The 56,883-nt window shown below is 65.0% G+C and carries 56 protein-coding genes (2 of these 56 only partly in view); 46 read left to right on the top strand and 10 right to left on the bottom strand.

Annotated features, from left to right (window positions below; genetic code table 11):
* Position 1, bottom strand: partial view of a serine/threonine-protein kinase gene (locus tag NX775_RS06650; RefSeq protein WP_258835282.1) — a 1-nt sliver only. The gene continues 1,013 nt to the left of window position 1, outside the view; just 1 of its 1,014 coding nucleotides falls inside the window; the start codon is cut by the window's left edge — 1 of its three bases falls inside, at position 1; its stop codon lies off the left edge, out of view.
* A gap of 94 nt (positions 2–95) precedes the next feature.
* Here NX775_RS06650 and NX775_RS06655 point away from each other — a divergent pair, with 94 nt between their 5' ends.
* From NX775_RS06655 to NX775_RS06670, 4 genes are all read left to right on the top strand, one after another.
* Positions 96–983 (top strand): YicC/YloC family endoribonuclease, encoded by an 888-nt coding sequence (locus tag NX775_RS06655; RefSeq protein ID WP_258835283.1) that lies wholly within the window; start codon positions 96–98, stop codon positions 981–983.
* A 136-nt stretch (positions 984–1,119) separates the two neighbouring features.
* Complete coding sequence (gene gmk, locus NX775_RS06660; RefSeq protein ID WP_183555679.1) at positions 1,120–1,767, top strand: guanylate kinase; 648 nt, start codon at positions 1,120–1,122, stop codon at positions 1,765–1,767.
* Between the two features lie 77 nt (positions 1,768–1,844).
* Positions 1,845–2,048: a DNA-directed RNA polymerase subunit omega gene (rpoZ, locus tag NX775_RS06665; RefSeq protein WP_019922806.1), complete on the top strand. Its 204-nt coding sequence runs from the start codon at positions 1,845–1,847 to the stop codon at positions 2,046–2,048.
* Between the two features lie 78 nt (positions 2,049–2,126).
* Positions 2,127–4,379, top strand: coding sequence for a RelA/SpoT family protein (locus NX775_RS06670; protein WP_258835284.1), 2,253 nt, complete (start codon positions 2,127–2,129; stop codon positions 4,377–4,379).
* A gap of 48 nt (positions 4,380–4,427) precedes the next feature.
* On the opposite strand, the gene NX775_RS06675 is transcribed toward NX775_RS06670, so the two are convergent.
* Together NX775_RS06675 and greB are read right to left on the bottom strand one after the other, a co-directional pair.
* Positions 4,428–4,994 carry a biliverdin-producing heme oxygenase gene (locus NX775_RS06675; RefSeq protein ID WP_258835285.1) on the bottom strand — a complete coding sequence of 189 codons (567 nt, stop codon included), beginning with the start codon at positions 4,992–4,994 and terminating at the stop codon, positions 4,428–4,430.
* Between the two features lie 61 nt (positions 4,995–5,055).
* A complete protein-coding gene (gene greB, locus NX775_RS06680) occupies positions 5,056–5,619 on the bottom strand; it encodes a transcription elongation factor GreB (RefSeq protein ID WP_258835286.1) in 564 nt (187 codons plus the stop codon).
* Positions 5,620–5,666: 47 nt separating this feature from the next.
* Here greB and NX775_RS06685 point away from each other — a divergent pair, with 47 nt between their 5' ends.
* The 12 genes from NX775_RS06685 to NX775_RS06740 all read left to right on the top strand — a co-directional run bounded on the left by NX775_RS06685 (position 5,667) and on the right by NX775_RS06740 (position 18,228).
* Positions 5,667–6,359: a sensor histidine kinase gene (locus NX775_RS06685; protein WP_258835287.1), complete on the top strand. Its 693-nt coding sequence runs from the start codon at positions 5,667–5,669 to the stop codon at positions 6,357–6,359.
* Positions 6,352–6,999: a response regulator gene (locus NX775_RS06690; protein ID WP_183555683.1), complete on the top strand. Its 648-nt coding sequence runs from the start codon at positions 6,352–6,354 to the stop codon at positions 6,997–6,999. Before NX775_RS06685 ends, NX775_RS06690 begins: the two co-directional genes overlap by 8 nt.
* Before the next feature lie 101 nt (positions 7,000–7,100).
* Positions 7,101–8,699, top strand: a complete 1,599-nt coding sequence (locus tag NX775_RS06695) for a GGDEF domain-containing protein (protein ID WP_258835288.1) — start codon at positions 7,101–7,103, stop codon at positions 8,697–8,699.
* A 192-nt stretch (positions 8,700–8,891) separates the two neighbouring features.
* The gene (locus tag NX775_RS06700) at positions 8,892–10,352 is read left to right on the top strand and encodes a flagellin N-terminal helical domain-containing protein (RefSeq protein WP_258835289.1); all 1,461 of its coding nucleotides are present in this window, start codon (positions 8,892–8,894) and stop codon (positions 10,350–10,352) included.
* Between the two features lie 85 nt (positions 10,353–10,437).
* Positions 10,438–10,782, top strand: a complete 345-nt coding sequence (locus tag NX775_RS06705) for a flagellar protein FlaG (protein WP_258835290.1) — start codon at positions 10,438–10,440, stop codon at positions 10,780–10,782.
* 180 nt (positions 10,783–10,962) lie between these two features.
* On the top strand, positions 10,963–13,587 hold the full coding sequence (gene fliD, locus NX775_RS06710) for a flagellar filament capping protein FliD (protein WP_258835291.1): 2,625 nt from the start codon (positions 10,963–10,965) through the stop codon (positions 13,585–13,587).
* A gap of 25 nt (positions 13,588–13,612) precedes the next feature.
* Positions 13,613–14,065: a flagellar export chaperone FliS gene (gene fliS, locus NX775_RS06715; RefSeq protein ID WP_258835292.1), complete on the top strand. Its 453-nt coding sequence runs from the start codon at positions 13,613–13,615 to the stop codon at positions 14,063–14,065.
* A gap of 20 nt (positions 14,066–14,085) precedes the next feature.
* Positions 14,086–14,415 carry a flagellar protein FliT gene (locus tag NX775_RS06720; protein ID WP_258835293.1) on the top strand — a complete coding sequence of 110 codons (330 nt, stop codon included), beginning with the start codon at positions 14,086–14,088 and terminating at the stop codon, positions 14,413–14,415.
* A 22-nt stretch (positions 14,416–14,437) separates the two neighbouring features.
* On the top strand, positions 14,438–15,580 hold the full coding sequence (fliK, locus tag NX775_RS06725; RefSeq protein ID WP_258835294.1) for a flagellar hook-length control protein FliK: 1,143 nt from the start codon (positions 14,438–14,440) through the stop codon (positions 15,578–15,580).
* On the top strand, positions 15,573–15,917 hold the full coding sequence (locus tag NX775_RS06730; protein ID WP_258835295.1) for an EscU/YscU/HrcU family type III secretion system export apparatus switch protein: 345 nt from the start codon (positions 15,573–15,575) through the stop codon (positions 15,915–15,917). Before fliK ends, NX775_RS06730 begins: the two co-directional genes overlap by 8 nt.
* Positions 15,918–15,926: 9 nt before the next feature.
* Positions 15,927–16,679, top strand: coding sequence for a flagellar brake protein (locus NX775_RS06735; RefSeq protein ID WP_258835296.1), 753 nt, complete (start codon positions 15,927–15,929; stop codon positions 16,677–16,679).
* A gap of 52 nt (positions 16,680–16,731) precedes the next feature.
* Positions 16,732–18,228 carry an HD domain-containing phosphohydrolase gene (locus tag NX775_RS06740; protein ID WP_258835297.1) on the top strand — a complete coding sequence of 499 codons (1,497 nt, stop codon included), beginning with the start codon at positions 16,732–16,734 and terminating at the stop codon, positions 18,226–18,228.
* On the opposite strand, the gene NX775_RS06745 is transcribed toward NX775_RS06740, so the two are convergent.
* Positions 18,225–18,809, bottom strand: a complete 585-nt coding sequence (locus tag NX775_RS06745) for a PEP-CTERM sorting domain-containing protein (protein WP_258835298.1) — start codon at positions 18,807–18,809, stop codon at positions 18,225–18,227. The two genes, NX775_RS06740 and NX775_RS06745, sit on opposite strands and share 4 nt — an antisense overlap.
* A gap of 35 nt (positions 18,810–18,844) precedes the next feature.
* Positions 18,845–21,088 carry a phosphocholine-specific phospholipase C gene (locus NX775_RS06750; RefSeq protein WP_258835299.1) on the bottom strand — a complete coding sequence of 748 codons (2,244 nt, stop codon included), beginning with the start codon at positions 21,086–21,088 and terminating at the stop codon, positions 18,845–18,847.
* 299 nt (positions 21,089–21,387) lie between these two features.
* Here NX775_RS06750 and NX775_RS06755 point away from each other — a divergent pair, with 299 nt between their 5' ends.
* The 15 genes from NX775_RS06755 to NX775_RS06825 all read left to right on the top strand — a co-directional run bounded on the left by NX775_RS06755 (position 21,388) and on the right by NX775_RS06825 (position 35,407).
* Entirely contained in the window at positions 21,388–23,217 is a 1,830-nt protein-coding gene (locus NX775_RS06755) for an ATP-binding protein (protein ID WP_258835300.1), read from the top strand.
* Positions 23,214–23,591, top strand: coding sequence for a response regulator (locus NX775_RS06760; protein ID WP_183555695.1), 378 nt, complete (start codon positions 23,214–23,216; stop codon positions 23,589–23,591). Before NX775_RS06755 ends, NX775_RS06760 begins: the two co-directional genes overlap by 4 nt.
* Before the next feature lie 27 nt (positions 23,592–23,618).
* Positions 23,619–25,172, top strand: a complete 1,554-nt coding sequence (locus NX775_RS06765) for an HD domain-containing phosphohydrolase (RefSeq protein WP_258835301.1) — start codon at positions 23,619–23,621, stop codon at positions 25,170–25,172.
* Complete coding sequence (locus NX775_RS06770) at positions 25,169–27,205, top strand: ATPase, T2SS/T4P/T4SS family (protein WP_258835302.1); 2,037 nt, start codon at positions 25,169–25,171, stop codon at positions 27,203–27,205. Before NX775_RS06765 ends, NX775_RS06770 begins: the two co-directional genes overlap by 4 nt.
* 5 nt (positions 27,206–27,210) lie before the next feature.
* Positions 27,211–28,335: a type II secretion system F family protein gene (locus NX775_RS06775; RefSeq protein ID WP_258835303.1), complete on the top strand. Its 1,125-nt coding sequence runs from the start codon at positions 27,211–27,213 to the stop codon at positions 28,333–28,335.
* Positions 28,336–28,476: 141 nt separating this feature from the next.
* Positions 28,477–29,028: a prepilin-type N-terminal cleavage/methylation domain-containing protein gene (locus NX775_RS06780; protein ID WP_258835304.1), complete on the top strand. Its 552-nt coding sequence runs from the start codon at positions 28,477–28,479 to the stop codon at positions 29,026–29,028.
* Between the two features lie 17 nt (positions 29,029–29,045).
* Entirely contained in the window at positions 29,046–29,600 is a 555-nt protein-coding gene (locus NX775_RS06785) for a prepilin-type N-terminal cleavage/methylation domain-containing protein (RefSeq protein ID WP_258835305.1), read from the top strand.
* Positions 29,601–29,650: 50 nt separating this feature from the next.
* Positions 29,651–30,061, top strand: coding sequence for a hypothetical protein (locus NX775_RS06790; protein WP_258835306.1), 411 nt, complete (start codon positions 29,651–29,653; stop codon positions 30,059–30,061).
* Positions 30,058–30,537 carry a PilW family protein gene (locus NX775_RS06795; protein WP_258835307.1) on the top strand — a complete coding sequence of 160 codons (480 nt, stop codon included), beginning with the start codon at positions 30,058–30,060 and terminating at the stop codon, positions 30,535–30,537. The genes NX775_RS06790 and NX775_RS06795 overlap by 4 nt, the downstream gene beginning before the upstream one ends.
* A complete protein-coding gene (locus NX775_RS06800; protein ID WP_258835308.1) occupies positions 30,534–31,415 on the top strand; it encodes a DNRLRE domain-containing protein in 882 nt (293 codons plus the stop codon). The genes NX775_RS06795 and NX775_RS06800 overlap by 4 nt, the downstream gene beginning before the upstream one ends.
* A gap of 16 nt (positions 31,416–31,431) precedes the next feature.
* The gene (gene pilM / locus NX775_RS06805; RefSeq protein WP_258835309.1) at positions 31,432–32,544 is read left to right on the top strand and encodes a pilus assembly protein PilM; all 1,113 of its coding nucleotides are present in this window, start codon (positions 31,432–31,434) and stop codon (positions 32,542–32,544) included.
* Entirely contained in the window at positions 32,537–33,196 is a 660-nt protein-coding gene (locus NX775_RS06810; protein ID WP_258835310.1) for a PilN domain-containing protein, read from the top strand. Before pilM ends, NX775_RS06810 begins: the two co-directional genes overlap by 8 nt.
* Positions 33,193–33,726, top strand: a complete 534-nt coding sequence (locus tag NX775_RS06815; RefSeq protein ID WP_258835311.1) for a GspMb/PilO family protein — start codon at positions 33,193–33,195, stop codon at positions 33,724–33,726. The genes NX775_RS06810 and NX775_RS06815 overlap by 4 nt, the downstream gene beginning before the upstream one ends.
* Entirely contained in the window at positions 33,723–34,067 is a 345-nt protein-coding gene (locus NX775_RS06820) for a hypothetical protein (RefSeq protein ID WP_258835312.1), read from the top strand. The genes NX775_RS06815 and NX775_RS06820 overlap by 4 nt, the downstream gene beginning before the upstream one ends.
* Positions 34,064–35,407 carry a type II secretion system protein GspD gene (locus tag NX775_RS06825; RefSeq protein ID WP_258835313.1) on the top strand — a complete coding sequence of 448 codons (1,344 nt, stop codon included), beginning with the start codon at positions 34,064–34,066 and terminating at the stop codon, positions 35,405–35,407. The genes NX775_RS06820 and NX775_RS06825 overlap by 4 nt, the downstream gene beginning before the upstream one ends.
* Positions 35,408–35,418: 11 nt before the next feature.
* On the opposite strand, the gene NX775_RS06830 is transcribed toward NX775_RS06825, so the two are convergent.
* Entirely contained in the window at positions 35,419–37,257 is a 1,839-nt protein-coding gene (locus tag NX775_RS06830) for a M14 family metallopeptidase (protein ID WP_258835314.1), read from the bottom strand.
* Positions 37,258–37,414: 157 nt separating this feature from the next.
* The gene (fliE, locus tag NX775_RS06835) at positions 37,415–37,789 is read right to left on the bottom strand and encodes a flagellar hook-basal body complex protein FliE (protein WP_258835315.1); all 375 of its coding nucleotides are present in this window, start codon (positions 37,787–37,789) and stop codon (positions 37,415–37,417) included.
* A 189-nt stretch (positions 37,790–37,978) separates the two neighbouring features.
* Here fliE and fliF point away from each other — a divergent pair, with 189 nt between their 5' ends.
* The 15 genes from fliF to NX775_RS06910 all read left to right on the top strand — a co-directional run bounded on the left by fliF (position 37,979) and on the right by NX775_RS06910 (position 52,627).
* Entirely contained in the window at positions 37,979–39,679 is a 1,701-nt protein-coding gene (gene fliF / locus NX775_RS06840) for a flagellar basal-body MS-ring/collar protein FliF (protein ID WP_258835316.1), read from the top strand.
* On the top strand, positions 39,672–40,676 hold the full coding sequence (gene fliG / locus NX775_RS06845; RefSeq protein ID WP_258835317.1) for a flagellar motor switch protein FliG: 1,005 nt from the start codon (positions 39,672–39,674) through the stop codon (positions 40,674–40,676). Before fliF ends, fliG begins: the two co-directional genes overlap by 8 nt.
* Entirely contained in the window at positions 40,676–41,449 is a 774-nt protein-coding gene (gene fliH / locus NX775_RS06850; protein ID WP_258835318.1) for a flagellar assembly protein FliH, read from the top strand. Before fliG ends, fliH begins: the two co-directional genes overlap by 1 nt.
* Before the next feature lies 1 nt (position 41,450).
* Positions 41,451–42,875: a flagellar protein export ATPase FliI gene (gene fliI, locus NX775_RS06855; protein WP_258835319.1), complete on the top strand. Its 1,425-nt coding sequence runs from the start codon at positions 41,451–41,453 to the stop codon at positions 42,873–42,875.
* 40 nt (positions 42,876–42,915) lie between these two features.
* Positions 42,916–43,359 carry a flagellar export protein FliJ gene (gene fliJ, locus NX775_RS06860; protein WP_183555713.1) on the top strand — a complete coding sequence of 148 codons (444 nt, stop codon included), beginning with the start codon at positions 42,916–42,918 and terminating at the stop codon, positions 43,357–43,359.
* Between the two features lie 25 nt (positions 43,360–43,384).
* Positions 43,385–44,677, top strand: coding sequence for a flagellar hook-length control protein FliK (locus tag NX775_RS06865; protein WP_258835320.1), 1,293 nt, complete (start codon positions 43,385–43,387; stop codon positions 44,675–44,677).
* Between the two features lie 199 nt (positions 44,678–44,876).
* On the top strand, positions 44,877–45,398 hold the full coding sequence (gene fliL, locus NX775_RS06870) for a flagellar basal body-associated protein FliL (protein ID WP_258835321.1): 522 nt from the start codon (positions 44,877–44,879) through the stop codon (positions 45,396–45,398).
* Between the two features lie 12 nt (positions 45,399–45,410).
* Positions 45,411–46,394, top strand: a complete 984-nt coding sequence (gene fliM / locus NX775_RS06875) for a flagellar motor switch protein FliM (RefSeq protein WP_183555716.1) — start codon at positions 45,411–45,413, stop codon at positions 46,392–46,394.
* Between the two features lie 47 nt (positions 46,395–46,441).
* Positions 46,442–46,885, top strand: a complete 444-nt coding sequence (gene fliN, locus NX775_RS06880; RefSeq protein WP_258835322.1) for a flagellar motor switch protein FliN — start codon at positions 46,442–46,444, stop codon at positions 46,883–46,885.
* Complete coding sequence (gene fliO, locus NX775_RS06885; RefSeq protein ID WP_258835323.1) at positions 46,882–47,607, top strand: flagellar biosynthetic protein FliO; 726 nt, start codon at positions 46,882–46,884, stop codon at positions 47,605–47,607. Before fliN ends, fliO begins: the two co-directional genes overlap by 4 nt.
* Positions 47,597–48,337 carry a flagellar type III secretion system pore protein FliP gene (gene fliP / locus NX775_RS06890; RefSeq protein ID WP_258835324.1) on the top strand — a complete coding sequence of 247 codons (741 nt, stop codon included), beginning with the start codon at positions 47,597–47,599 and terminating at the stop codon, positions 48,335–48,337. The genes fliO and fliP overlap by 11 nt, the downstream gene beginning before the upstream one ends.
* Positions 48,338–48,350: 13 nt before the next feature.
* Positions 48,351–48,620, top strand: coding sequence for a flagellar biosynthesis protein FliQ (gene fliQ, locus NX775_RS06895; protein ID WP_183555720.1), 270 nt, complete (start codon positions 48,351–48,353; stop codon positions 48,618–48,620).
* Between the two features lie 30 nt (positions 48,621–48,650).
* The gene (fliR, locus tag NX775_RS06900; RefSeq protein WP_258835325.1) at positions 48,651–49,493 is read left to right on the top strand and encodes a flagellar biosynthetic protein FliR; all 843 of its coding nucleotides are present in this window, start codon (positions 48,651–48,653) and stop codon (positions 49,491–49,493) included.
* A gap of 55 nt (positions 49,494–49,548) precedes the next feature.
* Positions 49,549–50,460, top strand: a complete 912-nt coding sequence (locus NX775_RS06905) for an alpha/beta hydrolase (protein ID WP_258835326.1) — start codon at positions 49,549–49,551, stop codon at positions 50,458–50,460.
* Between the two features lie 139 nt (positions 50,461–50,599).
* Positions 50,600–52,627: an AsmA family protein gene (locus NX775_RS06910; protein ID WP_258835327.1), complete on the top strand. Its 2,028-nt coding sequence runs from the start codon at positions 50,600–50,602 to the stop codon at positions 52,625–52,627.
* Here NX775_RS06910 and flgL read toward each other — a convergent pair.
* From flgL to flgJ, 3 genes are all read right to left on the bottom strand, one after another.
* Positions 52,614–53,837 (bottom strand): flagellar hook-associated protein FlgL, encoded by a 1,224-nt coding sequence (gene flgL, locus NX775_RS06915; protein ID WP_258835328.1) that lies wholly within the window; start codon positions 53,835–53,837, stop codon positions 52,614–52,616. The two genes, NX775_RS06910 and flgL, sit on opposite strands and share 14 nt — an antisense overlap.
* Before the next feature lie 17 nt (positions 53,838–53,854).
* Complete coding sequence (flgK, locus tag NX775_RS06920) at positions 53,855–55,825, bottom strand: flagellar hook-associated protein FlgK (protein ID WP_258835329.1); 1,971 nt, start codon at positions 55,823–55,825, stop codon at positions 53,855–53,857.
* Positions 55,826–55,931: 106 nt separating this feature from the next.
* On the bottom strand, positions 55,932–56,883 hold the 3' portion of the coding sequence (gene flgJ / locus NX775_RS06925) for a flagellar assembly peptidoglycan hydrolase FlgJ (protein ID WP_258835330.1). Its footprint extends 26 nt past the window's final position; only the last 952 of its 978 coding nucleotides appear in the window; its start codon lies beyond the right edge, outside the window; it ends in the stop codon at positions 55,932–55,934.

Consider the following 56,883-nt stretch of genomic DNA (forward strand, 5'->3'; position numbering starts at 1 on the left):
TCCAATTGGGTTTCCTTGCTAAACAGCGCGATTGTGTGGATAAATGTCGGCTTTGTAAAGAATAAAAACCGGGGATCCCATTGAGCATTTCAAGCATGACAGGTTATGCGGTCGCCACCAGCGAAGGCGCTGCCGGAACCCTCACGATCGAAATCAAGAGCGTCAACTCACGCTTCCTCGATTTGCAGTTCCGCATCAATGACGATTTGCGCGCGCTGGAACCCGATCTGCGGACGGCCATCATGGCCGCAATTCAGCGTGGCAAAGTCGAAGTGCGTGTCTCGTTTGGCCGCAAGGTCAGTGGTGGCGCCGCGGCGCTCAATCAAACGTTGCTGGCCGACCTGGCCCGCCTGCAAGGCGAAGTAGCGCGTCACTTCGCCGAAGCCGCACCAATGACCGTGGCCGAGCTGCTGCGCTGGCCAGGCGTCATCGAAGAATCGACCATCGGCCAGGAGTCGCTCCAGGCCGATGTCGCCGCGCTCACGGTCACCACCATTGCCGCGTTCGTCGACAGCCGCCGGCGCGAAGGCGCCGCGCTCGAAACGATGCTGCAATCGCGCATCGAATCGATGGAAGCGATCGTCAAGCGCATCACGCCGCTGATCCCGCAGGTCATTTCGCAATTCCAGAACAAGGCCATTGACCGCATGCAGGATGCGCTGGGCCTGGCTGGCCACGGCAATCCGTCGACGCTCACGCGCCAAGAAGTGCTGGAGCGGATTCGGCAGGAAGTGACCCTGTACGGCATCCGGATCGACGTGTCCGAAGAATTGTCGCGCCTGTCGGCGCACCTGAACGAAACGCGTCACATCCTCAAAAAGGGTGGCCAGGTCGGCAAGCGCCTCGACTTCATGATGCAGGAGCTCAATCGCGAAGCCAATACCCTCGGCGCCAAGGCGTCGGTGAAGGAACTGGCTGACGCGTCGATGGAGCTCAAGCTGCTCATCGAGCAGATGCGTGAACAGGTGCAGAACCTCGAATAAGCACCAGAATTGAATCGGTAGCGATACCAGCGCCGGTTGAACGCGTGGACGGGTTTCCCGTCCACGCGTTCAACGTTAACATGACCACCCGCGACATCATGCTCGCGCATATACCGTACTGACAAAGGACCCCGCCATGCTCCCACAAGCCTTTTCCGGCAGCCTGTTCGTCGTCGCCGCGCCATCCGGCGCCGGCAAATCGACCTTGGTCAACGCCCTGCTGGCGAACGAACCGGGCATCAAACTGTCCATCTCCACCACCACCCGCGCACCGCGCCCGGGCGAAGTGGATGGCCGCGAATACCACTTCACGAGCGCCGAGGATTTCGTCACGCGCGCCGATCGGGGCGAGTTTCTCGAGTGGGCTGAAGTGCACGGCAATTACTACGGCACGAGCCGCCTGTCGGTCGAGCAGGAGATGAAAAACGGCACGGATATCCTGCTCGAAATCGACTGGCAGGGCGCGCGCCAGGTGCGCAAGCTGTTCCCGGACGCGGCCGGCATTTTCATCCTGCCGCCATCGATCGAAGCGCTGGAAGAACGCCTGCACAAACGTGGCACCGACGAGCCGCACATCATCACCCGGCGCCTGCTGGCGGCGGGCGGCGAGATCGCTCACGCACCCGACTTCGAATATGCTATCATCAACGAAGAGTTTAACGTCGCCCTGGCTGAGCTGCAGGCGATTGTCAAAGCGACACGTTGCCGATTTGCCCAACAAGCTGCCCGCAACGCTACGCTGTTTGCCCAGCTGGGAATCCACGCGAATCAACCACAATCTTGACGAGCGCGCCGTTGCAGGCGCGCCGCACGCGTTGTTTCTCTCATTGTCACCTTACATTCAGCAACCCAGGAGCACACATGGCCCGCATTACCATCGAAGACTGCCTCAAGAACATCCCGAACCGTTTCCAGCTGACCCTGGCAGCAACGTATCGTGCGCGCCAGCTGCTGCAAGGCCACACCCCGAAGGTCGAAGCCAAGGACAAGCCAACCGTCGTCGCCCTGCGCGAGATCGCCGCTGGTAAAGTCGGCATCGAAATGCTGAAAAAAGTCCCGATGTAATCACGTTCGGGGTTGCCTGAATTTGCGTTATCCCGTCTTCTGTTATTCTGATCTCACCGCAGCCAGACGATTAACGTAATGAACCTGTTACCTCCAGATTCTCCCGCTTCACGCAACCCCGCTCCGCGCGAGCGGCGGGCAGACAATCGTCCGCCCGATTTCATCGAGCCCGCCGGCCCTATCGTGCCTGGCGTGGCCTCGGTGACGCAGCTGATCACCAAGCTGTCTGAATACCTCACTCCCGCTGAACTCAAAAAGGTCAAGGAAGCCTACCGCTTCTCTGACGAGATGCACCTGGGCCAGGTGCGCAAGTCGGGCGAGCCCTATATCTCCCATCCGATTGCCGTTGCCGAAATCTGCGCCGAGTGGAAACTCGATGCGCAAGCCATCATGGCCGCGCTGCTGCATGACGTGATCGAAGATCAGGACGTCAAGAAGGATGAGCTGATCGAGCGCTTCGGCGCCCAGGTCGCCAACCTCGTCGACGGCCTGTCCAAGCTCGAGAAAATCGAATTCCAGAGCCAGCTCGAAGCGCAGGCGGAAAACTTCCGCAAGATGCTGCTGGCAATGGCGTCGGACGTGCGCGTCATCCTGATCAAACTGGCCGACCGCCTGCACAATATGCGCACGCTCGGCTTCATGATCCCGGCCAAAAAACGCCGCATCGCCGGCGAGACGATGGAAGTCTATGTGCCGATCGCGCACCGTCTCGGCCTGAACAACATCTACCGCGAGTTGCAGGACCTGTCGTTCTCGCACCTGTATCCGGTGCGCTACCAGACGCTGTCCAAGGCGATCAAGTCGGCGCGCGGCAACCGGCGCGAAGTGGTCAAGAAAATCCTCGAAGCGGTCAAGAGCCAGCTCGAGGCCAGCGGCCTGAAAGCCGAAGTGCACGGCCGCGAAAAGACCCTGTACGGCATCTACAAAAAGATGCGCAACAAGCACCTGTCGTTCTCACAGGTGCTCGACGTGTATGGTTTCCGCGTCGTCGTCGACAGCGTGCCCAATTGCTATGTAGCGCTGGGCACCCTGCACGCGCTGTACAAGCCGATGCCGGGCAAGTTCAAGGACTACATCGCCATCGGCAAGATCAATGGCTACCAGTCGCTGCACACGACGCTGATCGGCCCGTACGGCACGCCCGTCGAATTCCAGATCCGCACGCAGGACATGCACCGCACCGCCGAGAGCGGCGTGGCCGCGCACTGGCTGTACAAGACGGGCGAGTCGAATATGTCCGACCTGCAGCAGCGCACCCATGCGTGGCTGCAGTCGCTGCTCGACATCCAGCAGCAGACGGGCGACTCGGCCGAGTTCCTCGAACACGTCAAGGTCGACCTGTTCCCTGATTCGGTGTACGTGTTTACGCCCAAGTCGAAGATCATCGCCCTGCCCCGCGGCGCGACGGCGCTCGACTTCGCCTACTCGATCCACACCGGCATCGGCGACCATACGGTGGGCGTGAAGATCAACCACGAAGAGCAACCGCTGCGCACCGAGCTGCACAACGGCGACATCGTCGAGATCATCACGCAACCCGATTCGCGCCCGAGCCCTACCTGGCTGACGTTTGTCCGCACCGGCAAGGCGCGCTCGGCGATTCGCCATCACCTGCGCCTGGTCGATGTCAACGAGTCGGCCGAGCTGGGTCTTGAACTGCTGACCCAGGCGCTGGCCGTACGCAACATCAAGCCCGATTTGCCGGCCAGTGTCGTCGAACGGCTGCTGGGCGAGTCGTCGGCCAATTCGATGGAAGAAGTGTATGCCGACATCGGCATCGGCAAGCGCATGCCGACGCTGGTGGCGCGCCAGATCTTCGGCCTGATGGAAGGCGACCCCGATCTGCTGCCATCGAGCAAACCGCTGCCGGCCAGTGATATCGCGCCGGTGACGATCTATGGCAGCGAAGGCGTGGCGGTCCAGCTGGCGCCGTGCTGCATGCCGATCCCGGGCGACCAGATCACGGGCCAGCTGCGTCGCGACCAGGCGCTGGTCGTGCACACCTGCGATTGCCAGACGGCCAAGCGCCTGCTGGCCAAAGAACCCGACCGCTGGATCGCCGTGAAGTGGGGCGACGATCTCAATCGCCGCTTCGACTGCCGTATCCGCCTGCTGATCAACAATGAAAAAGGCATCCTCGCCCGCGTGGCTGCCGAGATCGGCGAGTCCGACGCCAACATCACGTATGTGGGCATGGACGAAGACGACGAAAACATGATGACGCAGCTGCGCTTCACGATCCAGATCGCCGACCGGGTGCACCTGGCGCAACTGATTCGCAATCTGCGCCGCGTGGCCGGGGTGAATCGGGTGGAGCGCGAGCGGACGTAATCCGCGTTTTTCGGGATGTTGCCGATATTGGCGGCCGGGCCGCCAATATCAGCGCATGACAGCCAGCTTCAGAATACTGTCAAACGCCGCGCATGCCCCCTCGCAGGCGTCGGCAATCTCATCCGCCGACCTCACGTGCTCTTTCAGCGCCAGCATGAACGCGCGCCAGCGCGGGCCTGGACCGGCGTCACTCCCCTTCAGATAGCGCAGCGGATGCGGCGCCAGCGTACCGGCCAGTTTCCCGTACAGCACCTTGCCGCCCAGCTGCGAGCCTTCGATCACATAGCACACGCCCCAGCGGTACGCCGCGCTGGCGTCGCGCGGCCACGTGTCCGCGGGCGCGGGGACACGCAGCGGGGGCATGCCGGGTTCGTTCAGGTCGGCTTCAATCAGCGCCAGGCGCTCCACTGGCGACAAGACCTGCTGCGGCCCGTCCGGGAATGATTCGAGCCAGGGCAGCAGCGACGCGAGCCAGTCGCGCACCATCGTCAGGTGCGCCGCGTAGTCGTTCAAGTCGGGGATAGGTCCGGACAACGGCAGGCCGCTGTCGAGCCGTTCGTGCTGTTCGTTGGTGGCGGCGCGCAGCGCTGCCAGGGGATCTGCCTGTTGGTGCATTGGACTGTGCGCCGCTTCATGAGGTCGGTTCATGCGCACATAGTAGCACCGGGCCGCAAGCTCAGTCGGCGACCGGCTCGGGATAGTCGACCGAGATGATTTCGAGCTCATCCATGCCCAGCGGCGTGTGCAGCTGCGCGATGTCGCCTTCGCGGCACTTGGTCAGCGCACGCGCCACGGGCGAGACCCAGCTGATCTTGCCGTGCAGCGGATCGAGCTCGTCGATGCCGACGATAGTGATGGTGTGCTCTTCGCCGGCCCCGTTGACATAGCGGACCGTGGCGCCGAAGAACACCTGGTCGTTGCCATGCTGGATGCTCGGGTCGACGACGAACGCCGAATCCATGCGCTTGGTGAGAAAACGGATGCGGCGGTCGATCTCGCGCAGGCGGCGCTTGCCATAGATATAGTCGCCGTTCTCGGAGCGGTCGCCATTCGACGCGGCCCAGTGCACGATGCGCACGACTTCGGGGCGGTCGACGTCGATCAGCTGCAGCAGCTCATCCTTGATGCGCTGGTAGCCGGCCGGGGTGATGTAGTTCTTGGCGCCGTCAGGAATCGCCTGTGCCAGCACCAGGGCTTCATCGTCGTCGTTGTCCGACTCTTTTACAAATGCCTTGTTCATGGACGCATTGTAGCGAGACTTGCGCGCCCTTGTCGTATCATTCGACCATGTCCCAACCCGCCCTGCTCCAGCACGACCGCGACGCCGCCGCCCGCCAGGCCGAGCGCACCCGCATCGCGCGCGAACTGCACGATGATCTGGGCGGCAACCTCATCGCCATCAAGATGGCGCTGGCGCGGCTGGCGGCGCGCGTGCCGGCCGACCAGCCCGGTCTGGCCGGCCAGGCCGGGTACATCGACGAGCTCGTCGATCGCACGATCGACACGGTGCATCGCATCTCGTTCGGCCTGCGCGTCAGCGCGCTCGACCTGGGCCTTGCGGGCGCGCTCGCATGGCAGGCGAACGAGTTCGCGCGCCAGACCGGCGTCATCGTGATCACGCACTGCCCCGCCGCGCTGACCCCGGAGCCGGCGCCGGAGCACGCCGACGCCCTGTTTCACATCGTCCAGGAAGCATTGACCAATGTTGCCAAGCATGCACGCGCAACGCAGGTCACGCTGACGCTCGAACACGACGGCGGCGAACTCACGCTGGCCATCTGCGACAACGGCTGCGGCATCGACCCGGCCGCGCGCACCCGGCCGCATGCGTTCGGCCTGCGCGGCATGCACGAACGGGCCAGCGCGCTTGGCGGCGTGCTGTCCTTGTCGCCGGCGCCCGGAGGTGGCACGATGTTGACCGTCAAGACCAGGCTGGCGCCGTCCGTGGCCCCGGCACAGAACAAGAAGCAGAATGAGTGAAAAAGTAACCATCCGGGTATGCATCGCCGATGACCATGCCATCGTGCGCGAAGGACTCAAGCAGATCCTCGCCGACGAGCGTGACATCGTTGTTGCCGGCGAGGCCGAGGATGGCCACGATGCCGTGCGCCTGGCGGGCAAGACGCGCTGCCACGTGATGCTGCTCGATATCTCGCTGCCCGACCGCAATGGCATCGATGTGCTCAAGCAGATCAAGAAAGACAAACCCGAGCTGTCGGTGCTGATGCTGTCGATGCACCGCGAAGACCAGTACGCGATTCGCGCGCTCAAGGCCGGCGCCGCCGGCTACATCACCAAGCAGAGCGCGCCGCGCGAACTGGTCACGGCCATCCGGCTGGTGGCCGGCGGACAAAAATATGTCAGCGCCGCGCTCGCGCAAACGCTGGCCAGTGCGATCGGCGAGGACCATGAAAGCGCCGCCCACGAGGGACTGTCTGATCGCGAATACCAGACGCTGACGATGATCGCATCGGGCATGACCGTCACGCAGATCGCGGGCGAGCTGTCGCTGTCGGTCAAGACGATCAGCGAATACCGCGCCCGCCTGTTAGTAAAGATGAAACTTCGGAGCAGTGCCGAGCTGACCACGTATGCGATCCGCAACGGCCTGGTCGACTGACGCCCCCATCCATGCCTCGGCGCTGAATATTTATTGATGCGAGGCAAATAAACTGCCTATCATGTCGTCAATCCCGCAAACTCGGCACCGCGCTGCAATCCATGTCCACTCCGTCCACTCCCGTCACTGCTGCAGCCGGCCCTGGCGCCACTGCCGCGCCCGCAGCGAATCCGGCCGACATCGCACGCGAGGCGTTCCGCCGCCTGGCCACGCGCCGCATCGCGCCGACGCCGGACGCTTACCGCGCCATCTATGACGAGATCGCCGGCACCCCGCCGCCGCCGCCCGCGCCGGCCCCGGATGCTGGCGCCATCGAGGTCCTGAACGGGTTCGCGCGCCGCATGCTCGATACGCCGGGCGAGCTGGCCGAGTACGGCCGGCGCATGACGCGCGCCGTCAAGACGGGTGACTGGAGCAGCTACACCCAGGCCCTTGGCCAGTTGAGCGAGCGCCATCTGCGGCGCAACACGCCGGTGATGGCGATGGGCGACGAAGAGCCCGAGACACGCCTGCTGCGCGACATGCTGGCACGCACGCTGTCGTTTGCCTGCGCCTCGCTGCTGAGCGACAACCCGGAACAGGTCAAGGAGGCCGAAACGCTGGGCGCCCTGGTCAAGACGGCGGTTGGCGAAAGCGAGTTGCACGATATCGAGGCGCGCCTGAAGCAGCTTTGCTTCCAGATCGAGCTGCGCAAGGATGACAGCGCGGGCCAGCAGGAACTGCTGCTGCGGCTGTTCCGTCTGCTGCTCGACAATATCGAAGGCTTGCTCGAGGACGACAACTATATGCGCGGCCAGGTCGTGGCGGTGCAGGAACTGATTGCCGGCCCCGTGGACACGCGCGCGCTGGAAGACGCCACGCGCAGCCTGAAAGACGTGATCATCAAGCAAAGTCATCTGAAACATGGCATCGCCGACGTGCGCGCGACGATGAAGAACATGATGATGACGTTCGTCGAGCGCCTCGGTTCGGTGGCCGCCGCGACCGGTGACTACCACGCCAAGCTGGGCGACTTTTCCGAGCGCATCGGCGGCGCGACCGATATCAGCGAACTCGATACGCTACTGAACGATGTGCTACGCGAGACACGCCTTGCGCAGGACGAAGCACTGGCCTCGCGCGACCGCATGGTGGGTGCGCACCGCGAAGTGCAGGAAGCCGAGCAGCGCATCCGCGAACTTGAAGCCGAGCTGCAGCATATGAGCGAGCTGGTGCGCGAAGACCAGCTGACCGGCAGCCTGAACCGCCGCGGCCTGGACGACGTATTCGAGCGCGAAAGCGCGCGCGCCGACCGCCGCAACACGCCGCTGTGCGTGGCGCTGCTGGACCTGGACAACTTCAAGCGCCTGAACGACACCTACGGGCACATGGCGGGCGACGCCGCGCTCAAGCACCTGGTCAAGGTCGTGCGCGAGACGCTGCGCGCGATGGACGTGATCGCGCGCTTCGGCGGCGAGGAATTTTTGATCCTGCTGCCCGAGACGACGGTCGACGCGGCGGCCGCAGCCATGGTGCGGGTGCAGCGCGAGCTGACCCGGCATTTCTTCTTGCACGATAACGAGAAGATGCTGATCACCTTCTCGTGCGGGGTGGCGCTGCGGATGCAGAACGAGGAGCAGGCGTCGCTGATGGCGCGGGCCGATAAAGCGATGTACCAGGCCAAGAGCAGCGGCAAGAACCGGGTAGTCGTGGCGGAGTGACAAGTTCTGAAGGGGTGTTTTTCCAGACAGATAAAAAAAACGATTTATTTTGCGTCCGGCCCTAAACTTTTTCCACAGGGCACCGTTACCAGCAACAACAGCGGTTTGAACGTCACTGAATAACGCGACGGACCAAAGTGAACAGCAGCACGGTCGCTGCACCCCTAGTAAGACCTAGTCTGGAGAATCACCATGGCATCAGTAATCAACACCAACGTCGCATCCCTGAACTCGCAGCGTAACCTGGCGACCTCGCAGTCGCAGCTGAATACCTCGATCCAACGCCTGTCGTCGGGTATGCGCATCAACAGCGCAAAGGATGACGCCGCTGGTCTGGCGATTTCGGACCGCATGAATTCGCAAATCAAGGGTATGACGCAAGCTACCCGTAACGCCAACGATGGCGTGTCGATGGCGCAAACCGCTGAAGGCGCTCTGTCGAGCTCGGGCGACATCCTGCAACGTGTCCGCGAACTGGCTGTCCAGTCGTCGAACTCGTCGAACTCGGCCAGCGACCGCAAAGCACTGCAAACTGAAGTCACCCAGCTGACCTCGGAACTGAACCGCATCGCCAACACCACCGAATTCAACGGCCAGAAGCTGCTCGACGGTTCGTCCGGCACCTCGAACTTCCAGGTTGGCGCCAATGCTGGCCAGCTGATTTCGATGACCGGCGCAAACTTCAACACCTCGACCTACGGCAACAACCAGGTCGCCGGCGATGCAGCCCAGGCCGCTGCGACCACCGGCGCTGCCGCGGGTTCCGTCACTGTTTCGGGTTACCTCGGTGGCAGTGGCGCCATCGCCACGACGGCCACCGATACCGCAAAAACCATCGCATCGAAGATCAACAACAAGTCGGGCGAAACCGGTGTGACGGCAACTGCCCGTACCGATGCGCTGCTGAAAAGCACCTCGACCGACGGCGCGTTCGCCATCGACGTGAAATCGGACAACGACACGGCAGTGCGCGTATCGTTCTCGGTCTCGGGTACCGGTAGCAAGGCCGATGACTACGCTGCAGGTATCAGCGCAATCAATGCCCAGACGGCAAAGACTGGCGTCACCGCTCAGTACGATGCTGAAAACGGCGGTATCAAGCTGACCAACTCGTCTGGCGCAGACATCCAGATCGATAACAAGAATGCCACTGGTGGCGCGGCTCTGAGCCTGGCAACCTACAAGGCAGATGGCGATGCAAACGCAACGCCAGTCGCTCTGGCTGCCGCTGGCACCGCTGTCGCCAATGGCCGCGTGACCCTGGACTCGGAAAAGAGCTTCTCCGTGGCCGAAGACACCGATACCGGCTTCGCCCTGGCTGCTTCGTCGAGCCTGAAATCGGTGGCCAACATCGATATCGGTTCCTTCGATGGCGCTCAGGCAGCCATCAAGGTGGCTGACGCTGCCCTGGCAGCAGTCAACGGCCAGCGCGCTGAATACGGCGCACTGCAGTCGCGCTTCGAATCGGCGATTTCCAACCTGTCGTCGACCACCGAGAACCTGTCGGCATCGCGCAGCCGCATCGTCGACACCGACTTTGCTTCGGAGACCGCAAAGCTGACCCGCGGTCAGATCCTGCAGCAGGCTGGTACCTCGATGCTGGCCCAGGCCAACTCGCTGCCGAACGGTGTCCTGTCGCTCCTGCGTGGCTAATCGCTAACGCGTAGTTACAGTACCACTCGGTAAGCGGTTCCCCGGCTGAAGAAATTTGGCTGGGGAATTTTCGTTAGGATACGCCATGCAAATTCCATCCATTGCGTCGTCGCCCCCCGCCAAACTGGACGAACGTCCAGCGCTCGCGAGTGGGCCGGCTGCCCCGGCACCACGGGCAGCGCCGGAGAAAGCCGAAGCCAGGCCAGACCGGGACGAGGTGTCGTCCGCCGTGAAGAAACTCAACGAAGCGCTGCCGCAATCGGCACAGAGCCTCGAGTTCGAAATCGACGAAGAGAGCAAGGACCTCGTGGTCAAGATCATCGACCGGGATACGAAGGAAGTCGTCCGCCAGATGCCGACCAAGGAGGCACTGGAAATGGCCAAATCGATCGACAAGATGGTGGGGCGCCTGCTGAACCAAAGCGCCTGACACGATCCGCCGCTCGCCCGAAGCGCCGCCCCTCACCAGGTGCGGCGCTTTTTACATGGCGCTTCGGCATCGTTCCTGACAATCCCGACCAAAATAAAAATAGAGCCGCCTTTACCGCTCTTAAGAACGGTTTGTTTCTGCCGATAATGACTTACATTATTGCTTTCACCGGAGAAACATGTGGCCGCTCTCGACATCGATGGCATTGTTGCAAAACTCATGCAGGCCGAAGCCAGGCCGCTGGACAACTACGCCAAGAAAACTGCGGGGCTGCAGGCCAAGAACGCTGCCCTGAATCAGGTCAGCGCCGCCGTCGGCGCGTTCCAGGGCGCCCTGACCTCGCTCAACCAGTCGAGCACCTTCCAGGGACTCAGTGCGACGCCCTCCAACAGGGATGTCTTCACCGGCACTGCCGGCGCTGGCGCCGTCCCGGGCAAGTACAAGGTCAACGTCACCCAGCTGGCCCAGTCGCAAAGCCTGAAAACGTATGGCATGGCCAGCAGCACCGCCACGATCGGCTCTGGTTCGCCAACCAATTTGACGTTCCAGTTCGGCACCATTACCGGTGGCACCTTTGGCGCGACCGGCAACGCATTGGGCCTGGCAGCTGCAGCTGGCGGCATTCCCAACGGTTCACTGAGTCTGAATGGCGTGGCGATCAGCACCACGCCGACGACCCGCAGCGCCCGTGCACTGGCCGAAGCGATCAATGCCCAAAGCGAGAAAACGGGTGTCGTCGCCACTGCGGGCAGTACCGAAACTGCGGCTGACCTGTTCGCCGGCTTTGGCCAGGTGAGCGTCGACAGCGGTTCGAGCTACGCTCTGTCGGTTGGTGGCGTGCAACTGGCCAGCCTGAACACTGGCAGCGCGCCGTTGACCGGCGCCGCGCTCGACACGTCCCTGGCCAGCGCCGGCACACGCAATGCGCTGGCCGCAGCCAACATCAGCGTCAGCGGCAGCGCCGCCGACGGCACGCTGCAATTCAAATCCGCAGACGGCAATACCATCGACGTGACCGAAACGGTCACCGGTACCGTGCGCGGCGGCCTCAAGCGCGATGACACCACCGTCAACACCGGCGCCACGACGACCGCCACGGCCGCCGTCACCTTGCGCTCGAACGACGGCAACCAGATTCTGGTCGGTGGCAACAACCCGGCCTCGGCCGGCTTTGCCGCGGGCAGTGTCGGCTCGCACCAGGGCTCGGGGTTTTCGATCAACGGCGCGCTCAACAGCAAGACCATCACGCTGGAAGCAGGCGACCAGACGCTGCAAGGGATTCGCGACGCCATCAACAAGGCGGACATGGGCGTGACCGCCACCATCGTGTCCGACGGCAGCAGCAAGCCGTTCCACCTGGTGATGACGTCCACCAAAACGGGTGAAGCAACGTCAATGAAGATCGGCGTCTCGGGGGAAGACGGCTCGCCGGCCGACCCGGCTCTGGCCGCCCTGCTCGGCTACGACCCGGCCGGTGCGCAAGGCATGACCCAGACCGCCGGTGCGCAGAGCACGCTGCTGAACATGAACGGCATCGAGATCAAGAGCGACAGCACCAGCGTCAAGGATGCGATCCAGGGCGTGACGCTTGACGTCAGCGCGGTCGGCAGCAGCACGCTGACTGTGACGAAGGACACGGCGGCGATCAGCACGGCGGTGAACGACTTCGTGAAGGCATTCAACACGCTCAACTCCACCATGAGCGGCATGACCAAATACAACGCCGAGACGAAAAAGGGCGGTGTCTTGCAGGGCGACGCGAGCGTGCGGGCAATCCAGAGCCAGATGCGCCGGCAGATCAGCGCGGTAATGGAAGGCACCGGTGGCAAATTGAATTCGCTGAGCCAGGTCGGTATCTCGTTTCAGCAGGACGGCAGCCTGAAACTGGATTCGGGCAAGCTGAACAAGGCAATTACCGACAATGCTGCCGACTTCGGCGGGTTGTTCGCGGCCATGGGCTCGACCACCGACGGCCTGGTCAAGTTTGACAAGTCAACCGCTGCAACCAAAGCCGGCACGTATGGCGTCAACATCACCAGCCTGGCCTCGCAGGGAACGCTGGCGAGCGGCGCCGCCCTGGGCACGACGACCACGATCGCACCGAACACGGTATGGCGCGTCACACTGAACCAGACCGATCCGGTGACCGAAAGCAAGTCCCAGGAAATCAAACTGCCCGCCGGCACGTACAGCAAGGACGACCTGGCCGCGCTTCTGCGCTCGTCGATCAATGGCAACGCCACGTTTGCCGGCGCTGGCGATGCGACCGAAGCGAAGGTCGGCGAGGACGGTATCCTGACGCTGTCCTCGAGCAAATACGGTTCGACGTCGAACATCGCGATTGCCGGCATCAGCGGCAGCGCAGTCGAATCGATCTTTGGCGGCGCCGCACCAGTCAAGGGCGCCGACGTCATCGGTACGATCGGCGGCGTGGCCGCCGCCGGGAACGGCCAGTCGCTGACTGCAGCGCCGGGATCGAACGCCGAAGGCATCCAGGTCTCGATCACGGGTGGCATCCTGGGCGATCGCGGCGCGGTCACCTTCTCGCAGGGTTTCGCCTTCCAGCTCAACAACCTGGCGACCGGCTTCGTCGGCAAGGACAGTCTGCTCAAGAGCAAGACCGATGGCCTGAACGTGTCGATCAAGACGGTCGCCGACCAGGCCGCGAAATTCGAAACCCGCCTGGACAGCATCGAAAAACGTTACCGCGCCCAGTTCGTCGCACTCGACGCCACGCTGTCGTCGATGCAGTCGACGTCGGATTACCTTACCCAGCAGTTGGCGACCCTGTCGGCCAACCGATAATTTCAGCATCACCGGAGAATCTCATATGTTTGGAACCCCAAAACGCGGCGTCGGCGCCTATGCAACGGTTGGTCTGGAGACCGGCGTTGCTGCCGCCTCGCCACAAAAGCTGGTGGTGATGCTGTACGACGGCGTGATCGTCGCCCTGCTCAGCGCGATCAACCACATCAAGTCGTCGAACGTGGCCGCTAAGGGCGCCTCGATTTCGAAGGCCATCACGATCATCGACAACGGCCTGCGCGCCTCGCTCGACCAGAAAGCCGGCGGCGAGATCGCACAGAATCTCGATGCGTTGTACGATTACATGAGCCGCCGCCTGCTGCAGGCCAATATCAAGAACGATATCGCGATCATCGAAGAAATTCATGGCCTGATGTCCGACCTGCGCGAAGCCTGGGTCCAGATCGGCGAAAAGAGCGATACGGCCGAGCAGGCCGTGCCAGCCATCCAGCGTGCCCCTACCCTGATGAGCGCATAAGGTTGACGATGACGATGACGATGACAATGAGCTGTCAGGAAGTGGTGTCGGTCTACGAAACGATGGTCGCCATCACCGAGCGCATGCTCGCCGCGGCCACCGCCAGCGAATGGGACCGCCTGGCCGAACTCGAGCAGGAATGCGCCGCCCATGCGCGCCGCCTCAAAGCCAACGAAGGCGTGGCCCCGCTGGCCGGCCAGGAACGCGTGCGCAAGGTCAATGCGATCCGCCGCATGCTCGACGCCGACCGCCGCATCCGCGACCTGACCAGCCCATGGATGGCGCACCTGTCATCCCTGATCAACAGCAAGTCGACCGAACGCCGCGTCGCGCGCGCCTACGGCATCTGATGCGCCCGGCGGGGGTTGACTGATGCTGCCCCGCGATCTTGTTGGCGGCGTCACGCGCATCACGCCGGCCCAGGCCGCCGAGCAGGCAGTCGACCCGCGCCAGCAAGCCTTTGCGCGCGCCGTCGCGCCGCTGCTGGGCAAGGCGATCCACGGCGAAGTCCAGGCCAAACTGACTGACGGCACCTTCATCGTCAAGTTCGCCGACACCCAGGCGCGCATGCAACTGCCGCCCGGCGCGCTGGTCGGCGCCGACGTGCCGCTCACGCTGATCGGCCTGCATCCCCGTCCCACCTTCCAGGTCGGCACCCAGACCACCGCCACCGGTTTCGCCGAAGCCGGCCCCGCACCGCAAGCCGACACCGACGCGCCGGGCGCGCCGCTGGGCTACCGCGAAGGCGCCGCCCTCGGCCGCGCCGGCGCCCTGCTGGCCTCCAGCGCCGGATTGGGCGCGCAGGCATTTGCCGGCGGCACCGAAGCAAAAAACACCACGCTCAGCCCCACCGCGCAGGCACTGGCCGGCGTGCTGGCGGCCGCCCAGAAAGCCGAGACGGTGCTCACCGCCGTTACTGGCAGTGCGCCGCTGGTTGCCACGCCGGACGCCGATCCGGCGGCGCTGGCCGCCAGCCTGAAGCAGGCGTTCGGCAAGAGCGGCCTGTTCTACGAATCGCACGTGGCCGAATGGGCGCAGGGTTCACGCGCACTGGCCGAACTGGCGAACGAACCGCAGCAGCAAGCCGCACAAAACGGGGCGCGCCCGAACCCGCAGGATCCCGCCACCGCGCAGTTCATCAGCATGCAGCTGGCGGCGCAGGAACAGTCGCAACTGGCGTGGAAAGGCCAGCTCTGGCCCGGCCAGCCGATGGAATGGGATGTCAAGCGCGAAGCCCACGGCGGTGGCGGCGACGATGACGGGGCGATCTGGAACAGCCGTCTGCGCCTGCGGTTCCCCGAACTGGGCGAACTCGATGTGCAGCTGCGGATGGTGGGCGGGGCCTTGCAGATCGGGCTCGCGACCGGCGACGACGCCACCGCCGCCCTGCTGCGCCAGCACGCGCCGAACCTGGCCGGCGCACTCGATTCGGTGGGCACGCCGCTGGCGGGGTTCGACGCGCGCGCGCGCGCCGCGGCAGCGCCGAAGAATGATGACGATGGCGACCATGAATAAACTGGCCAATCAGCGCATCAAGAGCGCGGTGGCGATGGCCTACAGCGCCGGCGAGAAAGCGCCGACGGTCGTGGCCAAGGGCTCCGGCATGGTCGCCGAACAGATCATCCAGCGCGCCCAGGATGCGGGGGTGTTCGTGCACGAATCGAAAGAGCTCGTGTCGCTGCTCATGCAGGTCGACCTGGACCGCGAAATTCCGCCAACGCTGTATCGAGCAATTGCGGAACTGTTGGCATGGCTATATCATATTGAGTCGGCTAAAAAGAACGGTGAGTCAATGCCCACCGCACCTGATCCGACGCCTCACCTCCCCCCGGAACAAGCGTCAAGGACATAAAGCCTAGCAATGGATGAAGCAGAACTGGAAGACTGGCACGACTACGAAGTCGCATCGCGCCGCGAGATCGTCTCGCTGCTGCGCCAGATCGGCGAACACAACCAGCTGATCCGTCTGCTGATCAGGGGTGAGGCCGATGTCTGCGTGACCTCGATCCTGGCCGTGGACGAAGACAGCAACACGCTCGTGCTTGATCGCTCAATCGATCCGGCGCAGAACCAGCGCATGACGGGCGCAGCGCGCGCGAAGTGCGAAACCACGCTCGACAAGATCCGCATCCTGTTCGGCGCCGCCAACCTGGCCCCGACAGTCTGGCGCGGCGAACCGGCATTGCGCGCCGATATTCCTCCTACCCTGATCCGCCTGCAGCGGCGCGAGTACTACCGCATGGCCACGCCTGTCAGCAATCCGGTGCGCGCACTGATTCCGGTGCCGATGGATGGCGGCACTGGCGGCATGAGCGTCTTCGCGCTGCATGACATCAGCGTCGGCGGCATCGCCCTTCTCGACAGCAAGCTGCTGCTCGATACCACGGTCGGGCGCGTGATCGCCAACTGCCGCATCGAATTGCCCGAGATCGGGCCGATCGCCACCTCGCTCGAGATCCGCAACTCGCTCGACCTCACCCTGCTGAACCACAAGACCACGCGCCGCATCGGTTGCCAGTTCGTCGACATCTCGCGCGGCGCGCTGGCGGGAGTACAGCGCTACATCACCAAGCTCGAACGCGAGCGCAACGCGAAGCTGGCCGGACTGGCCTGACTGCGGCCAGCCAGGCAGATGCGGGGATGGCCTTGGCTATACGATCGGCTTCATGCACACGACCACCCCGGCACCCCGGCCTTCTCTCTCGCCCGCCAGCGCCAGCCTGCACGGCCACGACACGGTAACGCTGGCGCAGGCCATGGGGCTGCTCGCGACCGTGGGCGACCTGGCCATGGGCCAACCCATCGATGCGTCCGCGCGCGCCTCTCGCCTGGCCGCGCGCATTGCACTGGCTGCCGGTGGCGATGCAAACGCCGCTGCGCACGCCCACATGACAGCCCGCTTGCGCTGGTCCGGCAGCACCGCCACGGCCACCGGCTTTGCCACGCTGCTGGGCGACGACATCGGTGGCCGCCAGGCGATGCTGACCCGTACGCTCAGCGCGCAGCAGGCCGCGCGCCTCGACCAGGTGAAGCATCACCTCACACCACTGGCCGCCATCCACTGCGAGGTTGCAGGCAACATCGCCGCCATGCTGGGCCTGCCGGCTCCGGTCGAACACGGCCTGCGCCACCTGTTCGAGCGCGTCGATGGCCGCGGCCAGCCGTATGGTCTGGAAGGCAGTGCGGTGCCGGGCGTCGTGCAGCACGTGGCACTGGCCGGCGACATCGAGATCCTCGCGCGCGCGCATGGATTCAGCGCGGCGCTGGCGATGGTCACGCGTCTGGGCGGCATCCGGTATCCGGCGGCGCTGGTCGCGCAGGTGGCGCCGCACGCGCAGGCGTGGCTCGACGCACCGGGCGCGCTGGAGGAACCCGCGCTGCCCAGCGACTTCCTGCCGCTGTCGGTGCCGTTGACGCTGGTGGCCGATACCGTCGAACTGAAGCTGCCCTGGCTGGCCGGTCATTCGCGCCGCGTGGCGCTGCTGGCGCACGGGGCTGCGCAAGGCTTGGGGCTGCCGGACGCAGACCAGCGCAGCCTGGCGCGCGCCGCGCTGCTGCATGGGATCGGGCGCGCCGCCGTGTCGAACACCGTCTGGGAACGCCGAAGCAAACCAGGTAGCGCGGACTGGGAAGCCATCCGCCGCGCCCCCTTCTGGACGGCGCGCATCGGCAACCGTGTCGACGGCATCGAGGCCGATGCGCAGCTGGCCTCGCAAATCCATGAACGGCTCGATGGCAGCGGCTACTACCGCAGTCTCGACGCCACCACGCTCGGCATGCCACAGCGCCTGCTGGCGGCAGCGACGGTCCACGTCGCCCTGCGCTCGCCGCGGCCATGGCGCGCTGCGCACGAACCGGTGTCGACGCGGGCGCTGCTCGAAGCGCAGGTGACGGGCGGACGCCTCGATCGCGCTGCGGTGGACGCCGTGCTGGCGGCCGCTGCCACGGCGACCGTATCGGCGCCGGCGGGCCAGGTATTGTCAGCGCGCGAGGTCGACGTGCTGCAGCGCCTCAGCCTGGGCGAGTCAGGCAAGGACGCCGCGCGCGCGATGCGCATCAGTACCGGCGCCGTGCGCACGCATGTCGAAAGCATCCTGGGCAAGCTGGGATGCGCGACCCGCGCCGCCGCGACCTTGCGCGCGCTGACGCTGGGACTGATTTAAGACTGCGTGCGGCGGAGGCGCAACGCCCCGGCCATGCCCAGGCCCGCCAGCAGCAGCGCCAGCGAACCCGGCTCCGGCACCTCGGTCGCATCGGCAAAGCTGAAATCGTCCATCGCATACGAACCCTGCGCGCCGCTGGAGACGACGACCGTATCGATCGCGCCATCCCAGCCGGCGTCCAGAAACGCCGCCACGCCGGACAGTTGCAGCGCCGACGTACTGGCGACCAGCAAACCCTGGAAGTACAGGTCGAAGCGCACGCTGCTGTCCTCGTAGCCCGAGAACCAGGCGCCCTCGAAGACGGTGGGCGCCAGGAAGCGGATGGTGCTGGCGACCGGTCCGCCGTCGGTCCAGTCAGTGGTGACACGGCCGGCACCGGAATGAGCGGCAAACGGGTCTTGCTCGCTCGTGAAGACATTCAGGCCGGCGCCCGACCAGTCAAGGCCACGGTAGTTGGCAGCGACGGCGGCGTAGCCGTCGGGACCGACGATGTCGTCGAAATCGAGCACGGTGGCCGAGGCGAAAGGTGCGCACAGTGCGAAGGCAACGGCCGCAGCGGCCTTACGAAGCATGGGATGCATGGAATTCCTGTTAATGGTGATGGAAGCGAACATGGTCAGACCAGGCCCAGCGCCGGATCGCTGACCGTGTGGCGGCCGGTTTCGACGCGCCCGGCAAAGCGGCGCAGGTAGTCGGGCTGGCCCGAGACCGTGGCGCTCAGGTCGTACCAGTAGCCGTTGGCCGCCAGCGGAATGCGCACGAGCAGTTCGGTGCGCGGCGCCAGCGTGTGCAACTGGCGCAGCTGCGCGTAGGCGTTCGCATTCAGGTTGAACGTGCACGGCGCCGCGCCGGTATTCATCAGGCGCAGCACCAGCTCGCCTGTGGCGGCATCGCAGCGCACGTGGACGTCCGGGCGCGCCTGCCCTGCCGCGACGGCGCGCAGCGCGCTGCCCGTGAAGTGGCGGTGATAACCGTTCGGACCCAGCACCCACAGATCGTAGGCGCCGCCGACTGCCGGCGTCCAGTTGTCGGCCAGCGACTTGCCCGCCTCGACGGTGTAGCGGCGCGGCACGGCAGCCAGGTTCTTGCGGTCGTAGACGTGGAAGACCGCGCCCTGGCGCCCGCTATTGATGAAGTTCAGCGTGACCTGCACGGCGGCCATCGTGGCGCCAGGCTGGACCTGGCAGGTGGTGGCCAGTTCATATGGCAGCGCGCGCGATGGCCGCGTGCCCGGGGCCTGGATCGGCATTTGCGGTGACGCCGGCGGCGCGATCTGCGCCAGGCGCTGCTGCGCGGCGCGCAGGGCATCGGCCTGGCTGCGATTGGTGCGGCCCTGCAGTGCCGGCAGCGCCTCGTCGTTCGGTGTCGCGAAGTTGAAGGCGCTGGTCAGATCACCGCAGACGGCGCGGCGGTACGCGCTGATGTTCGGCTCGATGACACCGAAGCGCGTTTCCAGGAAGCGCAGCACCGACGTGTGATCGAAGACCTGCGAATTGACCCAGCCGCCGCGGCTCCATGGCGAAATCACGTACATCGGCACGCGCGGGCCGGGGCCGTAGACGCGCCCGTCCGCCGCCGGTTGGCGGGTGCTGCCGGCAGGCCGGGGGTGCGTGTAGTATTCCGGGCCCAGCGCGCCAGGAGACAGCGTGGTCTTGCCGGCATAGCCGCCCTTGCCGTCCGGCGATGGCGCCGAGGGCGACGGCACGTGGTCGAAATAGCCGTCGTTCTCGTCGAAGTTGACGATCAGGACCGTCTTGCTCCAGATCTCGGGATTGGCCGTCAGCGCGTCCAGCACCTCTTGCAGGAACCAGGCGCCCTGCACCGGGCTTGATGGGCCCGGGTGTTCGCAATAGATCGACGGTGCATTGATCCACGAGACCTGCGGCAGCTTGCCTTCGCGGATATCACGCTTGAAGGCGTCCAGGTATTGCTCGGGCTGGGTCCCCGGCAAGGTGTTCGCGATGCCCTTGTAGAGCGGATTCTTCGCGTTGTCGGTGGCCGCATCGTAGGCGTGGTACGGCAGCGCCTGGCCCGTGTTGGTGTACGGCTGGCCGGGGGCGCCGCCGCTGGACACCGGATAGCCCGACGCGATATTGGCGCGCCGGAACTGGCGGAATGCGCCCAGCATGTTGTCGCCCCATTCGTCGGGCATGTTCTGGTAGCTGATCCAGCTCACGCCCGCCTTCTCGAGGCGCTCGGCATACGTGGTCCAGGTGTAGCCCGTGTTCACGCCGCCGGGCAGGCCGTCGATCGCATCCCACTCATTCGAGACAAAGGCCGTGCCGGTGGGCCCGGCGCCGTTGGTGCCGGTCAGGAAGAACGAACGGTTCGCGTCGGTCCCGGTGTGCATCGCGCAGTGGTAGGCGTCGCAGACAGTGAACGCATTGGCCAGCGCAAACGCGAACGGAATCTCGCTTTCCTTGAAGTAGCCCATCGAGATGGGATTCTTGTAGCGCGGCCACTGGTCCATGCGGCCGTTGTCCCAGGCCAGCTGGCTGTCGAGCCAATCGTGCGGCGTGCCGTTGACGCGCTGGGCGTTGCCGCGGCTCGCGTCCAGGTGAAACGGCATCACGACATTGCCGTTCGCCAGGCGCTGCTGCCAGACACTGCGCCCTTCGGGCAGCGGGATCGTGAAACGGTCTCCAAAACCGCGCACGCCCTTGAGCGTGCCGAAATAATGGTCGAACGCGCGGTTCTCCTGCATCAGGATCACGACGTGTTCGACGTCGCGAATGGTGCCGGTCGCGTTGTTGGCCGGGATGGCAAGAGCACGCTGGATGGCAGGTGGAAAGGCGGCAAACGTGCCGGCGGCGATACCCGCGCGTGCGCTGTTGCGCAGGAAACTGCGTCGTGAAGTCATAGGGGCGTATCCAAAGACGTGAATGTTTTAGCCGGGAAATTTATGTTGCATTATGTTGTCTTGCCGACATGATGCAAGACGGCGCCAGCGTACGCCCGGATCGTGACGACGCCATGACACGTCCACTGGCCTGGCGGTCAACGTAAAGGCAACGTGAAAACAACAATCGCCGTTGTCACGGAATTATTTTTTTAAAGAAATGTTGCGCACGGTTGGAATTTTATTTGCCTCTTTGCAACCATCGACCTATAGTTTTGATCGTTACAGTTCGTTAGATTCAATTTCCCAAATCCATCCGCATGAAACTCAACCGCATCGGCATCATCCTCATCGCCTGTGCGCTGGCTGCCATCACCCTCGTCGTTGCCTTGCTCGTGGTCCGGCAGCAGGCCAGCCAGGCTGCGCAGGTGCGCAACAAGGGTGTCGGACTGGTCAAGGCGCTCAGCACGGTCCCGATGACCCTCCTCGCCGACAGCAGTGGCCGCGGCGGCGTGCTCGCGGCGGTGCTTGCGTCGCATGACGGCAGCGATTTCGCGTATGTGACGATTGGCGATGCAAACGGCCGCGTGCTGGCCGAAATCGCGGGCAGCGGCAGCATCGCGCCTGCCACCCCGTTGCCTGCGGATGCACAGGCCGGCTTCGGTGAGCGCACGCTCCCGGCAGCCGGCGGCAGCGCACCGCTGCGCGAATTCTATGGCCCGCTGGCCGACGGCAGCGGCGGCCGGGCGTTCGTCCGCGTGGGTTTCCACCAGCCGGGCTTTACCGTATTGGCGCAGGATGTGTCGTTCCTCGCGCTGCTGGCACTGATGATGTTTCTGGTCGTGCCGGTCATGTACGTCGTCATCAAGCGCGAGATGGCGCCGCTGGCGGCGCTCAGCCAGCAACTGCGCGGCCAGCTGCGCCAGCTCGCCGCGCCCGGCAGGCCGGATCAGCCCGGAGCCGACGACATGCGCGAACTGATCACCAATATGCAGCACTACCTCGACCAGGCCGGCGCCCGCATCGTCCAGCTCGAGGAAGGCTCGCTCAACACCACCGCCGACAACCGCCTGCTGCAATACGGCAGCAAGAAGCTCAATGCTGCGCTGCAGTCGCTGCCGGACGGCCTGTTGATGCTCGACCCGGCCGGCGACGTCACGTTCGCGTCCGGCAAGGTCGAGCCCCTGCTGGGCATCCCGATGGACCAGATCCTGGGACAGCCGCTCGATGCCTGGTGCTGCGATCCGGCGCTGCGCACGCTGTTTGGCCGCTACAGCGGCGACCTGCGCGACAACGCCCGCTCGCACAAGATCGACTTCGCGCCGCAGAATGTCGAAGGCCGGCAGCTGAGCGCCACCGCGCAACCGCTCAGCGGCGGACACGGCACGATGTCGTTCGGCACGCTGGTCGTGCTGCGCGACGTGACCCGCGAATACCTGGCGCGCCAGGCGGGCAATGACTTCGTGGCCCACGTCTCGCACGAACTCAAATCGCCGCTCAACGTCATCGGCATGTATGCCGAAATGCTGGCCGACAGCGACGACGAAAGCATGCGGGTCGAATCGCTGAACGTGATCCAGGACGAGATCGAGCGCATGAATGCGCTGGTGGGCAACCTGCTCAATGTGAGCAAGCTGGAAACCGGCAGCATGAGCCCCGAACGCAACCGCGTGCGGCTCGACGACATGCTGCGCGACGCGTATGAGCAGGCGCTGCCACGTGCCGAAGGCATGCAGCTGCGCGTGCTGCTCGACCTGCCGCGCGAACTCGAGGCCGTGGCCATCGACAAGGACCTGTTCCGCATTGCGCTGAACAACCTCCTGACCAATGCCATCAAATACAACCGCCCGGGCGGCAGCGTGACGCTGGCGGCCCGCAATGAGGACAATGAAATCGTGATCAGCGTACGCGACACCGGCATCGGCATCGCGCCGGAAGCCCAGGACCGCATCTTCGAGAAGTTTTACCGCGTCAGCGAAGCGGGCGCCGCCACCCAGCGCGGTGGCCACGGCCTGGGCCTGTACCTGGCCGCCCAGATCGTCGAACTGCACCACGGCCGCCTGGTCGTCGAAAGCGAACCCGGCGTGGGCAGTACCTTCTCGGTGCACCTGAAGATCGTTTACGCGCCGGCTGGCGCCGCCGTCCTATGAGCGCGCGTCACATCCTGCTCGTCGACGACGAGCCCCATGTCCTGCGCGTGCTGCGCCTGTCGCTCGAACGCGAAGGCTATATCGTGGCCACGGCCAGCGATGGCAACGCCGCGCTGGCCGCGATGGCGCAGCAGCTGCCCGATGTCTTGATCAGCGATATCCAGATGGACGGCATGGACGGGCGCACGCTGTGCCCGCTGGCCCGCGCCACCTATCCGGACCACCCGTTCCTGATTCTGGTCATGACGTCGATGACCGCGCTCGACGAGCGTGCCTGGGCGCGTGAACTGGCCAATACCGAATTCCTTGAAAAACCCCTGAGCCCGCGCCAGCTGGTGGCGCGGTTGTCCCGCCATTTTGCGGCCCTGGCGTAACGCCGCGCCAGCCACCGAAGCCTGCCCATGTCCCTTGATCTTCTGCCGACCCTCGACTACACCCGCCACGAGCGCTGGCTGCGCCGCAGCACCGGGAGCGATTATTCACTGGCCGTCTGCGACGCCGCCGGCGCGCCCTGCTGGAGCGCACCCGGCGACACGACGCTCGCATCGTGGATCACGGCGCTCAACACGGGCGGCTTCGCCTGGCCATCCACTGGCGACGGCATGCAGCGCCACGATGCCGGCAACGCCACCCTGCTCTACACGCCGATCATCGCCAAGAGCGGCCTGATCGGCTACCTCGCGGTCCGTGCGGACAAGGCGGCCACGACTGCTACCGACGTGCCGTTCGCCTGGGACACGCTGGCCGAAGCGCTCGAAGACATCGCCAGCACGATTGCCGACGACTGCCGCACGCAGGGCGAACTCGATGCGATGGCCGGCGAGCTGTCGGACCGCTACGAAGAGCTGCACCTGGTGTATGCGATCGACCGCCAGGTGCAGGACATGACCACCGGCGAAGACCTGTTCGGCGAGCTGCTCGAGAGCTGGGCCAGCCACATGGACGCCGACGTCGCCGCCTTTATCAAGCCGGGCGAGAACCTGTGTGTCTCGGCCACCAACCTGTCGGCGCCGATCCATAACCTGGATCTGGTATTGGTCGAGATGCGTGGCGACCTGTACCGTTTCTCGCATTCGTCGCGCCAGCCGATCGTCATGAACGAGCCCGACGATCCGCGCCGCGCCTACATCTTCACCGACATGCCGTTCAAGATCCTGTGCTGCCCGGTCTTCCAGGACAAGTCGGTCGTGGCGATCCTGGTGCTGCTCAACCATGCGAACAAGGAAGACTTCAGCAACAGCGACCGCAAGCTGGGCGAAGTGCTGGCCAACCACCTGTCGAGCCTGTCGCGCATGCACAGCATGCTGGCCGAAACGAGCAAGTTCAACCAGCAGATGGCAGCCGCGCTGATCGAGGCGGTCGAAGCAAAAGATCCGTACACGCGCGGCCACAGCGAGCGCGTGCACCACATCGCGATGGAAATCGGCCGCGCGCTGCGCCTGCCACCGCGCGAACTGGACAACCTGTTCTGGGGCTCGCTGCTGCACGACGTCGGCAAGATCGGCATCCCGGACGCCGTGCTGTGCAAACCGGGGCGCCTGACACGCGATGAATTCACCTTCATCATGGTCCATCCCGAGCGCAGCTACGAAATCCTGCGCCACATCGACCGTCTCAAGGGCGCGGTGCCGGGCGCGCGCCACCACCAGGAAAAGTACGACGGCACCGGCTATCCGCATGGCCTGGCCGGCAACGACATTCCGTACAACGCGCGCATCATCGCGGTGGCCGACACCTACGATTCGATCACCAGCTCGCGCGCCTACCGCGCCGGGCGCAGCCACGAAGTGGCGATGGCCGAGATCGCGCGCTGCGCCGGCACCCAGCTCGACCCGGGCGTCGTGGCGATGTTCGAGACGGTGTGCCGCGCCGAACCGGGCTGGATCGCCGAGTTCCGCATCGCCCGCGATCCGGTGCCAGCAGCGGCGCCGGTGCAGGTCGCCGTCACCGCATGAGCGAGACCACCGCCCCCGAGCGGATCACCCGCAGCCGCATCGGCGCCATGACGTACCTGGCGCCGCTGACGGCGCTGGTGGCCGACGAGGCCGTCCAGACGCTGCAGGCGGCGCTGAACGAATGCGTGGCCCAGCACCAGGTGTCGATCGTGGTCGACCTCGGCAAGGTCACGCTGCTGTCCGGGCGGGCGCTGAGCATGATGGCCGACATGGGCGAGCGCCTCGGTGAGCTGGGCGGCTGGCTCAAGCTGGCGTACCCGAATGCCCTGCTGCAGGACATCCTGGCCGCCACGGGCCTGCTGGAGCAATTGCCTCTGTTCGATGCGCGGCCCACCGCGCCGCGCCGCGTGCGCGAACCGGGCAGCAAGCTGGGCGACATCCTGGTCGAACGTGGCGCAGCCAGCGCCGAGCAGGTCGCCGAGGCGGCGCGCCTGCAGGACCAGACCGGCAAGCGCATGGGCCTCATCATGGTCGAGCGCAAGTGGATCACCGAAGCGGCGCTGTACCAGGCGCTGGCCGACCAGCTGGGCCTGCCGTATGTGCAGCTGCGCACCGGCCTGTACGACCCGGGCGCGCTGGCGCTGCTCGAACGCGATGTCACGCGGCGCCTGAACGTGCTGCCGCTGTTCCAGGTGCAGGGCACGCTGACGGTGGCCAGCGCCGAACCGCAGGCGATCCACAGCATCGATGAACTGCGCGCCCGCACCGGCGTGCGCATCCGCATCGTGGTCGCACCGCCGGCCGATATCCGGCGCCTGGCCGACGAAGCGTATGGCGGCGCCCTGCCCGATTTCGTGCAGACAGAAGCGAGCGACCTGGAACTGATCGAGTCGACGATTCCCGACGACTACACGCAGATCGACGAGATGGCCGGCGCCAGCCCGGTCATCAATATGGTGAACGCCGTGATCCAGCGCGCGATCCGCGATGGCGCCAGCGACATCCACATCGAAATCTCGCGCAACCGCGCCCGCATCCGGCTGCGCATCGACGGCGTGCTGTACGAAGTCATGTCGCCGCGCGTGGACCAGCATCCCGCCATCGTCTCGCGCCTGAAAGTCATGGCCAACCTCGACATCGCCGAGCGCCGCCTGCCGCAGGATGGCCGCATCCAGGTGGCGACCCAGGGCCGCACGGTGGACCTGCGCTTCTCGTCGCTGCCTGGCATCTACGGCGAAAAGGTCGTGCTGCGGGTGCTCGACAAGAACCAGTCGATCCTCGATGTCGACAAGCTCGGCATGAATGCACATGCGGTCGGCGCGTTCAAGCGCCTGCTGGGCCGCAGCCATGGCCTGATCCTCGTGACGGGTCCGACCGGCAGCGGCAAGACCACCAGTCTGTATGCGGCGATCAGCCACCTGAAAAGTATCGAAAAGAACATCGTCACGATCGAGGACCCGGTCGAATACCAGCTCGACATCATCAACCAGAACCAGGTCAACGACGCGATCGGCTTGACCTTCCCGAAGATCCTGAAACACGTGCTGCGCCAGGACCCGGACATCATCATGATCGGCGAAGTGCGCGACCGCCAGACCGCCGAGATCGCGGTGCAGGCGGCGCTGACCGGCCACCTGGTGCTGACCACACTGCACACCAATGACACGCTGGGCGCGGTCTCGCGCCTGGTCGAGATGGGCGTGGAGCCGTACCTGCTGTCGTCGGCACTGATCGGCGTGATGGCCCAGCGTCTCGTGCGCCGCGTGTGCCAGGGTTGCCGCACCAGCTACCTGGCCACGCCCGAAGCAACGGCGGCTTACCGCTGGCGCGGACAGGGCGACCTGCGCCTGATGCGCGGACGCGGTTGCCCGGCCTGCTATGACTCGGGCTACAAGGGCCGCATGGGCATCTACGAGCTGCTCGAAGTCGGCCCGGACCTGCAGCGCATGATCGTGGCCAATGCCAGCAAGGACCAGCTGGCCGCGCACGTGGCCTCGACCGGCCACCACGACCTGTACGCCGACGGCATGGCGCGCGCCTTCGACGGCCACACGACGCCCGAAGAAATCGCGCGCGTCGTGCATTCGCTGTAACCGCCATGCCGATTGAACTCGACGCTCCCGCTGCAGGACCGGGCCCGGCCGGCAAGACCGCCCCGTCAGCCGCCTCGTGGTGGACGCTGGGCGCCCGCCCGCCGGGCATGCGCGAACGGGCACTGTTTACCGAGCGCCTGGCGCTGCTGCTCGAGACCGGCGTGCCGCTGCACACGGCGCTGCAGTCGCTGCACGACCAGACCGAACCGGGCCAGCTGCGCACGATGATCGGGACCATCGGTGACGACATCCTGGCCGGTGAGCGCTTTTCGTCGGCGCTCGGGCGCCATGCGCTGTTCCCGGGCAGCTACGTCAACCTGATCGCGGCCAGCGAGGCCGGCGGCTTCATGGCCGAGGTCCTGGTGCAACTGGTCGAGCTGGATGAAAAAGAGGAACGCCTGCGCGCGATGCTGGTCTCGGCCCTGTCGTATCCGGTGATCCTGCTGACGTTTTCGTTCGCGGTGGTGGTGTTCATTCTGACGTTCGTGTTCCCCAAGTTTGCCGTCATGTTCGCGTCAATCCATGACCAGTTGCCGATCACCACGCGCGTGCTGCTGGTGGTGAGCGAGGTACTTACGGGGCATGGCGCGATTGTCGCGGCGCTCACGGCCGGCGCTGTTGGCGCGGGCTGGGTGCTGATGCGTCAGCCCGGCGTGCGCGTCGCGATCGACCGCGCCAAGCTGCGCCTTCCGGTCATGCGCGACGTGTTCGCCAAGATCTACCTGACGCGCCTGCTGCGCGTGATGGGCATTTCGCTCGAACACGGGGTGACGATCCTGGCCACGCTCGAGGCCTGTCGCGCAGTGGTGACCAACGCCGACTTCCAGCGCTTCATCCTCGATCTCGAACGTGATGTCACCGAGGGCAAGGGCATTGCCGCCGGCTTCGAGCACAGCAATTTCGTGCCGCTGTCGGTGCGCCAGATGATCGCCACCGGCGAGGCGACCGGCACGCTGGGCCGCGTGATGACGCGCGTGGCCGATTCATATGACCGCGAATTGACGCGCCTGCTGGCGCGCCTGACGAAGATGGCCGAGCCGGTGATGCTGCTGGTGATGGGCGTCCTGGTCGGCACGATTGTCAGTTCGCTCATCTTGCCGATATTTAAATTATCACGCGCTGTGCACTGAAGCGTTTCACAAAAACCACACATTCTTCACACGATACATTTCCACATTCCATGTGGAAACATCGCTATGTTACCCTGTGGCACTGACAATTTTTACAAATCAACGCCCTCTCCAGGGGGTGTTCAACTTCCGAAAACTACCATGTACCGTTCATTCAAGCGCACTGCCGCCGCCGGTTTTACCCTGATCGAATTGCTGATCGTCGTGATTATTCTTGCAATTATTTCTGCAATTGCGATTCCGCAATTCTCCTCAGCGACTGCTGATGCACAGCTTGCTGCCCTCGATACGAGCCTTGCAAATATTCGCAGTTCACTCGAGCAGTATCGCGCTCAACATACAAGCAATGTATTCCCTGGAGCCAATGCTGCGAGCGGCGGAACCACATGCACAGGAGAACCGGGCAAGGGAGCAGCAGGAACTGTGGTCGCTATGCAGGAACAATTGAAATTCCCATCAAATGCGGCGGGCCAGACATGCTCGATCGCGGATGGCACCTTCCGCTACGGCCCGTACCTTCGCCAGGGCATTCCGACGGAGCCGATCAACAATGATGCCACTGTCGCTATCTCGACGACCGGTACGATGCCTGCAGTCACTGGCAAAGGCTGGGCCTATGACACGAAAACCGGCAAGTTCATCATGAACAGCGACGCAGTAGATCCATCCAACAAAGCGTACTCGGCGCACTAAGCCGCTTCGTCGGCCCTGTGAACACGCGTCGCTGCGCAGCCTATACGCTGGTCGAACTGATGATCGTGGTCGCGGTGCTCGCCGTCGCCGCTGTCGTCGCATTACCGACAGCGCAACCAGTGGCCGAGTTCCAGGCCGATGCCGCCGCTGGCGAAGTGGTCAACGCCCTGCGCTTTGCCCGCGAGAACGCGCAGTACAGCGGCGCGCAGCGGCTGTTCGACTGCAATGCCGCGGCCAACACCATCGCGGTATTCGCACTCGAAACCGACAAGACCACCGCGAGGGTGGCGCGCGATCCGGTTGAACACCCATTCAACCGCGCCCCCTATCTGCTCAACCTGAACGCTGCCCCCGCCGGAAACACCATGGCCCTCGTGCGCTGCACCTTTACCTTCGAGGACAACTCGACCGCTGCTGCCGTCGCATTCGATGAGGCCGGCAATCCGCTGCGCGGTGTCGGCAGTGATCCCGCGCGCAAGAGCCCGCTGCGCACGGGCCAGGTCGTGCTCGGCGCCGGCAATGTCGAGCGCACGATCACAGTCGACACCTCCGGTCGCATCACGGTTTCCTGATTATCTTCCCGGCCATGCACGCTCTCCCATCGCGTACCAGGACCGCCGGCATGACGCTGCTCGAGGCGGTGTTCGCCCTGCTGCTGCTGTCGGTCTGCCTGATCCCGGCCGCCAATGCGCTGCGCGGCGCCATCAACGTGCCCGCCGACAGCGCCCTGGCGGCGCGCGAACTCGATTGCGTCAGCACGCTGATGGACACCGTGCTGGCCGAACACTATGCCGACCTGCTCAGCGCCGCCGGTGCGCCCGACGCGCCGTCGGTGTATTCGACCCCTGGTGGCGCCCGCGCACCGGCGATGCCGGCTCATTGCCCGGCGCTGACCGTCACCATCACCCGCTACGGCGTCGACAGCACCCGCAGGATCGGCCTGGGCGGCACTGGCGAGCATCTGCTGCGCGTGACCACGGCGCTGGCCGCCCCCGCCGGCCGCTGGCCATTGACCACGCTGGTGGCGCGATGACGATGCCCCGCCCTGCGCACGGCTACACGCTGCTCGAACTGATGATCGGCCTGACCATCGCGGCGCTCGTGATGCTGCCGCTGAGCGAGATGCTGCGCGCCGGCGCCGACAGCGCGCGCTTCGTGCGCGCCGGCCTGGACCAGAACGCGGATGCCCGCTTCGCCCTCGGCCGCATTGTCGCGAAGGCCGCGGGCGCACCGCAACAACGTGCCGACGATCCCGGCAACCTTGCAGCCTGGCTCGCGACGCTGCCGTACGCACTCACCAATGGCGTTCTCGTCGAAACCAGGTCGGGCGCGAAAATGGTGCTCGCCAACGGTGTGCGGGCATTCGACCTGCGCATGCTCGACGTCGGCGCCGGGCGCCCCGTCCTGCGCATCGAGCTCGTGTTCGACCGTCCGGATTGTGCCGCCAGCCGCGGCCAGGACTGCAGCGTCGCGTATGCGCGCACTGTCCGACTCGGAGCGGCGCCATGATGCCGCGGCGCCAGGACGGCGCATTGCTGCTGATGGTGTCGCTGCTGCTGGCCACGCTCGCGGCGCTGGCGTTCGGCATCAACCGTGCGGGCAGCGTCGAACTGCGCTCGATCAATGACGATTACGAGGGCCGCGCCGCTGCCTATCTGGCCGAAGCGGGTGTTGCCGCCGCCAGGTGGTCGGGGCAGGTTGGCGCCTGCGTCACCCGGCCGGTGGGCCCCATTGCCCTGGGCGCCGGCACGGTAACCGTGGACATCAAAAGGGAAAACATCATCGACGTCACTGCCACCGCCACTGTCAATGGGGCAACGCGCGCGGTGACGGGCGCCGGCTTGCAGCTGTACGATTTGAAGCAGACTGAGCGCGTCGACATGTCGGACGACACGATCGATACCACGATCGTGACCCCCAGCGCGGGACCGCTGGAGAAGGAGCAGACGTTACGCCTGGTTTCCGGCAAGTCGCACATCCTGATGGACTGGAACCTGAAGCCGATCGACGGCAACGTGCTGGTGTTGTCGGCCACGCTGAACCTGGTGCCGACCACGATCAGCGGTACGGTACGCCAAGTCGCTGCGTACCGCGTGACGACGCCCTGGGACAGGGGCGCCACCTGGATCAAGGCGCGTCCGGCGTCGAACTGGAACGGCGGCGACTACACGAGCGCCGCTCTGGCGACGGTTGACGTCGGCAACCTCGCTGTCAACTGGGACCTGACCGGCCTGTTCGATGGCTGGGCCAGCAAGCGATTGCCCCGCAATGGCGTGCTGCTGCGCCTGGTCGATGCCGACCAGACGGTCAGCTTTTATAGTCGCGAAGCGTTCCTCCCCGGCATGCGTCCGCTGCTGCAGATCGTGCGTGCCAGGAAATGCGCATGATCGACGTGAGCCCAACATGACATTGCGCCAACTCGTAACGACCATCCAGCAACGGCTGCGGCCATCGGCGGCGCGGCCTATTGGCGCCGACTTCGCCGCCAACCGGCTCAACCTGGTGCAGGCCGACTGGCGCGATGGCGGCTGGCGCCTGCGCGCTGCCAGTTCCCTGCCTTATCCGATGCCGCGTGAGGTGCTGCTGGCCTCCCCGAAGGCGCTGGTGCAATTCGTCGATGCCGCGCTGGCACAGGCGCCGTTCCAGGGCCGCCGCGTGATTTCCGCCCTGCCCCCGGCCGACGTGCGCATCCTGCCGCTCACCGTGCATGTCGCCACCGGCCAGACCGAGGCGCAGGCAGTGGGCCGCGCGGTGAGCGAGCAACTGGGCGAGCGCGCCGGGCAGCACGTCATCGATTATTACCAGGTACGCGGCGCCGACATGGACGGCGGCGAGCGGCAGGTGCTGGTCGCGGCCGCGCTCAAGCACCGGGTGCTCGATTACCTGGCGATGCTGGAGCACGCACGCCTCGAGCCCGTCGCGCTTGACATCGGCCCTGCTGCCATCGGCCGCCTGCTAGCCACGCTGCACGGCAGCGACGTCGGCCAATCGGTCGCGCTGCTCAATTTCGGCGCCGCCAAAAGCTATCTGACCGTGATCTGGGGCCGGCGCCTGATGCTCGATCGTGAGATCGCGTTTGGCGAAGACATGCTGGCGGGCGCTGTTGCGGGCGCGCTCGACCTGCAACCCGATACGGCCGCCAGCCTGCTGCGCCAGCACGGCATCGGCGCGCGCCCCGGCATGGCGGTCGACAGCCCGCACATCGAGCTGCGGCGCGCGATCCGCGCCATCCTGCACCCGGCCTGCCAGGCACTGGCCGACGAACTCGCCCACACGCAGGTGTACGTGGCCTCGCGCACGCGCGGCAGCTCGATCAGCCGCCTGTATCTGAATGGCAGCCTGGCGCGCTACCCCGATATCCAGTCCCGGATCGCCGAGCTGATCGACGTGCCGGTGCATCTGCTCGATCCGTTTGGGGCCTTCCCCGAATCGGCCAGGGACACGGCCGGCGAGCAGGCGACGACATCGCTCGCGCTGGCCACCGGCCTGGCGCTGCGTGGAGGCGCGGATGGCTGATATCGACATGATCCCGCGCAGCTACCGCGACGGCGTGCGCGTACGTCGCACGCTGCGCCGCGCCGGGGTGGCGCTGGCCGCGATCGTTCTCGCCGCGGCCGCTGGCAGCGCTGCGCTGCGCTGGCAAAGCGCCGCGCTGGAGCGCCGCACGACCACGCTGCAGCAGGCGGCGAACGCGGCGCAGACCAGTCAGGCGCAGGCGGCCACCGCGCAGGCAGCGCGCGAGCGCCTGCTGGCGCAACAGGGCCTGCTGCGCGCGCTGCGGCGCGAAGGTGAACTGGCCGCGCTCGCCGCCGCCATCGACAGCGCCCTGCCCGCGAATGCCTGGCTGACCGCGATCAATCTGCAGCGCGACCTGCAACTGGCAACGGCGACCCCGGCCACCGCTACGGCGCCGGCCCCGGCCCCAGACAGCCGAGCAACGACATTCGCCACCGGCAACGCCGACGGCGGTACGCTGGTGATGATCACCAGCGTCGAACTGGCCGGCCAGGCGGCCGATTACAACGGCATCACGGATTTCCTGTCGAACCTCGGGCGCATGCCCGGCATGCATGGCGTCGAACTGCTCTCGAGCAGCGCCAATCCGTCGACGGCGGCGATCGATTTCCGCGCCGTGGTCGTGCTGGTCCCGCCGGCGGAGGCGCCATGAGCCCGAAACTGCGCGACCTGCTCGTCGCCCTGCCCGCACGCCAGCTCAATCTGATCGTCGGCGGCGCGATCGTCATCGCGCTGCTGCTGGCATGGACGCTGGCCCTGCGCGCGCCGCTGGCCGCGTACCGGCAGCACAAGACAGCGCTGGCCGCACTGGAAACAGCGGGCACCGCCGCACCCATCGCTGCGCCACCGTCGGCCTCCGCCGCCGCCATCACGCCAGCGCCAGCGCCCCCGGAGCCGCTGGCGCTCATCGCGGCGGTCAGCCACAGCGCTGCAGCGGCCGACGTGGCCGTGTTGTCGGCAGCGCAAGGCACGCAGCGCACCGTGGGCGGCGTGCGCCTGCTCACGGTCGAGATCGTCGCCAGCGCCCGCTACACCGCACTACTGGACTGGCTCGCCGCCATCGAACGGCAGCAGCCAACCGTTGGCATCCATCGACTGACCGTGGAAGCCGCCGACGATACCGACGACCGCGCCATCACCCTGCAGCTTGTCATCCACGACACTGGAACACCACCACCATGAAACACACCTTGATGCCGGCGCTGGCGCTGGTCCTTGCCGGCCTGGCAGCCAATGTGCTGGCCACGCCGCCCCGCATCGTGCGCGATCCGTTCGTGAGCCGGCTCCCGGCCAGTGCGCCAGTGGCCGCTGATGCGCCTGCGCCCGTGCCCGCCACGCCGCCACGCCTGCGCGCGGTGGTGCTCAACGGCACGCAGTCGCTGGCCAATCTCGACGGCAATGTGGTTGCTACCGGCGAGCGCGTGGCCGGCTACACCGTGCTGCGCATCGATGCGCGCGGCGTGTTGCTGGGCCATGCCGGCAGCCAGCACCTGCTGACGATGCAGGACAAGGACACCCAATGACGCCACGCTACCTGCTCGTCGCCCTGTGCGCAGCCTGGGTCTCGCTCGCACTGCCCGCAGCTGCGAACACCGCCGCGCCGGCCGTGGCGACGAAGAGCACGGCCACCGCACCGGTACCGCTGGCACCGGTGACGATGTCGTACACGTTCCGCGACACGCCCATCGAAGAATTGTTCAACATGATTGCGCGCAGCGCACGCATCAATATCGTGCTGGGCAAGGGGGTTGGCGGCAACGTCTCGATCAACCTGTACGACATGACGGTGCGCGAGGCGATTGAGGCGATCGCCGAAGCCGGCGGCTTTGCGGTGACGGAACGTGCGGGCGGCTTCCTGATTTCGGACCCGAAGACCGCGCTGCCCGAGCGCGGCGCCATTCTGCAGGTGAAGGCGATGAAGGTGCGCTACGCCGACGTGACCAAAGTGGGCGCCATCCTGGCGCGCCAGATCGGCGTGCCCGGCACGGTGACCGTGCTCGACCAGACCAAGACACTCGTGGTCGAAGCGACAGCGGCGGGCCTGGAGCGCGCAGCGCTGGTGCTGCGTGAAATCGACCGCGCGCCGCAGCAGATCCTGATCGAAGCGAAGATCCTGGAAATCACGCTCGACCAGAACGAAAACTTCGGCGTCGACTGGTCACGCGTCTTCAGCGGCGACGGCCCCGACACGGTGGGCGCGACGAGCTTTGCCACGCGCGCCGGCCCGCGCTTCTTCCTGAATCTGGTCAATGGAAATATCGAGGCCTATCTGAGCGCGCTGAGCAACAAGGGCCGCGTGCACACGCTGGCCACGCCGCGCCTGCTGGCCCTCGAGGACCAGGAAGCGAGCACGAATGTCGGCGACCAGCTGGGCTATCGCCTGACGACGACGATCAACAACGTCACGTCCGAATCGATCGAGTTTCTCGACACCGGCGTGATTCTGCGCGTGACGCCGTCAGTGGACGCCGACGGACGCATCATGATGAAGATCCGGCCCGAAGTCAGCTCCGGCTCGGTATCGGCCGGCATTCCGTCGAAGAAGACGACCGAAGTGAACACGCAATTGGTGGCCAGCGACGGGCAGCCGGTGCTGATCGGCGGCCTGATCAAGCGCAGCCGCACCTACCGGCGCCTGGGTATCCCGTTGCTGTCGGATATTCCGGTGATTGGCGGCGCGTTCGGCAGCACCGACGACGGCGGCGCGGCCACCGAAACGATTGTCGTCATCACGCCGCGCATCGTGCCGTCCAGTGGCCCGGCCATCGACGGCATTACCGAACGCACACTCCAGCAGGCTGAGCAGACGATGCGCACGCGCGGCGATATGCTCGACCGCAAGCTCGATACGCTCGACCGCTAGGGCGTGGCCTTTTACCTCGTCTCCCGGGGATTCACCGCTTGCACGTCGTGAATGGCAGGGGCGTCGGCGCTGACGCCGGCATCGAACCGGCAGGTCGTCGTCCCATTCTCAGTGAAGACGGGATAGGTGAACAGCGAGCGCTCAAAATAGTCGGATCGCTCTAGCCACCAGCGCAAGCGCGCCTGAGGATCGGAGGACAGGGCTTTGTCGCCAGCAAGCGCTTGCTCGAAACTTGCGCGCAATGCCGGGTCGCTCTCCATCATCCGATCTGCCAACGGTGCCAGCAGGTGGTTGGGCAAGCGCGATTCGGGCGGCAGCGCCTGGTCGAAGTAGCCTTGCGCCAGGAAAGAGTCATCACTCTCCGGCGCGAGCAGCGCAGCGGCAAGCGATCGTTTCGCCTGGTCGGAGGTGATGCGGACCGCCCCTGTCGGCAGGGTCACATTCTTGACGGCCTTGTACGGATTGGTCCGATCCTTGCCGTTGGCGAATCCGACCACCTCGAGCGGGAGCGTGCATTGGCTGGCAAGCGCTTGCATCTGCACGCCATGAGCACGCAACGTTGCAATGATGTCCTGCTGCTCTGGGCGCACCCACCAGGCCTTGGGGAAATCCATTTCCCTGGCCGAGCGTACACCGTACACCGGCAAACCAATGTCGACTGGCTCTCCGGTCCAGCGCAACTCGCGTGCGCCGGAGGCCTTCGAGTCGTAGGTGTCGTAGCGGTAGCCCTTGAAGTCGCGTGTTGCCAGCGGTTCCGGGTCACGCTCCCACGCTGTCATCAGCCGCGCCGGACGTGCGGCCCGGTCTTGCGACTTGGCTTGCGCGATTCGTGCATGGTCGCGGGCGACGGTCCTGATCGATTGTTCCAGCAGCACATAGGTACCGAGCACGCGGCGCTTGTACGGCTTCATCGTGTGACTCTCGACCAGCACCGTCGGGATGCCGGCAAAATCGCCGTAGCCGGTCGAATAGCGCGGCCCCTCGGCGCTGATGCGCAGCCCTTTGCCCGGCTGGTCTTCATCGATCCAGCTGGGATAGACACCCGGCACATGCCCTTGCGCGACCAGCGCCGCGTCGACAGCCGTGGTGTAGTCGTTCATGAGCCACCCGGCGGTCGCGCGCGAGCGGGCATAACTGCCCCAGCCGGCGAACGTGTACGTGGTGTCGTACTGGTAATCGGTGCCGTCACTGACATGCACGTCGATGTACAGCGCCGGATCGAAGCGCTGCAGCAGCGCGACCACGGCGGCAATCTCGGGCGACTGCAGCCTGGCGTAGTCGCGGTTCAGGTCGAGACCCTGCGCATTGGTGCGCGCTCCCTTGGTGCGCAGCCCGCGCATATTGGGTCGACCGAACGGGCTGGCGTTTTCATGTGCGTCGACATTCAGGATCGGAATGAAGACGATGTCGACCCGGTCGAGCAGATCATCGCGACCGTGAAACGCGATGTCGCGCAGCAGCATCAGGCCCGCATCCTTGCCGTCGATCTCGCCGGCATGGATGCCCGCCTGGATCATGACCACCGGCTTGCCGGCGCCGGGTTTCTTCGCCAGCACGTACACCAGTTCGCGGCCCTGGTAGCTCTTGCCGAACGTGTGCAGCGAGAGCAGATCGGACTTCGCATCCATGGCGCGCAGATAGCCAAGCGTGCGGGCAGCGTCAGGGGAATCCTGAAAATCGGATTTCTCGGCCGGCGTGATCCACGGGTCGTTCGGGGCGGCGACCAGTTGTTCGCTGGCGCCGGTCCATGGCGCGGCGGGCGGCAGCAGTGACGATGCTGCGGTGCTGGCCGATGCCGCAAGCGACATCAGCAGAAAGGGTGTGGAGAAGATCGATGGGAACGTCGGCAACTTGCATCCTTTGACTGGGATGCCAGTGCCTGCACGGCGTCGGCAGGACTGGCTGGTGAGCCCGGCGAACGGAAGCATCGTTTGCGGGCAAACGATAATGATAATGGATTATCAAAAAGGCTGCCCGACGATCCCTGTTGCTGCTGCAGGACTTGCCTTACACCTGCATGTTCATGATGTCCTGATAGGCGGAAATCATCTTGTTGCGTACCTGCACCGTCGCCTGGAACGCGATGCTCGATTTTTGCATCGCCACCATCGTGTCCGACAGGCTGACTGTATCGTCGCCCATCGTGAACCGCTTGCTCAGGGCCTGCGCCTCGGCCGAACGGTCGCTCACGCCCTGCAAGGTACTGTGCAGGGCTTCCGCAAAATCGAGCTTGACCGCGGATTTGCCCCCGATCGCGCTCGCGCCGCCCAGGCCATTGGCCACCTCGGGCGCCGCCGACGCCTTCGTCGCTGCCGCCTTGAGCTGCTCCATCATGGCCTGGATCCGGCTTGTATCAATCCCGCCGATGCCGCCAATACTCATCTTGCCCTCCGCTTGTGTTCGCCTTGCAGAAAACTCTACAAATGCACTCAGGGAAGCAGAATAGCAGCGCAAAAGCGAATTTGACCTGCGAATCAGGCCCGTAAACGCCCGCTATTTCGGGGTTTGAATGTTGCCCGGTGGCTCCATAATGCGTGCTGTCCCCACCCATTTTGACCAGGCCCCTCCACCATGGCAGCAACTGCTGAAAACCTTATCGACACGCCACCAGGCACGCCGGCTCCCGCTACCCCGTCGTTTTTCCAGACGACCATGGGCAAGCGCGTTGCCGTGGGTGGTGGTGTCGCGCTCATTCTGGCGTTGATGATTGCGGTCTGGATGTGGAGCCAGGCGCCGGAGTACCGGATCCTGTTTGCCAACTACAGCGACCGTGATGGCGGCGCCATTACCGCGTCGCTTGACCAGATGGGTGTGCAGTACAAGTTTTCAGAAGGCGGCAACGCGATCCTCGTGCCGGCCGAACAGATCCACGACCTGCGCCTCAAACTCGCGGCCCAGGGCTTGCCGAAAGGCGGCAACGTCGGCTTCGAGCTGATGGAAAACCAGAAGCTGGGCGTGTCGCAGTTTCTGGAACAGGTCAATTACCAGCGCTCGCTCGAAGGCGAGCTGGCGCGTTCGATTCAGTCGCTGGGCTCGGTCGCCGCCGCGCGCGTCCACCTGGCGCTGCCGAAACCGTCCGTCTTCGTGCGCGACCAGCAAAAGCCGACCGCGTCCGTGCTGCTGAACCTGCAGCCGGGCCGCGCGCTCGATCCGGGCCAGGTCAGCGCCATCGTCCACCTGGTCGCTTCGAGCGTGCCGGAACTGACCACAGGTAACGTGACCGTCGTTGACCAGAACGGCGCGCTGCTGTCCGATACCAGCAACAAAGGCGCGGGCGGCAAGTCGCTTGATCCGACCCAGCTCAAGTATGTTGACCAGGTCCAGCAGAACATCATCAAGCAGGTCGAATCGATCATCAAGCCGCTCGTCGGCGAAGGCAATGTGCGCGCCGAAGCCACCGCCGAAGTGGACTTCGCCCAGGTCGATACGGCCGCTGAAATGTACAAGCCGAATTCGCCACCGGAGCCGCAGGCGATCCGCAGCACGCAGAGTTCGGAAGTGGTCGGCGCAGGTGGCGCGGCATCCGGCGTGCCAGGCGCGCTGTCGAACCAGCCGCCAGGCGTGAACACCGCGCCGATCGAGGGCGCACCACCGGCCGAAGGCGCGCAGCCGAGCGCCCCGACCAGCAAGAACTCGACCACGAATTACGAAGTCGACAAGACCATCCGCTACGAGCAGCGCCCGATGGGCGGCATCAAGCGACTGACGGTCGGCGTGGTCGTGAACCACCGCCGCATCGTCGACCCGGCCACCGGCAAGGTCACCGTGCGTCCGCTGGCCGCGGCCGAAGTGGCCCAGATCAACGAGCTGGTCAAGCAGGCGATGGGCTACAACCAGGCGCGCGGCGACACGCTGAACGTGACCAACGCGCCATTCGACGGCGTGGACAAACCGGCCGAGGCAGTGGTAGAACCGACCTGGTGGAGCGATCCGGCGAACTTCCCGCTGTTCAAGGACCTGGCCCGCTATGCCTTCGTGGCTGCCGTGATCGCCTTCCTGTACTTCCGCTTCCTGCGTCCGCTGCTGCGTCCGGCCATCAAGAAGTTCGACGAAGCCACCGCCGTGCCGGAAGAGCCAAAGGAAGAAGAAAAGGACGAGAACGCCGAAGAAGAAGTCGCCGACACGCCAGCCGAAGAAGCGATCAAGGAAGAAGAAAAGATACGTCAAGACATGGGTTACCGCGCCAACCTGAAAATGGCGCAAGAGCTGGCAAACAAGGATCCGCGCATCGTCGCCAACGTGATCAAGGGATGGTTGGGTTCAAATGAGTGATAAAGACAAAGACAATACCAACAAGGCCGCCATTCTGATGCTGGCCCTGGGCGAATCCGAAGCGTCCGAGGTGATGAAGTACCTCGGACCGCGCGAAGTGCTCAAGCTGGGCGCTGCGATGGCGCAGATGAAGGCGGTGCAGCACGAACAGGTGGTCACGGTGCTCGAAGACTTTGTCACCGAGACCAATCTGCATTCGACCGTGGGCCTGGATTCGGACGAGTACATCCGCCAGGTTCTGACCAAGGCGCTGGGCGACGACAAGGCAGCCGTGCTGCTCAACCGGATTCTCGGTGGCAAGGATGCGTCGGGTATCGAGAGCCTGAAGTGGATGGACTCGGTGTCGGTCGCCGAGCTCATCCGCAACGAGCACCCGCAGATCATCGCCACGATCCTGGTCCACCTCGAGCGCGACCAGGCCTGCGAAATTCTGGCAAACTTTACGGAACGGCTGCGCAACGACGTAGTGCTGCGCATCGCCACGCTCGACGGCGTGCAGCCGGCGGCGCTGCGCGAACTGAACGACGTGCTGACCAAGCTGTTGTCGGGCAATGAGCACATCAAGAAGTCGTCGCTGGGCGGTGTGCGTACTGCGGCCGAGATCTTGAACTTCATGAGCGGCGAGCAGGAATCGGCCGTGATGGACAACATCAAGAACTACGACAACGACATGGCGCAGAAGATCATGGACGAGATGTTCGTGTTCGACAATATTATCGATATCGACGATCGTGGTATCCAGTTGCTGCTGCGTGAAGTACAGTCGGACATGCTGATCATTGCGCTCAAGGGCGCCTCGCAGGATCTGCGCGAGAAGGTGTTCAAGAATATGTCGCAGCGTGCCAGCGAAATGATGCGCGAAGACCTGGAGTCGAAAGGTCCGGTGCGCTTGTCTGAAGTGGAATCCCAGCAGAAGCAGATTCTGCAGATCGTGCGGCGGCTGTCCGATGAAGGCCAGATCGTTCTGGGTGGTAAAGGAGAGGATTCGTTCGTCTGATGGCAATTTCAAAAGAACAGCAGAGCGCCTACCAGCGCTGGGAGATGGCCTCGTTTGGCGACGAGCGCCCCAGCACGCTTGCCCGGCGCGCTGCTGAGCAGCCATCGGCGCCCACAGCGCCGGCGGGCGTATCGCTGAACAGCCTCGGCCTCGGCCTGCCGCCGAACGTCATGCTGCCCAGCGTCGAAGAACTCGAAGCGATGCGCGAGGCGGCGCGCCAGGAAGGCTTCGCGCAGGGCCTGGACGAAGGCCGCGAGCAGGGCCGCGCCGACGGCCACGCCCAAGGCCGCGCCGAAGGGCATGCCGAAGGTTTTGCTGCCGGCAGCGCCGAGGGCGAGCAAGCCGCCAGGCAAGAACTTGAGCAATTGCGCACGGTCGCCGCCAGCTTTGGCGACGCCGTATCGCAGGCCGACGAAACAATCGCCAAGGATGTGCTCGACCTGGCGCTGCGCCTGGCGCGCGGCATGGTGCGCACCGGCCTGGACGTGCGGCCCGAGCTCATCATGTCGGTGGTGCGCGATGCCATCAACCAGCTGCCGATCCTGCAGCAGCCCGCCCTTCTCATGCTCAATCCGCAGGACGCCGAACTGGTACGCCATGGCATGGCCGAAGAACTGGCCACTGGCGGCTGGCGCATCATCGAGAATGCCGCGATCGCGCGCGGCGGCTGCCGGGTGGAGACGGCCAGCAACCAGATCGATGCCCAGGTCGAGGCCCGCTGGCAACGCCTGACCCATGCACTGGCCGCCAACGTCGACTGGCTGAGCCCGTAACATGGACGACCACACCACCCTGCAACCGCCCCAGGCATCCTCGCACGACCGTCACACGGCGCGCTGGAAAGCGTATATCCGCGATTGCGACACGCTCGTCAGCTTTGCCGAGCCGCTGCAGATTTCTGGGCGCGTCACGCGCGTGGCGGGCCTGGTCATGGAATGCGTTGGCCTGCGCCTGGCCGTGGGCGCGGCCTGCACGATCCCCACTGCCAGCGGCCAGATCGAGGCTGAAGTGGTCGGGTTCGAGGGCGAGCGCCTGTTTTTGATGCCGCAAAGCGACACCGAGGGCGTCGTGCCCGGCTCGCGCGTATTCCCCGTCGAAAGCGTGCTGCCGCCACCGGGCAGCGTGCCGCACGGGCGGCGCCGGCCACAAGACCGCGCGCGCCACCTGCCGGTGGGCATCCAGCTGCTGGGCCGTGTCGTCGATGGCGCCGGCCGGCCGCTCGATGGCCTGGGGCCGCTCGGCACGTCCGACATGGCGCCGCTGAATGCCCGCCCCGTGAATCCGCTCGACCGCGCGCCGATCAAGGACACGCTCGACGTGGGCGTGCGCGCCATCAATTCAATGCTGACGGTCGGCCGCGGCCAGCGCCTGGGCCTGTTTGCCGGTACCGGCGTCGGTAAATCGGTCCTGCTCGGCATGATCGCGCGCTACACCGAGGCCGAGATCATCGTCGTCGGCCTGATCGGCGAACGGGGCCGCGAAGTCAAGGAATTCATCGACCAGATCCTGGGCCCGGAAGGCCGCGCACGCTCGGCCGTGGTCGCTGCGCCGGCCGACTCGCCGCCACTGCTGCGCCTGCAAGGCGCCGCCTACGCCACCGCCATTGCCGAGTACTTCCGCGACCAGGGCAAGAACGTCATGCTGATCATGGATTCGCTGACCCGTTACGCGATGGCGCAGCGCGAAATCGCGCTGGCCATTGGCGAACCGCCCGCGACCAAAGGCTATCCGCCATCCGTGTTCGCCAAGCTGCCGGTGCTGGTCGAACGGGCCGGCAACGGCCTCGAAGGCGGCGGCTCGATCACGGCGTTTTACACCGTGCTGTCCGAGGGTGACGACCAGCAGGATCCGATCGCCGATGCGGCGCGGGGTATTCTCGACGGCCACATCGTGCTCAACCGCCACCTGGCCGAAGCGGGCCACTATCCCGCAATCGACATCGAACAATCGATTTCGCGCGCCATGCACTCGATCACGACGCACGAGCACCAGCTGGCGGCGCGCAAGCTCAAGCAGCTGTACTCGCGCTACCAGCGCTCGCGCGACTTGATCAGTGTGGGCGCGTACGCCGCCGGCAGCGATCCGGTGCTCGACATGGCGATTGCCAAGAACACCGAGATCGAGGAATTCCTGTGCCAGGAAATCCACGACAACGCGTCGCTTCCCGAGAGCTTGGGGCGATTGACCACGTTATTCTAGTGATTGCGGGCAACGTCATGACGGTAGAATGTAATTCACCATGGCACAAGCTTCCGCTCTCGAAACACTGATCGACCTGGCGCAACGCGATTCCGACGCGGCCGCCAAGCGGCTCGGTGCGGCCCTGAAACTGGTCGAGGATGCCGAGCAGAAGCTGGCCATGCTGGTCGGTTACCGCGACGAATACGCGCGCAAGCTCGACACCGCCCAGATGGACGGCATCACCCCTTTCGCGTACCACAACTTCGTTGCCTTCATCGGCAAGCTGGACCACGCATTGAGTGGCCAGCGCGAGGTGCTCAAACACGCACAGAACAAGGCGACGTTCGAGCGCACGACCTGGCAGGAAAGCGAGCGCAAGCGCCTGTCCTACCGCACGCTGAACGAACGTGCGGCAAGCGAAGCACTCAAGGTCGAGAACAAGCGCGACCAGAAGCAGATGGATGACCACGCAGCCCGTGGCGCCCGTTACAAACAACGCTGAACCAACGTCGATAGTCGAGTCCACCATGACGATGCAGACCAATACCCTCCCGTTCCAGATCACCGGCGCCAACGCCACGACGCAGCGCCCGGCCACGCCCGATCGCCTGGCCGACGCAGCGCGGAGCAGCGGCACTGGCGGATTCAGCGCCACGCTGAACCGTGAAATGGCCACGCGCCAGCCCGTGGCGCCGCCGCAGCCGGCTGCGCAACCGAAACCGGCACAAGGCCAAAAACCGGCGGCCCCCGACAAACCTGCCAACCGCGATCCGGTACGCGACGGCCCGACCCGCTCGACCATCCGCCCGCCGATGCACGACGGCGACGCCAAGTCCACGCAAGCGGCCAGCAGCAGCACGGCGGACGCGGCCAGCGACGCCGATGACGCGGCCGCAGCAGAAGCGGCCGCAGCCGCGGCGGCAGCCACCACGCCGGTGACGGACATGCTGGCCTTCATGGCCAGCTTGAGCCAGCCGGCCAGCAACGCCACCACCGTCAGCACCGACGCCGCCGCAGCCGGCGCCGCCACCGAAAGCGATGCCCAACTGACCGCGCTCGAAACGGCGCTCGACAATATGAAAGGCATGGCTACCGGCGCCACCGACGATACGGACGCCGCCAGCGGCAAGGGCCAGGCGCTGGCCAGCGGCGTGCAGCAGACGAGCACCGACCTGCGCACCACGCAGGCCGCGGGCGCCGCGCTGCCGCAGGGCGAGCAGGACGTCGGCCAGTTCCAGGCCCAGTTGCGCGAAACCCAGCAACAGCAACTGCCGGTGGCCGAAGAAGCCCCGGCTCCGCTGGCCGCGCTGCAGGCCCAGGCGGCCAAGCTCGATGCCACGGGCAATCCGGCCATGCCGGGCGACCGCATCCCGGCGCGCCTGGGCACCCAGGCCTGGGACAACCAGGTCAGCCAGCGCATCGTGTACATGGTCGGCAAGGAACAAGCAGCTACGCTGACGCTGAATCCGCCTGACCTGGGCCCGGTGCAGATCGTGCTGAACGTGACCAACGACCAGGCCACCGTCGCCTTCTCGTCCGACCAGCTCGATGTGCGCCAGGCGCTTGAAAACGCCCTGCCCCGCCTGCGCGAAATGATGAGCGAAAGCGGCATTGCGCTGGGCAATGCCACGGTCGACGCCAACGTGCCCGACGGGCGCCAGCAACAGCAGGACAGTGAGCGCCGGGCGCAGGGCGGCCAGCGCGGCGCCGGTGGCCTGACGGGCGATGGCCAGGATGCCGCGCCGGCCGTGAACGAGGTCGCGCCGCGCACGCGCACCGTCTCGCTCGGTGACCGTGGCATGGTCGATCTGTTTGCCTGATGCCGCATTGGCGTCCCGGGGGCGGCCGCACGGCCGCCCTTTTCTATTCTGTCATCGCGCCCCAGCAACAATCACACGGATTACCACGGCTTCTCCCCTCTATTCGGGGCTTGCCGGGACGCATCTTTCCACGACAATGCCATAATGACGAACCCTCACCAACCAGCGGCAAAGACACATCTTGAAAGCGAATCCGAAAATGAAAGCTGATCCGAAAGCGGACACCGCAGCGGCACCTTCCGGCTCGAAGAAAAAGCTGATCATCATGATCCTCGCCGCCGTGCTGGTGCTGGGCGCAGGCGCGGGTGCCGGCTGGTACTTCACGCAGGGGTCAGCGGCCCATGGCGAAGACGAAGACGCGCCGGCCAAAGAACACAAGAAAAAGAAAAAGAAGAACCCGGACGCGAAAGCCGAGTACGTGCCGATCGAATCGTTCACCGTGAACTTGCAGCCGGAAAACGGCGAGCAGTATTTGCAAGTACAGTTCACGCTGCAAGTGGCGGGCGCCGAGCAGGCCACGCTGGTGAAGGACAATATGGCGATCGTGCGCAACCGCATGCTGCTGCTGTTGTCGAGCAAAAAAGCATCCGAGATCAGCACCGTCGAGGGCAAGCAGCAGCTCGCCACCGAGATCCAGAAAGCAATTACCGAACCCTTCGAGAAAGATGGCGACGAACAGGAAGTGTCCGACGTATTATTCACCTCGTTCATCATCCAGTAAATCCAGACAAACATGGCCGATAATTTCCTCTCCCAGGAAGAAGTCGATGCCCTCTTAAAAGGGGTCAACGGCGATCAGGACGACATCTCGGCGCCTGAAGACACCTCGGGGGTCCGCACCTATAACCTGGCAACGCAGGAGCGCATCGTGCGCGGCCGCATGCCGACGCTCGAGATCATCAACGAGCGCTTCGCCAGGTATTTGCGGATTGGGTTGTTCAACTTCCTGCGCCGCAGCGCCGAAGTGTCGGTCGGCTCGGTGCGGGTGTCAAAATACAGCGAGTTCATCCGCAACCTCGTGGTCCCGACCAACCTGAACCTGGTGCACATGAAGCCGCTGCGCGGCACGGCGCTGATGGTGCTCGATCCGGGTCTCGTGTTCCTGCTGGTGGACAACCTGTTCGGCGGCGACGGACGCTTCCACACCCGCGTCGAGGGCCGCGACTTTACCCAGACCGAGCAGCGCATTATCATGCGCATCCTCGACATCATCTTCGAGGCGTATGCCAAGTCGTGGGAGCCGGTGTTCCCGGTCGAGTTCGAGTTCATCCGTTCCGAGATGAACACGCAGTTCGCCAATATCGCGACCCCGAACGAGGTCGTGGTGTCATGCACCTTCACGGTTGAGCTGGGCTCGGTGTCGGGCCAGATCCACTTCTGCATGCCGTATTCGATGATCGAACCGATCCGCGACGCGCTGACTTCGAGCCTGCAGGGCGAAGCGCTCGAAGTCGACAAACGCTGGGTGCGCCTGATGACGCAGCAGATCCAGGTCGCCGAAGTCGAGCTGGTGGCGGTGCTGGGGCATGGCAAGGCCAACTTCGACGAAATCCTCAACATGAAAATCGGCGACGTGATCCCGATCGTGGTGCCCGAGATGGTGCAGGCAACCGTCGATGGCGTACCCGTGATGGACTGCAGCTACGGCGTCTTCAGCGGGCAATATGCGCTGAAGGTCGAGAAGCTGCTCGCCAATAGCGACACATTCAACAAGTAATCGGTATATTGGCGAGGCGCGCAGCGCCCGCCGCACAGGAGAACACCATGTCCGACAATCAGGAAGACCAGGAACACATCGACGACGATTGGGGCGCCGCCATTGCCGAGCAGGCCGCTGCCGAAGCGGCAGCACTCGAACGCCAGGCATCCCCCCTGGCAGCCCCGCCAGTGGCCGCGGCAGCCGTGTTCAAGGATTTTTCAAACAAGGGCGCGCGCAACGAAACGCCGAACGATATCGATTTCATCCTCGATATCCCGGTCCAGCTGACGGTGGAACTGGGCCGCACCAAGATCGCCATCAAGAACCTGCTGCAACTGGCGCAGGGTTCGGTGGTCGAGCTCGACGGCCTGGCGGGTGAACCGATGGACGTGCTGGTCAATGGCTGCCTGATCGCCCAGGGCGAGGTGGTGGTCGTGAACGACAAGTTCGGCATCCGGCTTACCGACATCATCACGCCATCAGAGCGGATTCGCAAACTCAATAAATGACCGCACGCCGCGCCGCCGCCAGCTATTTTTCGACCATTGCGGCGCTGCTGCTGGCCGCGCCGCTCGCGCTGGCGCAGCAGGCAGCGCCAGCCACGGACACCACCACAAGCCGGCCGGCCCTACCTGCCAGCGACACCACCACCGGCCGGCCGGCCGCACCGGCTGTGCCGGCGCCGGCCACCGTGCCCACGCCTGCCACGCCGCCGGTTGCCGCGCTGCCGGGCGATGCTGACGTCGTCGCCGTTCCTGTCCAGCCCGCAGTCCCTGCCACCACGACCGTGACGACGGCGCCGTCCACGACGACCACCGCCCCGGCCATCACGCCGATGCGCCCGCCGCCGCAAGTCGCGCTGCCGGCCTCCAGCGGCTCCGGTGCGGCCGGCCTGCTGCAAACCATTTTCGCGCTGCTGCTGGTGCTGGGCCTGTTGATCGGCCTGGCCTGGCTGCTCAAGCGCTATGGCCCCAAGCCGGGCGGCGGCCTGGCCAACCTGCGCGTGGTCGGTGCGCTCAATATCGGCGGACGCGAACGCATCATGGTGGTGGAAGTGGGCGATCAGTGGATCGTCGTCGGCGCCGCCCCGGGCCGCGTGAACGCGCTGCACACGATGCCGCGCCAGGACGTCGATCTGGGCGCAGGCACGGGCGCCGCACAAGGCGGCATCCCGGCCACGCGCTTTGCCGACTGGCTCAAGAACACGATGGACAAACGCAATGCGTCATAAACACCTGTGGCTGGCCGCTGGCCTGGCCCTGCTGCCGCTGATCGCGGCGGCCCAGCCCGGCATCCCGGCGTTCCAGAGCAGCCCGGCAGCCAACGGCGGCACCGCGTATTCGCTGCCGGTCCAGACGCTGCTGCTGCTGACCTCGCTCACCTTTTTACCGGCTGCGCTCCTGATGATGACGAGCTTCACGCGCATCATCATCGTGCTCTCGCTCCTGCGCCAGGCGCTTGGTACCCAGACGGCGCCGCCGAACCAGGTGATGGTCGGGCTGGCGTTGTTTTTGACCTTTTTCGTGATGGGCCCGACGTTCGATCGCATCTACAGCGAAGCGTATCTGCCGCTGCAGAACAACCAGATCCAGATGACCGAGGCCATGAACAGGGGCGCTGTGCCGCTCAAGGAATTCATGATCAAGCAGACGCGCGAATCCGACCTGGCGCTGTTCGTCAAGATTTCGCGCTCGCCGGCGCTGCAGGGGCCCGAAGACATTCCGCTGCGGGTCCTGATTCCCGCATTCGTCACGAGTGAACTCAAGACGGCGTTCCAGATCGGCTTTGCGATCTTCATCCCGTTTTTGATCATCGACATGGTGGTCGCGTCGGTTTTGATGGCGATGGGCATGATGATGATGTCGCCGGCGGTCATCGCGCTGCCGTTCAAGCTGATGCTGTTCGTGCTGGTCGATGGCTGGCAACTTCTGCTGGGCTCGCTGTCCCAGAGCTTCTACTAGAGGACGCCGCGCGATGACTCCCGAGAGCGTGATGACAATGGGCCGCACGGCCATGGAAGTGACCCTGATGGTGTCGGCCCCACTGCTGCTGGTGGCGCTGATCGTCGGCCTGATCATCAGTATCTTTCAGGCCGCGACCCAGATCAACGAGGCCACGCTGTCGTTCATTCCGAAACTGGTCGGCGTGTTCGTCACCCTGGTGGTGGCCGGGCCGTGGATGCTGTCGGTGATGCTGGACTACATGCGCCAGGTATTCACGGGTATTCCCGGCCTGATCGGCTAAGGCCCGCGTGCGCACGCCCGGAGGCGCCCGATGCTGACGCTGACCTCGGCGGAAATGAATGCCTGGATCGCCGGCCTGCTGTGGCCGCTGTCGCGCATTCTTGGCCTGATCGCCGCCGCCCCGCTGTTTGGCAATGCCGGCGTGCCGGTGCGCGCCAAGGTCTCGCTCGGCATCCTGCTGGCAATCGTCATCGCGCCCCTCGTGCCGGCCGTGCCGGCGGCCGACCCGACCTCGTGGGCGGGCCTGCTCATCCTGACCAAGGAAATGATCATCGGGCTGGCGATGGGCTTTGCCATGCGCATCGTATTCGCCGCCATCGAGTACGCCGGCGAAGTGTCGAGCCAGACGATGGGCCTGGGTTTCGCGATGTTCTTCGATCCCAGCACGCGCGGGCGCTCGTCGGCCATCAGCCAGTTCATGGCGCTGGTCGCGACAATGGCGTTTCTGGCCGTGAACGGCCACCTGGTCCTGCTCGAAGCGCTGGCCGAAAGCTTCATCACGATGCCCATCACCGACACCCCGTTTTCATCGAACACCGCACTGGAACTGGTGCGCTGGGGCGGCCGCATCTTCTCGGCCGGGCTGCAGATCGCCATGCCGATCATCGCCGCGCTCTTGATCACGCAGGTTGCCCTCGGTATTCTGACGCGCGCCGCGCCGCAGCTGAACATCTTCGGCATCGGCTTTCCGATCACGCTGGGCGTGGGCTTTTTGACGCTGAGCCTGGTGCTGCCCTACCTCGGCGCGCCGATCGTCAACCTGTTCAACCAGGGTATCGAAGTGAGCAGATCCTTGCCGCGCGCCAGCAATCCGCAACCGGGGACGGCGGGTGCGCAGCCGGCGGCCAGGCCAGTGGTGCCGGCGCCGGGGTAATGGCGGCCAGCGGGCTGCGTTACAATGAGAATCATTCTCATCCTTTGTCAAGCGCATGGCCACTCCTGCTGCCGTTCCCACCTCCTTCCCACGCCGCCGCATCCTCGGCGCCGCTGCTGCACTGACCGCCCTGGGCACCCCACTGGCCCGCGCCACGGCTGCGTGGCAACCCGCCACACTGCACCAGGCCCGGCAACTCGACATCACCTCGCCCATCACGGGCCAGACCTACCGCATCTTCGTCAGCATGCCGACCACCCCGCCGCCATCTGCTGGCTACCCGGTCATCTACGCACTGGATGGCAACGCGACCTTCCCGACGCTGGCGGTGATGGCGCGCACGATTCTGCCACGGGGCGCTGCGCTGCCCGTCGTCGTCGGCATCGGCTATCCAGGTGAGTTCGATTACGGGATGGCGCGCGGTCGCGATTACACGCCGCCTTCGGGCGCGGACGGCCCGGCGAAAGAAGGTGGCGCCGACCTGTTCCTCGACTTTATCGAACGCGAACTCAAGCCGCTGATCGGGACGCTGGCGCCGCTCGATCCGGCGCGCCAGGCGCTGTATGGCCATTCATACGGCGGCCTGTGTGCACTCCACGCGTTGTTCACCCGCCCGGCGATGTTCCAGACCTGGCTGGCCGCCAGCCCATCGATCTGGTATCGCGAGCGGGTGGTACTGGATGGTATCGACGGCTTCAAGCGGCGCGTCGCCGCCCTGACTGCGAAGCCGTCCCTGATGCTGGCCGTGGGCGAGCTGGAACAACCGTCCACCGCGAACGGCCCGCTGCAGGGCCGTGACGCCATCGCCGCCGCGCGCCGCATGGTGGACAACGCGCGTGAACTGGGCGATCGGCTGCAAAAGACGGGCATCCTGGCGCGCATGCAATTCAATCTGCTGGCACACGAGGATCACGGTTCGGCAACCTTCCCGGCCATGGCGCGCGGCCTCGGGTTTTTTCTCACCTGACGTAAAACATAAAAAAATACCAATTAAATGTGCAGTAGTGAGACTTAGCCAACCAACAATAGTGCCAGGACCCTGCTAGCCTGACGATCCCGGTGCCTCGCTGCGCCAGCCGCTGACCCATTCATGGGCACGAACGACAATGACCCTTTCCAGACCTCTCAAAATTACCGGCTGGATCTTGCTGGCCATCACCGTGGCAGTGATCCTGTTCCTCATGCTGTTCGACTGGAACATGCTGCGTCCTTACATCAACCGCAAGGTGTCGGAAACGACCGGGCGTGAATTCGCCATCCGCGGTGATCTGGACGTCAAGTTCCAGCGTGATCGCAACGGCGAAACGGGCTGGCGGCGCTTCGTGCCGCAGCCGCACATCACCGCCGACAACGTCTACATGAGCAACCCCGCCTGGAGCACGGTCGGCAAGCAGATGGCCGCCGCCCAGCGCGTCGAGGCCGGCGTGCGCATCCTGCCGCTGCTCACTAAAGATGTCGTGATCACCGATCTGCGCCTGGCCAATCCGGACATCGCCGTCCAGCGCCGCGCCGATGGCAGCAATTCCTGGACCTTCAAGGACAACGGCCCCTCCGAATGGAAAGTCGATCTGCAGCGCCTTGCCTTCGACCGCGCGAAGGTCCGCTACGTTGACGAGCCCGTTGGCCTTGATTTGCGCGCCACGGCCGATTCGATCAAGGGCGGCGAAGCCGCTTCCACGGCGGCAGGCGTGCCGCCGTATGGCCTGGCATTCACGCTGGCCGGCACCTACAACAAGGCGAAGATCACCGGTGGCGGCAAGGCCGGCGCGGTGCTCTCGCTCACCGGCGACAACACCAGCTTCCCGATCGAAGCGGAAGCCACGGCCGGCGAAAACAAGCTCGGCCTGCGCGGCATCATCCGCGATCCGCGTTCGCTGTCGGGCTTTGCCCTGAAAATGCAACTGGCCGGCGCCAGCATGGCCGACCTGTACGGGCTGACCGGCGTGCTGCTGCCGGAAACGCCGCCGTATGCCACCAAGGGCACCTTGCTGGGCAAGAAGGACGGCGACTTCTGGACCTTTACCTATAAAGACTTCACCGGCAAAGTCGGCGCCAGCGATATCGCCGGCACGCTTGCCTATGCCCAGCGCAAGCCGCGGCCGCTGCTGACGGGCGCGCTGACGTCGCAGCAACTGCGTCTGGCCGACCTGGGTCCGACCGTGGGCGCCGATACGGGCGAAGGCACCAAGGCGGCGGGCAAGGTCACGGCGCCGGCGCCGGGCAAGGCCCTGCCGGCCGACCAGTTCAACACGGCCAAGTGGGGCGCGCTCGATGCCGAGGTCAAGTTCACCGGCAAACAGATCCTGCGCACCGCCAACATTCCACTGCGCGACATCGAAACCACGATCCGCATGAAGGACAAGGTCCTGACGCTGACCCCGCTGAGTTTTGCGCTGGCGGGCGGACGCATCACGTCGAACATCCGGCTCGACGGTCGCGAAAAAGTACTCGATGCATCGGCCCGGATGGCAGCGCGCGGCGTGAAGATCCGTGAACTGTTCCCCAAGCTGCAATCGATGCAGGCGACCTTTGGTGAAATCAATGGCGATGGCGCACTGGTCGGCAAGGGCAATACCGTGGCCGCCATGCTGGGCACGTCGCAGGGCGAGATCAATGCCGTGGTTACCGAAGGCACGGTCAGCCAGTTCGTCCTTGAACTGGCGGGACTGAACGTGGCCAACGCCGTCTATGTGAAAATTTTTGGTGACAAGCAAACCATGCTCAATTGCGTGGCGGCGACTACCACGGTGCGCAACGGCCGCGCGAACATCGATCGTTTCGTGCTCGACAGTGAAGATGCCGTGGTAAACGCGACCGGCTATGTGGACCTGGCGAGCGAGAAGCTCGACGTAGACGTGCGGCCGAAAACGAAAGGTGCGCGCATCCTGTCGCTGCGCACGCCGCTGTATGCGCGCGGCACGTTCAAGGATCCGAAGGTGGGTCCGCATGCCGGGCCGCTGGCGCTCAAGGCCGGCGCGGCCGTGGCGCTGGCAGCGATCAATCCGCTGGCCGCCCTGCTCCCGTTGATCAACGTCGACAAGGCGCCCGATACGAACTGCGGCGCCGAGATCAGCGCCGCGAAAGAACCACCAAAGGTGAACGGTAAGGTCGCGCCGAAGATCAAAGGTAGTTGAACAGCGACAGGCCCGACATCGTCTTGAACGACATCTGCGCCGCCTGCAGCGTCATTTGCTGCTGCGAGAAGTCCGAGATGGCCTTGACGGTGTCGAGGCCCACCAGGTCGTCGAGCGTGGCAGCGTACTGGATATCCAGGTCGTCGCCAGTGCTGTCGAGGTAATCGAGCTCTTTCATGTGCGCGCCGACCGATGACTGCACCGTCAGCACGTTGTCGTGCGCATTCTTCAGATTGTCGAGCGCGGTGTTCAGGCCATTGCTCAACGCCGCCTTGCCGGCCGAGCCTTCGCCCGGCAGGCGCAGCGTGGCGATCAGGTCGGTAACGGTGGTGAACACCGACTGCTTCTGGCTTGGCTCGACGCTGAACGTGTCGCCATTGGCCGGCGCACCCTTGATGTCGAAGGCCATGCCGCCAAAGGTGATCTGCTTGCCGGCTTCATAGGCATTGCCGCTGCTGACCACGGCCTTCGGATTGCTGCTCGTGTTGTAGACCGAATACGTGGTCACGGGCGGCGTGTCGGTGCTGACGGCAAATTCGATCCCGTACTTGGTGCTGTTGAATGCCTGGCGGTCCACGACCGAGCCGGACGAGATCAGCGCCGCGCCCTTGTTGGCGCTGCCGGCCTGGGTCTGGAACGTGCCGTTGCCGGTCGGAATAGCCTCGAAAATGGCGCTGCCCGATGCCGACAGCGGCAATTTGCGCGAATCGCTCACCTGCAACTGGCGCACGCCCTGGTCGCCCTGGTAGGCGGCGCCGGTCGGGGTACTGGTGAACGGCTGGGTCGTGGTCATGTAACCCGAAAACAGGTAGCCGCCCGAGCCGTCGGCGGTATTGGCGATGCCCAGCAGGTCGGCCAGGCGACCTTCGAGTTCGGTGGCCAGCTTTTCGCGGTCGCTCTGCACCATTGACGCGTTACCGCCCGTGACGGCCAGCGTCTGGATGTCCTGCAGCAGATCGCCCGTGTTCTGCAGCGTCGACTCCACCTGCGCCAGCGACGACTTCGCGCTGTTGCGGTTGGTGGCGAACTGGGCATTGATTTCCTGCGACTGGCTCACTTCGAGCGCGCGCGCCGAGGCGACCGGATCGTCGGCAGCAGTCAACAGGCGGCGGTCGGTCGACAGCTGCATCTGCGTGCGCGCAAGCGCGCCTTGCAGCGTATTGATCTGGCTGGTCGAGTTGGCATACAGGTTCGCGGTACTGATACGCATGGTTTTCTTTCGCTACGTTAGCGGCTGATCGACAGCAGCGTGTCGAAGATGGTGCCGGCGATCTGCATGACCTTGCTCGACGCCTGATAGGCCTGCTGATATTTGATGAGATTGGCAGCTTCTTCATCGAGATTCACGCCCGACACATCGGCCTGGGCGCCCTCTGCCTGTGCCAGCAAGGCATTGCCGGCCTGCGCATTGACCTGCACTTCGCGCGTCTTGTTGCCCACCTGGCTGACCATCTGCGCATACGACGACGTCAGCGTGGCCGTGCCGTTGTTGAAGATGTTTTTGGTCTGCAGTTCGCCCAGCGCGGCGATGTTGCGGGTGTCGCCCACACCGCTGTTGTTGGCCGCGATCGTGAACTTGTCGCCGTTGCCCGGCTTGCCGGTCATCGTGACGCTCACACCGCTGAAGCTGTAGGTCGAGCCGTTGTCGAATTTGACGTTGGCGGCATTGACCTGGCTCGACTCGCCCTTGCTGTTGACCACGGTGACCATGCCGGCGGGGAAGCCGGTCAGGTTGCCGCTGGTTTCATCGAAGGCGAGCGTGACCGGCAGCGTCGGCGGCCCGGTCAGGAAATCCTTGCCGACCTTGCCTTCGCTGATCTTGGCAGTGCCGGTATTGGTCAGCGGCATGCTGGTCAGAACCGGGGCCGCGGCGGCGATCTGCGAGACATCATTGGCCAGCACCTTGAAGTTGGCAGCGCCGTCGATGGTCGGGCGCACCAGGAAGGTGTCCTTGTTGCGCGCATTGTTCTTGAAGTTGAACTCGACGCCGTCGACTTCAAACGTGGCCACGCCGTTGGCGCCCGGCGTGACGGTACCCACTTCGGCGTTGTCGGACTGGCGCACGACCTTGTAGTTGGTGCCGTTGAACGTGACTTCGTAGTCGCTGTCCTTGAGCTTGCCCGGATCGGTCACCTTCGCGCTCAGCTCGGCGGCCGGATTGGTGCTGGTGCCCTTGGCGTTGTTGATGCTGGCGCCCACGAAAGCCGGCGCCACGTTGAAGAACGGCTGCCCCTTGTTGCCGTTCTGGTCCAGGCCAAGCTGGTGCTGTGCGTTGAATTCAAAGGCCATGCCAATGGCGATCTTGCCGAGCGAACTCTGGGCCGCATCGAGCGTTTCGGTACGAAACTCGAGCAGGCCGCCCAGCTTGCCGCCAGAGAGCGCGCCATCGGGCAGCACCGCCACTTTCGAGCCCACCTGGTAACCCACTTCCATGCGGGTCAGGTCGGTTGGCGACGCCATCGCCGCCAGCTGGAACGAGTCGTTGCCCACCACCAGCGGCTGGCCGTTGCCGATGGAAATCGTCAGGCTGCTGTTGTCGCCCGGCGTGACGGTGGCCTTGACGAACTTGTTCAGTTCGAGCACCACCTGGTCGCGCTGGTCGAGCAGGTCGTTCGGCGGGCGCGTGGCCGACGAAGCGAAATTGGAAATCTGCTCGTTGAGCTTGGCGATCTGCGTGCCGTAAGTGTTGATCGCGGTGACGCTCGCTTCGATTTCGCCATTCACGCCGGTGCGAATCTCGCCCAGGCGCGAATCGAGGTCCTGCAGGCGCGTGGCAAGCGTTTCGGCACTCGAGAGCATCGCCTGGCGTGACGGCACCGACGCGCGGTTGGCGGCCATGTCCTGCACGCCCTTGAAGAAGCCCTGCATTGCCGGCGACAGGCCCGACGTGGTGTCGGCCAGCAGGTTGTCGATCTGCTTGATCTGCCCGTAGTACGACTCCAGGCCGCTGGTGCTGGCCTGAGCGTTACGCACCTGCGTGTTCAGGAAATTGTCGCTGTAGCGCTTGATCTGCGCGATCTCGGTCCCGGTGCCCAAAAAACCGACACCCGTATCGAGCGCGGCCGACGTGGCCTGGACCACGGTCTGGCGCGAGAAACCCGCCACGTTCGCGTTGGCGATGTTGTGGCCGGTCGTAGCAAGGGCTGCCTGTGCTGCATACAACCCTGTCTTACCGATGGCGAGGAGGCTACCTGACATAATTTTTTTCTCTCTGTGACAGTACAGTCAACGGCAGGTTTTCAGAAAACTTGACGGTTGGCCGACATAAGAATGGCGTCAACGGGCGCATATGCGCGTGTGTACATTACGCCAGCGAGTTCTTGATCAGGCGGGTCAGCTTGGCCGCGTAGTTCGGATCGGTTGCATAGCCGGCGCGCTGCAGGCCCTGGGCAAAGGTGGCCGCGTCGCTGCTGCCGATGACTTTTTCGTAACGCGGATTCTTCGCGATCATGTTCGCGTAATCGCGGAACGAATCGGCCGGGCTGTCGTAGGCGCGGAATTTCTCGACCTTCGTCTGCGGCTTGCCGTTCACGTATTCGGTGGTGACGGCGGTGGCGACCTTGCCTTGCCAGCCCGGGCCGGCCTTGATGCCGAACAGGTTGTTGCTGTTGCTGCCATCGGCGTTCTTGATCATGCGTTTGCCCCAGCCGGTCTCGAGCGCGGCCTGACCCAGCATGAACTTGGCCGGCACGCCAGTGGTCTGCTCGGCCGCGTGGGCGTGCTCGTGCAGTTTTTCCTGGAATGCGCGCACGTGCGGCGCCTGGATGCGGCCCGTCTCGGTCGTTGCCGGCAGCGGTGGCGCCTTGCTGGTGGCAGTGCCGGATACCGCACTTGCTGCAGCGCCAGCATCCAGCGCCGCGCCATTGCCATACATGGCCGCGGCGTTGTTCAGCGATGGCGTCAGGCGGCCTGCGCCAGCGGCGGCATCGCCACCCATGCCATCGGCGCCAATGGCCAGCGCCTGCTGCCCGATCTGGTTCGCGCTCAGCTGGCGCACCAGCACATCGGCCAGGCCGACACCGCGCTTGGCCAGGTTCTGGCTGGTCTGCTGGTCGAGCATCGTCGTGAAGGTCTTGGTCTGCTGGTTGTCCAGCATGCCTTCCTGCGGCGTCGCGTCGCGCATGCTCTTCATCATCATGTTGATGAACATCGCCTCGAACTGGGTCGCCGCTTCTTTCATGGCGGCCGGCGTGCCGGCTTTCGCGCTGTTCTTCAGTCCGTTGAGGCTGTTGGTGTCGAGCGCGAGCTTGCTGGTC

The organism is Massilia aurea, from assembly GCF_024753205.1.
Taxonomy (GTDB): domain Bacteria; phylum Pseudomonadota; class Gammaproteobacteria; order Burkholderiales; family Burkholderiaceae_D; genus Telluria; species Telluria aurea.

Coding starts and splice junctions, on each gene's coding strand:
- NX775_RS06655 (WP_258835283.1), top strand. CDS start 96: ATGACAGGTTATGCGGTCGCCACCAGCGAAGGCGCTGCCGGAACCCTC.
- gmk (WP_183555679.1), top strand. CDS start 1,120: ATGCTCCCACAAGCCTTTTCCGGCAGCCTGTTCGTCGTCGCCGCGCCA.
- rpoZ (WP_019922806.1), top strand. CDS start 1,845: ATGGCCCGCATTACCATCGAAGACTGCCTCAAGAACATCCCGAACCGT.
- NX775_RS06670 (WP_258835284.1), top strand. CDS start 2,127: ATGAACCTGTTACCTCCAGATTCTCCCGCTTCACGCAACCCCGCTCCG.
- NX775_RS06675 (WP_258835285.1), bottom strand. CDS start 4,994: ATGCACCAACAGGCAGATCCCCTGGCAGCGCTGCGCGCCGCCACCAAC.
- greB (WP_258835286.1), bottom strand. CDS start 5,619: ATGAACAAGGCATTTGTAAAAGAGTCGGACAACGACGACGATGAAGCC.
- NX775_RS06685 (WP_258835287.1), top strand. CDS start 5,667: ATGTCCCAACCCGCCCTGCTCCAGCACGACCGCGACGCCGCCGCCCGC.
- NX775_RS06690 (WP_183555683.1), top strand. CDS start 6,352: ATGAGTGAAAAAGTAACCATCCGGGTATGCATCGCCGATGACCATGCC.
- NX775_RS06695 (WP_258835288.1), top strand. CDS start 7,101: ATGTCCACTCCGTCCACTCCCGTCACTGCTGCAGCCGGCCCTGGCGCC.
- NX775_RS06700 (WP_258835289.1), top strand. CDS start 8,892: ATGGCATCAGTAATCAACACCAACGTCGCATCCCTGAACTCGCAGCGT.
- NX775_RS06705 (WP_258835290.1), top strand. CDS start 10,438: ATGCAAATTCCATCCATTGCGTCGTCGCCCCCCGCCAAACTGGACGAA.
- fliS (WP_258835292.1), top strand. CDS start 13,613: ATGTTTGGAACCCCAAAACGCGGCGTCGGCGCCTATGCAACGGTTGGT.
- NX775_RS06720 (WP_258835293.1), top strand. CDS start 14,086: ATGACAATGAGCTGTCAGGAAGTGGTGTCGGTCTACGAAACGATGGTC.
- fliK (WP_258835294.1), top strand. CDS start 14,438: ATGCTGCCCCGCGATCTTGTTGGCGGCGTCACGCGCATCACGCCGGCC.
- NX775_RS06730 (WP_258835295.1), top strand. CDS start 15,573: ATGAATAAACTGGCCAATCAGCGCATCAAGAGCGCGGTGGCGATGGCC.
- NX775_RS06735 (WP_258835296.1), top strand. CDS start 15,927: ATGGATGAAGCAGAACTGGAAGACTGGCACGACTACGAAGTCGCATCG.
- NX775_RS06740 (WP_258835297.1), top strand. CDS start 16,732: ATGCACACGACCACCCCGGCACCCCGGCCTTCTCTCTCGCCCGCCAGC.
- NX775_RS06745 (WP_258835298.1), bottom strand. CDS start 18,809: ATGCATCCCATGCTTCGTAAGGCCGCTGCGGCCGTTGCCTTCGCACTG.
- NX775_RS06750 (WP_258835299.1), bottom strand. CDS start 21,088: ATGACTTCACGACGCAGTTTCCTGCGCAACAGCGCACGCGCGGGTATC.
- NX775_RS06755 (WP_258835300.1), top strand. CDS start 21,388: ATGAAACTCAACCGCATCGGCATCATCCTCATCGCCTGTGCGCTGGCT.
- NX775_RS06760 (WP_183555695.1), top strand. CDS start 23,214: ATGAGCGCGCGTCACATCCTGCTCGTCGACGACGAGCCCCATGTCCTG.
- NX775_RS06765 (WP_258835301.1), top strand. CDS start 23,619: ATGTCCCTTGATCTTCTGCCGACCCTCGACTACACCCGCCACGAGCGC.
- NX775_RS06770 (WP_258835302.1), top strand. CDS start 25,169: ATGAGCGAGACCACCGCCCCCGAGCGGATCACCCGCAGCCGCATCGGC.
- NX775_RS06775 (WP_258835303.1), top strand. CDS start 27,211: ATGCCGATTGAACTCGACGCTCCCGCTGCAGGACCGGGCCCGGCCGGC.
- NX775_RS06780 (WP_258835304.1), top strand. CDS start 28,477: ATGTACCGTTCATTCAAGCGCACTGCCGCCGCCGGTTTTACCCTGATC.
- NX775_RS06790 (WP_258835306.1), top strand. CDS start 29,651: ATGACGCTGCTCGAGGCGGTGTTCGCCCTGCTGCTGCTGTCGGTCTGC.
- NX775_RS06795 (WP_258835307.1), top strand. CDS start 30,058: ATGACGATGCCCCGCCCTGCGCACGGCTACACGCTGCTCGAACTGATG.
- NX775_RS06800 (WP_258835308.1), top strand. CDS start 30,534: ATGATGCCGCGGCGCCAGGACGGCGCATTGCTGCTGATGGTGTCGCTG.
- pilM (WP_258835309.1), top strand. CDS start 31,432: ATGACATTGCGCCAACTCGTAACGACCATCCAGCAACGGCTGCGGCCA.
- NX775_RS06810 (WP_258835310.1), top strand. CDS start 32,537: ATGGCTGATATCGACATGATCCCGCGCAGCTACCGCGACGGCGTGCGC.
- NX775_RS06815 (WP_258835311.1), top strand. CDS start 33,193: ATGAGCCCGAAACTGCGCGACCTGCTCGTCGCCCTGCCCGCACGCCAG.
- NX775_RS06820 (WP_258835312.1), top strand. CDS start 33,723: ATGAAACACACCTTGATGCCGGCGCTGGCGCTGGTCCTTGCCGGCCTG.
- NX775_RS06825 (WP_258835313.1), top strand. CDS start 34,064: ATGACGCCACGCTACCTGCTCGTCGCCCTGTGCGCAGCCTGGGTCTCG.
- fliE (WP_258835315.1), bottom strand. CDS start 37,789: ATGAGTATTGGCGGCATCGGCGGGATTGATACAAGCCGGATCCAGGCC.
- fliF (WP_258835316.1), top strand. CDS start 37,979: ATGGCAGCAACTGCTGAAAACCTTATCGACACGCCACCAGGCACGCCG.
- fliG (WP_258835317.1), top strand. CDS start 39,672: ATGAGTGATAAAGACAAAGACAATACCAACAAGGCCGCCATTCTGATG.
- fliH (WP_258835318.1), top strand. CDS start 40,676: ATGGCAATTTCAAAAGAACAGCAGAGCGCCTACCAGCGCTGGGAGATG.
- fliI (WP_258835319.1), top strand. CDS start 41,451: ATGGACGACCACACCACCCTGCAACCGCCCCAGGCATCCTCGCACGAC.
- fliJ (WP_183555713.1), top strand. CDS start 42,916: ATGGCACAAGCTTCCGCTCTCGAAACACTGATCGACCTGGCGCAACGC.
- NX775_RS06865 (WP_258835320.1), top strand. CDS start 43,385: ATGACGATGCAGACCAATACCCTCCCGTTCCAGATCACCGGCGCCAAC.
- fliL (WP_258835321.1), top strand. CDS start 44,877: ATGAAAGCTGATCCGAAAGCGGACACCGCAGCGGCACCTTCCGGCTCG.
- fliM (WP_183555716.1), top strand. CDS start 45,411: ATGGCCGATAATTTCCTCTCCCAGGAAGAAGTCGATGCCCTCTTAAAA.
- fliN (WP_258835322.1), top strand. CDS start 46,442: ATGTCCGACAATCAGGAAGACCAGGAACACATCGACGACGATTGGGGC.
- fliO (WP_258835323.1), top strand. CDS start 46,882: ATGACCGCACGCCGCGCCGCCGCCAGCTATTTTTCGACCATTGCGGCG.
- fliP (WP_258835324.1), top strand. CDS start 47,597: ATGCGTCATAAACACCTGTGGCTGGCCGCTGGCCTGGCCCTGCTGCCG.
- fliQ (WP_183555720.1), top strand. CDS start 48,351: ATGACTCCCGAGAGCGTGATGACAATGGGCCGCACGGCCATGGAAGTG.
- fliR (WP_258835325.1), top strand. CDS start 48,651: ATGCTGACGCTGACCTCGGCGGAAATGAATGCCTGGATCGCCGGCCTG.
- NX775_RS06905 (WP_258835326.1), top strand. CDS start 49,549: ATGGCCACTCCTGCTGCCGTTCCCACCTCCTTCCCACGCCGCCGCATC.
- NX775_RS06910 (WP_258835327.1), top strand. CDS start 50,600: ATGACCCTTTCCAGACCTCTCAAAATTACCGGCTGGATCTTGCTGGCC.
- flgL (WP_258835328.1), bottom strand. CDS start 53,837: ATGCGTATCAGTACCGCGAACCTGTATGCCAACTCGACCAGCCAGATC.
- flgK (WP_258835329.1), bottom strand. CDS start 55,825: ATGTCAGGTAGCCTCCTCGCCATCGGTAAGACAGGGTTGTATGCAGCA.